The sequence below is a fragment of the Ideonella aquatica genome, assembly GCF_018069755.1.
In the GTDB taxonomy this organism is placed as follows: domain Bacteria; phylum Pseudomonadota; class Gammaproteobacteria; order Burkholderiales; family Burkholderiaceae_C; genus Ideonella; species Ideonella aquatica.
In genome coordinates, this window is sequence record NZ_JAGQDE010000012.1 from 111381 (window position 1) to 167253 (window position 55873).

Below are 55873 nucleotides of genomic sequence, written 5' to 3' on the forward strand. Positions count from 1 at the left end.
ACGGCCATTTCGCCGGCTCCGTGGTCTACCTCTGCGAGCACAACGCCCAGGGCGCGATGGGTCTGGTGATCAACAAGCCCACCGACATCACGCTGGGTTCGCTGTTCGAGAAGGTTGACCTGAGCCTGCCCGACGAATCGCTGGCGGCGCAGCCGGTCTTCTTTGGCGGCCCGGTGCAGACCGAGCGCGGTTTTGTGCTCCACGAGCCGATGAGCGCCGACACCCCCGGATTTGCCAGCACCCTGTCGGTGCCGGCCGGCCTGGCCATGACCACCAGCAAGGACGTGCTGGAGGCCATCGCCGCGGGTCACGGCCCGCAGCGCCTGCTGATCACGCTGGGCTACAGCGGCTGGGGCGCTGGCCAGCTGGAAGAGGAAATCGGCCGCAACGGCTGGCTGACCGTGCCGGCCGAGGCCTCACTGGTCTTCGATACCCCGGTGGAGCAGCGCTACGAGCGCGCGATGCACCTGCTGGGGGTGGACCCGCGCATGCTGTCGCAGGAAGCGGGGCACGCGTGAGCGCCGCGAGCGCCACCGCCCGCGCCTCCGGTTCCCGCTTTCTTGCCTTCGATTTCGGCCTCAAGCGGGTGGGCGTGGCCAGCGGCAACCGCCTGCTGGGCGAAGGCCAGCCGCTGCGCACCATTGCCGCCGAAGGCGACGCCCGCTTTGCCGCGATCAGCCTGCTGATCAAGGAGTGGGAGCCCGACGCGCTGGTGGTGGGTGTGCCCTTCCACCCTGACGGCGCCGAGCACGACAATACCCGCCGCGCGCGCCGCTTCGCCCGCCAACTGCAGGGCCGCTTCGGCCTGCCGGTGCACGAGGTGGACGAGCGCTACACCACCACCGAGGCCCTGGCCGCCGGTGCGGCCGACGCCGATGCGGCCTCGGCCGCGATCATCCTGTCCCAATTCCTGCGGGAACCCTGCGCATGAGTACCCTGAACCTGGACGCCGACGCGCTCTATGCCGAGCTGCTGACCGGCGTGCGCCCGCTGCTGCAGCCCGACACCTCGCTGGTCGGCATCTGGTCGGGCGGCGCCTGGCTGGCCGAGCGCCTGCAGGCCGACCTGGGCCTGGCCGGCCAGCACGGCGTGATCAGCAGCACCCTGCACCGCGACGATTTCGGCGAGCGCGGCCTGGCCGCCACCACCGACGCCACGCACCTGCCCTTCGCGATCGACGGCCGCCACATCCTGCTGATCGACGACGTGCTCTACACCGGCCGCACGATCCGCGCGGTGATCAACGAGCTGTTCGACTTTGGCCGCCCGGCCAGCGTGCAGCTGGCGGTGCTGGTCGACCGCGGCGGCCGCCAGCTGCCGATCCAGCCCGCCTTCGCCGCCGCCCGCGTCGCCCTGCCGGCCCACCAGAGCCTGCGCCTGGCGCGCACCCAGGGCGGCGCGCTGACATTCACCGTGAACGACCAGGAGCACTGACCCCGATGCTCTCCAAGCGCAACCCGCAGCTCAACCGCCACGGCGAGCTGATCCACCTGCTGTCGATCGAGGGCCTGCCCAAGGCCGTGCTGACGCACATCCTCGACACCGCCGGCACCTTCCTGTCGGTCAACGACCGCGAGGTCAAGAAGGTGCCGCTGCTGCGCGGCAAGAGCGTGTTCAACCTGTTCTTCGAGAACAGCACGCGCACCCGCACCACCTTCGAGATCGCCGCCAAGCGCCTGTCGGCCGATGTCATCAACCTGGACATCGCCAAGTCCAGCGCCTCCAAGGGCGAGAGCCTGCTTGACACCATCGCCAACCTCAGCGCGATGCACGCCGACATGTTCGTGGTGCGCCACTCCGAGAGCGGCGCGCCCTACCTGATCGCCCAGCACTGCGCGCCGCATGTGCATGTGGTCAATGCCGGTGACGGCCGTCATGCGCACCCCACGCAGGGCCTGCTGGACATGTACACGATCCGGCATTTCAAGAAGGACTTCACCCAGCTCAGCGTGGCCATCGTGGGCGACATCGTCCACTCGCGCGTGGCCCGCTCGGACATCCACGCGCTGACCACACTGGGCGTGCCCGACATCCGCGCGGTGGGCCCCAAGACCCTGGTGCCGGGCGACCTGCGCGAGATGGGTGTGCGGGTGTGCCACGACATGGCCGAGGGCATCCGCGGCGCCGACGTGATCATCATGCTGCGCCTGCAGAACGAGCGCATGAGCGGCGCGATGCTGCCCAGCGCCGGCGAGTATTTCAAGCACTACGGCCTGACCCCCGACAAGCTGGCGCTGGCCAAGCCCGATTGCATCGTGATGCACCCGGGCCCGATCAACCGCGGCGTCGAGATCGACTCGTCCGTGGCCGACGGCACCCACAGCGTGATCCTGCCGCAGGTGACCTTCGGCATCGCGGTGCGCATGGCCGTGATGTCCATCATTGCGGGTAACGAAGCATGAAAATCCTGATCAAAGGCGGCCGCGTGATCGACCCGGCCACCGGCCGTGACGAGCGCGCCGACGTGGCGGTGGCTGCCGGCCGCATCGTGGCCATCGGCGCCGCGCCCGCCGGTTTCGACGCGGCGCGCGTGATCGATGCCAGCGGCTGCATCGTCGCCCCGGGCCTGGTCGATCTGGCGGCGCGCCTGCGCGAGCCCGGCCACGAACACGAGGGCATGCTCGAGAGCGAACTCAACGCCGCCGCCGCCGGTGGCGTGACCAGCCTGGTCTGCCCGCCCGACACCGACCCCGCGCTGGACGAGCCCGGCCTGGTCGACATGCTGAAGTTCCGCGCCCGCAAACTCAGCCTGTGCCGGCTGTTCCCGCTGGGCGCGCTGACGCGTGGCCTGAAGGGCGAGGCGATCACCGAGATGGCCGAGCTCACCGAGAGCGGCTGCGTCGGCTTTTCGCAGGCCGAGGTGCCGATCCAGGACACGCTGGTGCTGCAGCGCGCGCTGCAGTACGCCGCCACCTACGGCTACACCGTGTGGCTGCGGCCGCAGGACGGCTGGCTGGGCAAGGGCGTAGCGGCCAGCGGCGCGGTGGCCACGCGCCTGGGCCTCTCCGGCGTGCCGGTGGCCGCCGAGACGATCGCACTGCACACCATCTTCGAGCTGATGCGGGTGACCGGCGCGCGCGTGCACCTGTGCCGTCTGTCCAGCGCCGCTGGTGTCGAGCTGCTGCGCCGTGCCAAGGCCGAGGGCCTGAAGGTCACGGCCGACGTCAGCATCAACTCGCTGCACCTGACCGATGTCGACATCGGCTACTTCAATCCGGCGATGCGTCTGAACCCGCCGCTGCGCCAGCAGGCCGACCGCGCCGCGCTGCGCGCCGCGCTGGCCGACGGCACGATCGACGCGCTGGTCTCCGACCACACGCCGGTCGAGCCCGATGCCAAGACCCTGCCCTTCGGCGAGGCCGAGCCTGGTGCCACCGGGCTGGAGCTGCTGCTGAGCCTGACGCTGAAATGGGGCGAGGACAGCGGCCTGAGCCTGGCTGACACGCTGGCGCGCATCACCAGCCGCCCGGTGGCGGTGCTGGGCGAGGCGCTGGGCTCGCTGGCCGAGAGCGCCGGCCGCTTGGCCGAGGGCGGCGTGGCCGACCTGTGCGTGTTCGACCCCGCCGCCATCTGGCAGGTCGAGCCCGCCGGCCTGCGCAGCCAGGGCAAGCACACGCCCTTCGACTTCGCCACCAGCGGCACCGCGCTGCCGGGCCGGGTGCGTGCCACCGTGGTGGCCGGTACCGTGGCCTACCTGGCCTGATGTCGGCGCTGCGTGCGCTGGGCCGCAGCGTCGGACTGGTGCTTCACGTGCTGCACGGCATGCTGCTGATGGCGCTGCTGTGGCGGCGCCTGGACGAGCCAGGCCGGCAGCGGCGTATCCAGTGGTGGAGCGCCAAGCTGCTGCGCCGCGCCGGCCTCACGCTGACCGTGCACGGCGCCCCACGCCCCGGTGGCGCGCTGCTGGTGGCCAACCACGTCAGTTGGCTGGACATCGCCGCCATCCACGCCGCCTGCCCGCAGGCGCGCTTCGTCAGCAAGGCCGACGTCAAGCGCTGGCCGCTGCTGGGCTGGCTGATCGCCGGCGCCGGCACACTGTTCATCGAGCGCGAGCGCAAGCGCGACGCGATGCGCATGGTCCACGAGATGGCTGCCGCGCTGCAGCGCGGCGAAACGGTGGCGGTGTTCCCCGAGGGCACCACCGGCGCCGGCGCCACCGTGCTGCCCTTCCACGCCAACCTGCTGCAGGCCGCGATCGCGGTGGCCACACCGATCCAGCCGGTGGCCCTGCGCTTTGCCGAGCCTGGTCAGCCCTTTTCGGTGGCGGCGCAGTACATCGGCGACACCACGTTGCTGCAGAGCCTGTGGCGCGTGCTGGCCGCGCAGGGCCTGAGCGTCGACGTCGACTTCCTGCCGCCGCAGGCCAGCGTGCATGCTGAGCGGCGGGCGCTGGCGGCGGCGTTGCAGCAGCAGATCCAGCAGCGGCTGGATGAGCAGCTGGCTGGCTGATCTCTGCCCACAGCGGCCGTAGGCCGCTGTGGGCAGGGCCCTCTTCCGTTGAGCTCCCCCAGCCCCCCTCCAAGAAGGGGGCTCCAGCATGAGCTTCGGGCCGGCCTGCCGGCCGGCGTAGCGCTGGCACGCTGGGCGCACCACCCTTTGTCGTTCTGACTGGAGCCACCCTCTTGGAGGGGGGCTGGGGGGAGCTCCATGTGCGGGCCTCGGCCCGGAGCAGCCTACGGCTGCTCCGGGCAGCCAGCTGCCATCTGATTGGGTCGCGCCGATCAGCCTATCGCGAGTGCGATGTCAACCTGGCCAGCGGCGTCGACGCGCTGACCCCCGGCGCCACGCGGCGGCGGCCGGGTGCCGGCACGGCGGGTTGTGTGCCGTCCTCGTTGGGCGCCTGGCGGCGCATGGCCACGCCCACGGCCAGGATGTCGATCACCAGCAGGTGCAGGATGCGGCTGACCATGGGCACGTGGGTGGCCACGTCCTCGTCGTGGTCGACGATCAGCACCGCGTCGGCCTTGCGCGCCAGCGGGCTCTGGCTGGCGGTGATGGCCACCACCGCGGCGCCGCGGGCGTGGGCGATGTCGACCACCTCCAGCAGCTCGGGCACCTTGCCGGAGCTGCTGATCACCACCACCACGTCGCGCGGGCCCAGCACGCCGGCGGCCAGCACCTGCAGGCGCGGGTCGGTGCAGGCGTTGCAGCCGATGCCGAAGCGCAGGAACTTGAACTGCGCGTCCTGCGCCACCACGCCGTAGTGGCCGCTGGCGTGGAACTCGATGCGGTGGGCGCTGTTGAGCAGCTCGATCGCGCGCTCGATCGACTCGCGGTTGAGCTGGTCGCGCACCTGCAAGATGGCCGAGGCGGTGTTGCCCAGCACCTTGGCGCCCAGCTCGTTCATCGAGTCGCTCTGCTGCACCTGCACGTGGCTGACCGGGATGGTGCCGGTCAGGCCCGAGGCCAGGCGCAGCTTGAAGTCGGACAGGCCCTCGCAGCCCAGCGAGCGGCAGAAGCGGATGACAGTGGGCTGGCTCACCTCGGCAGCGCGGGCGATCTCGGCGATCGGGTCGCCCAGCACCGTGCGCGGCTGGGCCAGCACATGCTCGGCCACGCGCTTCTCGGCCGGCGAGAGGCCCGGGATGGCGCGGCGGATCTGGTCGAGGATGGCGCTGCCGCTGCCGGTCTCCAGCGAGCGCAGCTGCGCCTCCAGGATGGCCGAGGCGCCCACAAAGGTGGCGTTGGGCGCGGTGATGACGTAGGTGGGGATGGCCTTGACGTAATCGGTGAAGCGGCCCTTGTCCTCGAAGCGGGCGCGGAAGGGCGAGCGGTCGAAGTACTCGCCCAGGCGCGGCACGATGCCGCCGCCGATGTAGATGCCGCCAAAGGCGCCCAGCGTCACCGCCAGGTTGCTGGCGGCGGTGCCCAGCAGGCCGCAGAAGACCTCGAGCGTGTCCATGCAGACGCGGTCGGCGCCGGCCAGTGCGCGCTGGGTGATGTCTGGCGCGGAAAGTGCTTCAGCCTTGACGCCGGCGTGCTCGGCCAGCGCGCGGTACATCAGCTCCAGGCCCGACCCCGACAACAGGCGCTCGAAGGACACATGCGAAAACTGCTTCCAGGCGAAGCGCAGGATGGCGATCTCGCGCTCGTCCTGCGGCGCGAAGCTGGTGTGGCCGCCCTCGGTGCCCAGCGCCACCCAGCCGTCGGCGGCCGGGATCAGGCCCGACACACCCAGGCCCGAGCCCGAACCCAGCAGGCCGATCACGCTGGGCTCGCGCGGCGCGCCGCTGCCCACCTGGCGGCGCTGCTCCATGCTCAGGCGCGGCAGCGCCATCGCCAGCGCGGTGAAGTCATTGACCACCACCAGGGTCTCGAAGCCCAGGCGCTCGCGCATCTGCTCGATCGAGAACTGCCAGTGGTAGTTCGTCATCCGCACCAGATCGCCATCCACCGGGTTGGCAATCGCCACCGCGGCGTGCCGGATCGTGGTGCTGGGCAGGCCGGCCAGGAAGGCGCTGATCGCGGCGTGAAAATCGGCGTGGTCGGCGCAGCGCAGCGAGGCAGCGTGGTCGAATCGGCCCGGCGCGGTTTCCAGCGCGAAGCGGGCGTAGGTGCCGCCGATGTCGGCGATCAGGCGAGGGTGCTCGAAGGGCGTCATGGGACGGCGACCGCAGGGGCTGGGTTCGCCCGATTGTCCACCAGCCTGCCAGGGCCACACCGGCGCATCGCACTGGGGTTGTCGGGGATGGATTTTGTTGGTAACTTCACTACATTGGTGACCAGCTTACCGGAAAGTGCGGCCGATACACCGGGTCTAAACAGGTGTAGTTTTGCTAAAGTTGATTCATGAGTCCGGCGCACCTTGCCACTGTTGACATGACCGTTCCCCACGGTCCCTGGCTGGTCGCCGACATCGGCGGCACCAATGCCCGCCTGGGCTGGGTCGAGGGCCCTGGCGGCGACGTGTGCCATGTGCGCACCTTGCCGGTGCTGGGCCACGCCCATCCGCACGACGCGGTGCGGGCCTACCTGGAACAGGTGGGGCCGCTGGTGGACGGTCCGGCCGTACCGCGCCGCGCCGCGCTGGCCGTGGCCACCGCGGTGGGGCACGACGAGATCGCCTTCACCAACAGCCCCTGGCGTTTCTCGGCCCGCGCGCTGCAACAGACGCTGGGCCTGGAGCGCCTGCAGGTGCTCAACGACTTCGAGGCGCTGGCGCTGTCGCTGCCGCGCCTGGGCGCCGGGCAGCTGCGCGCCATCGGCCCGGGCCTGCCGCGGCCCGAGGGCACGCTGGCCGTGATCGGCCCAGGCACCGGGCTGGGGGTGGGCGGCGTCACGCGCACCCGCCACGGCTGGGTGGCACTGCCCGGAGAGGGCGGCCACGCCACACTGGCCCCGGCCGACGAATTTGAAAGCGCGGTGCTGGCCGCCGCACGCACCCGCTTCGAGCACGTCTCGGCCGAGCGGCTGCTGTCGGGCATCGGTTTGCCGGTGCTGCATGCCTCGGTGGCCGAGGCCATGGGGCAGGCGGTCGAGCTGTTGCCGGCCGAGGTGATCGTCGAGCGCGGCGTGGCCGGCGTCGATGCCCTGTGCGAGCGCACGCTGGACACCTTTTGCGCGATGCTGGGCGGCTTTGCCGGCAGCGTGGCGCTCACGCTGGGTGCGCGCGGTGGCGTGTACGTGGGCGGCGGCATCGTGCCGCGGCTGGGCGAGCGCTTTTTCCAGTCGCGCTTTCGCGAGCGCTTCGAGGCCAAGGGGCGCTTCCGTGGCTACCTGCACGCCATCCCCACCGCACTGATCACCGACACCCTGGCCGCACTGACCGGCGCCGCCTTCGCGATCGAGCAGGACGGCGCTTGAGCGGCCCGGGCGCTGCGCCGCGGCCGCGGCTGCTGCCGCTGATCTGGCCGCTGTACCTGGAGTTGTGGCTGGGCGTGGCCGTGGGCATCGTCGGCACCGCACTGGCGGCGCGCGGCGGTGACGCCGCCGGCGGCGCCTTCGCGATCGCCCACCAGCTGGCGGCCATGCTCTTCGTGCTGTTTCGCATCATCGGCGCCGGTGCCAGCGTGGTGCTGACCCAGCGCCTGGGCGCCGGACAGCGCGACCAGGCCGACGCCGTGGCCCTGGCCACGCTGGGCGCCAGCAGCTGGCTGGGCGGCGGCACCGGCCTGGCCTGCGTGCTGTTCGCTGGCCCGCTGCTGGCCCTGCTGAACACCCCGCCCGAGGTGCTGCCGCTGGCCGAGCCCTTCCTGCGCTGGCTGGGCCTGTCGCTGCTGCTGGACGCCTGGAACGCCTCGATGGCGGCGGTGATGCGCTCGCACCTGCGGGCGCGCGACACGCTGATGGTGATCGTCGCCATGCACGCCACCCACCTGGCGCTCAGCCTGCCGCTGATGCTGGGCTGGGGACCGCTGCCGGCCTGGGGGCTGAGCGGCTTTGCGCTGGCCTTGCTGGTTTCGCGGGCGCTGGGTGTGGGCCTGCACCTGCTGCTGTGGGGCCGGCGGCTGCAGCTGCGGCCACGCGCGGCCGACTGGTGGCGCCTGCCGCGCGCCGAGCTGGCGGCGGTGCTGCACATCGGCCTGCCGGGCGCGGCCGAGAACATCGCCTGGCGGCTGTGCTTCATGGCCAGCCTGGCGGTGGTGGGCCTGCTGGGTGCGGCGGCGCTGGCCACCCATGCCTACGTGATGCAGGTGATGATGGGGGTGCTGCTGTTCGGTGCGGCCACCGGCATTGCGGTGGAGATCGTGGTGGGCCACTTGGTGGGGGCCGGCCGCCTGCGCGAGGCCGACCGCCTGCTGCGCCGCGCGATGGGCGTGGGCCTGGCGGTCAGCACCGGCCTGGCCTTGGCGGTGGCGCTGGCCGGGCCGTGGCTGATGCGGCTGTTCACCCGGGACGAGGCGATCATCGCGATGGGCGTGCGCCTGCTGTGGCTGACGGTGGCCGTCGAATCCGGCCGCACCTTCAACCTGGTGGTGATCAATGCGCTGCGTGCCACCGGTGACGCGCGCTATCCGGTGATGGCCGGCACCGCGTCGATGCTGGTGGTGCTGGCCGGCGGCAGCTGGGCGCTGGGCATCGGCCTGGGTTGGGGCCTGCCGGGGCTGTGGGTGGCCTACGCGGCCGACGAGTGGCTGCGCGGCCTGCTGATGTGGCGGCGCTGGGTGCGGCTGCGCTGGGTGCCGTATGCGCGGGCCACGCACCGACGCTTGCGGCCGGCCTGACGGCTTCACCGAAGGGTCAGCACCGGCGTGTCGTCCATCACCTTGGGTGCGCCGGGCGCGCCGCCGCCGAAGGACCAGGCGGCCGGCTCGGGCGCCAGCGCACGAAAGCCGCCGTCGTAGTCCCAGGTGCTCAGGTACAGGCGCGCGCCCTGCAGCGTGGCGGGACGACCCAGGGCATCGGCATCAAGCGTGAAGCGCACGCGGCGCTGCGCGGCGTCCACCTGCACGCGGGCCGAGGGCGCCACCGGCGTGCCCTCCTGCCGTGCGTCGGCGCCTGCCGGGCTGAACAGCGCGTTCGACCAGCCATGCACCCGCAGCCGGCGGTGCCAGACCATGTCGTCAGGCAGCATGGTGTCCTGGCCTGGCATCACGCGCGCGCCGCCGGTCTGGCCGGGCAGCTCGATGAACAGCGTGAAGGCCACATGGTCGAAGCCCTGGGACGGGTTCCAGGCGCGGCTGATCGAGGCCATGTCCACCTCGACCTGCAAGGCGCCACCGGCGCGCCAGGCACGCAGGGCGCGCACATCGCCGGGGCGGCTCGTGCCGAAGCTGGCATCCAGCGGATAGCGGTAGCGGCCGCTGGGGCCGCGGTCGTCGTCGGCGGGGTCGGCGTGCTCGGCCGCGGGCAGCCAGGGCTGCCACAGGCGCAGCGTCACCGGGGCGGACAGCGCGCCATCGCTGGCGCGCCAGGCCACCAGGCGGTGGCGGGCGTCGGGGTCGGTCCAGTCGCCGGCGTCCCAGCGCTGCTGCCAACGGCCGTCGGCTCCGGGCTGCACCGTCACGGCGCGGTCGAGTCGGCCGTCAGCCACCAGTTGGAAGGGGGCGCTGCTGTCGGCACGGCCGCTCAGCAGCAGGCTGTCCTGCTGCAGCGCGTCGGGCGGGGCGTCGATGCTCAGCGCCAGGCCGCGCGCGGGTGCGGCCGCGGTCTGGCCGGCGGCGCGCCAGACCATGCCGGCGCGCGGCGGCAGCCGCAAGCTCACCCGGCCCTGGGCGTCCACCTGCAGATCAGCCGGCTGGCCCTGCAGGCCGTAGCGGCCCTGCAGCCGGGTGCCGGGCGGCAGGCCCGTGTCCAGCGCGTCGAGCAGCAGTTCATGCTCGGCGGTGTTCATCACCACCAGCGCGCGCTGCGCGCCGTGGTCGGTGCGCCAGGCCACCGCACCGGCCCCTTCGGCTTGCGCCAGCAGCACGGTGGGCGTACCGCGTGAGAACACGCGGCCATCACCCGCGCGCAGTGCCGCCAGCTCACTGAGCAGCCGGTACAGCGGCGCGTGGGTGTCGAAATGGTCACGTCCGCCGGAGCCCGCACCGGCGGCGAACATGCTGGCGCGCGGCACGGTGAAGCCCTGCTCGGTGCCGTAGTAGATGACCGGGATGCCCGGCAGCGTGTAGATCGCCAGCAGGGCCTGCTTCAGACCGGCCTGGCTGCCACCAGCCAGGAAGCGGTCGACGTCGTGGTTGTCGACGAAGCTGGGCAGGCGCCAGGGGTCGCGGTGCAGGCGCATCATCGTCTGGATGCGCTCGCCCAGCTCGGCCGGCGGGCGGCCGCTGGCGAACACCGCGCCCAGCGCGCCATAGAGCGGGAAGTTCAGCATGCCGCCCAGCTTGTCGGGGCCGGCGTAGGACTCGATCAGGCGGGTTTGCGTGTCCTGACCCGGGCCGTCGATGCCGAAGCCCTCACCGAAGGTGAAGAAGCTGGGCTTGCCCAGTGCCCGCGCCACACGGGCCATGCCCGGCGCCTGCGGGTCATGCGCGTGCATGAAATCGGTGAAGTACGCCGGCGGCACGTAGAACGCGGTGTCGACCCGGAAGGCATCGACGCCCACCTCGCGGATCCAGTGCGCATACGAGCGCCGCAGCGCACGCCGCACCAGCGGGTTTTCGGTGGCCAGGTCATCCAGCGAGGACATCTGACGGTTCAGCACCTGCTGGCGGTCGGCGTAGTCGCTGACATCCGGCGTCCAGTGGTAGACGCCGGCGCGGCGATCGGCCGCACGCCGCGGGTCATTCAGCGAGAACGGCCACTGGCTGGGCCGGGCCACTGGCGGGCTGTCCGGGTGGGGCCAGTAGCCGGCCGTGGGGTCGTCGGCGCGCCATTCGGCCGGCCGGTAGCCGAAGAAATTGCCGGTGTGGTTGACCACGATGTCCTGCACCAGCGTCATGCCGCGGCCGTGCAGCGCCCGCGCCAGTGCGCGGTAGTCGGCCAGCGTGCCCAGGTGGGGGTCCACCTTCATGAAGTGCTCGGCCCAGTAGCCGTGGTAGCCCGCGCTGTGGCCCGACGGGTCCAGCCACTGGTTGGCCACCGGCGGCGTGATCCACACCCCGGTGGCGCCCAGCCCCCGCAGGTAGTCCAGCCGGCGCTGCAGGCCGGCGAAGTCACCGCCCTGGTAGTGCTCCAGGCTGCCCGGGCGGTACTCGCCGCGGCCCTGGTCGTTGTTGCGCGGGTTGCCGTCGTCGAAGCGATCGGTCAGTACGAAGTACAGCACCTGGTCGCGCCAGTCGACCGCTGCCGCGGGGGCGGCCTGCGCAGCGCCCAGAGCGGCCAGCAGGGTCCAGACAGGGAGTTTCATGGGACGCACGTGAATATGTAGTTGGGCTACAAATTGGTGACGCTTGCTCTGTTGGAGAAGTGCCGCAGTTGTGGAATCCTACCTGCTCTACAGAGGAGGATGGGGTCTTTCCGTGTCGCTGAGTGGCCACTCTTAGGGTTTTCACAAAGTTTGACGCTGAGCTAGTTTTGGTACAAACGTGGCGTTCCAATCGTTGGCGCGATTTGTGTCGTGCCCTGTCCGGGCGCCGCCACCGTCTGCGCCCGCCCCGCCAAGAGACCTTTCGTCCAGAGAAGGAGTACCCCGGTGAAGCCCCAGTCCCACCCGCGCTCGCGCCGTCACTGTCCTACCCCGCTGACCGCCACCGCGATCGGCGCCGCCCTGCTGGTGTCGGCCTTCGCCGCCCAGGCTCAGGACGCCACCCAGACCATCACCGTCACCGGCATCCGCAAGGGCATCGAGGACGCGATTTCGGTCAAGAAGAACGCCGACGCCATCGTCGAGGCCATGTCGGCCGAAGACATCGGCAAGCTGCCCGATGCCAGCGTCGCCGAGTCGATCTCCCGCCTGCCGGGCATCACCGTGCAGCGCAGCGCCGTCACTGGCCGCGCCCAGCAGGTCACGCTGCGCGGCATGCCGCCCGATTTCGGCGTCACGCTGCTCAACGGCCGCGAGCAGGCCACCACCTCGGCCAGCCGCAGCGTTGAGCTGGACCTGTACCCCGCCGAACTGGTTGGCGGCGCCACCGTCTACAAGTCGTCCAACGCCAGCCTGATGACCCAGGGTCTGTCGGGCACGGTGGACATCCAGACCGTGCGTCCGCTGTCCTTTGGCAAGCGCACCATCGTCGGCAGCTACAAGCACGAGATGCAGGGCAAGGCTGAAGACCTGCCCGGCTTCACCACCGGCGACGGCGACCGCGCGTCGCTGTCCTACATCGACCAGTTCGCCGACCGCACCATCGGTGTGGCGCTGGGCGTGACCAAGTCCAAGAACAACGGCAACGCCCGCCCGAACTTCAACACCTGGGGCGGCTGGGTGGCCGATGTCGACTACAACGGCGGCAAGGTCAAGACCCCGGGCGGCTTCACCACCGACATCGAAACCACCGATTCGCAGCGCACCGGCGCCATGGCCGTGCTGCAGTTCAAGCCCAACAAGGACTTCGAGTCGGTCCTGGACGTCTTCTACTCCAAGGGCGACTTCTCGGTGAAGAAGCGCGGCCTGGAAGGCCCGCTGGGCGGCCTGTCGGCCGGCGCCAATGACCAGGGCGGCAAGCTGATCAACGCCACCATCGTCAATGGCGTGGCCACTTCCGGCACCTTCGAGAACTGGAAGGGCGTCATCCGCAACCACAACGAGGACTACACCGACGAGCTCAATTCGATCGGCTGGGCCAACACCCTGAAGGCGGCGGGTGGCTGGACGCTGAAGAGCGACCTGTCCTATTCCAAGGTCACGAAGAACGCGGTGCGCTACGAGACCACCGCCGGCCTGCCGGGCAATGCCTACAACGCCGCCGACACCATCAGCTTCAGCGGCTTCAACGGCAGCAACCTGGCGGACGTGAAGTACACCTCGGGTCTGAACTACGCCGACCCGAACATCATCAAGCTGACCGACGTGCAAGGCTGGGCCGGCGGCGCCGGCGTGCAGGATGGCTACTACGCCAACCCGGTCACCACCGACAAGATCCAGGCCATCCGCCTGGCCGCCCAGAAGGACGTGCAGTGGGGCCCGGTGGTGGGTGTCGAGTTCGGTGCCAACTATGCCGACCGCACCAAGGACCGCGTGGCCAAGGAAGGCGCGCTGGTCATCATCGGCGGCCTGAACGCTGATGGTTCGGTGAAGGATCGCCTGATCTCCACCGACATGCCGGGCGCCACCGTCGGCGTCGGCGGCCTGACCGGCATCCCCACGCTGAACTGGGATCCGGCCGGCTCGCTGGGCAAGGTCTACCAGCTCAACCCCTGGAGCGACCATGACATCGTCTCGAAGTCCTGGGGTGTGAAGGAGAAGATCACCACCGCCTTCGTCAAGGGTGACGTCGACACCGAGATTGGCGGCCTGCCAGTGCGCGGCAACGTCGGCCTGCAGATCGTGGGCACCAAGCAGTCGGGCTCCAGCTTCCTGATCGACCAGTCCACCTGCAATGGTGGCACTCACCAGTGCAGCTTCAGCGCCATCAACGGTGGTGCCAGCTACACCGACGTGCTGCCCAGCCTGAACCTGGCGGCCGACCTGGGCGGTGACCGCTTCCTGCGCTTTGGTGCTGGCCGTGTGGTGGCCCGCGCCAACATGGAGGACATGAAGGCCGGCATCGACTTCAGCTACGACAGCACCGAGAATCACTACAAGGGCACCGCCGGCAACCCGCAGCTCAAGCCCTTCCGTGCCGATGCACTGGACATCTCCTTCGAGCAGTACTTCGGCAAGAAGGGTTACGTCTCGGTGGCCGCGTTCCACAAGAACCTGAAGTCCTACATCGTCAAGGTGGCCCAGGCCTTCGACTACAGCGGACTGCTGCTGCCCGGTGCCCAGCCGGTGACGGCCAATGACACCCTGACCCGGCCGATCAACGGCGATGGCGGCCGCATCAGCGGCGTCGAGCTGGCGGTGAACGTGCCCTTCTCGTTGCTCACTGAGAAGCTGGATGGCTTCGGCGTGATGGTCAACTACGGCAACACCAGCAGCTCGGTGAAGATTCCGACCGCTGGCGTCAGTACCGCCAACATCTCGTCGGTGACGATCCCGCTGCCGGGTCTGTCCAAGGAAACCGCGAACCTGCGCCTGTACTACGAGAAGCACGGCTTTCAGATCGCCGCGGCCGCGCGCCACCGCTCGGACTTCATTGGCGAGATCTCGGACTACCAGGACAAGACGCAGTTGGTCGGCATCAAGGCCGAGACGCAGATCGACCTGCAGCTCGCTTACGAGTTCGGCAGTGGTCCGCTGAAGGGCCTGAGCCTGATGGCGCAGGGCAACAACCTGACCAACACCGAGTTTGTCCGCTACGACATCGGCAACGGCAACGTCACCGACCGCAAGCGCTTCGGCAAGAGCTACCTGGTGGGCGTCAGCTACAAGTTCTGACCCTCATCAGGTCCCAGCCGTCCCATCGGCGGCTGGCGGCTCTATGCTGACGGGGAGCCCGAGCGGGCTCCCCGTTTTTCGTCACCTTCGCCGCTTTTTCTTTCCAGCAGGATACCCACGATGCAGGCACAACCCCTCCAGACCGTGGTCATCGTCGGCGGCGGCACCGCCGGCTGGATGACCGCCACCGCCCTGGCCACCACGCTCAAGGGCCGCGTGAAGATCCGGCTGGTCGAGTCGGACGAGATCGGCATCATTGGTGTGGGTGAAGCCACGATCCCGATGATCCAGCTGTTCAACAAAGTCGTCGGCATCGACGAGAACGACTTCATCCGCGCCACCCAGGGTACCTTCAAGCTGGGCATCGAGTTTGTCAACTGGGGCAGACTGGGCGAGCGCTACATCCACGGCTTTGGCAAGCTGGGGCAGGACCTGTGGACCGTGCCCTTCGAGCAGTACTGGCGCAAGATGCGCGCACTCGGGCGTGCGGCGCCGCTGGAGGAGTACTCGATCACGCGCATGGCCTGCAAGGCGGGCAAGTTCCTGCCGGCACAGATGGATGTGCCGAACTCGCCGCTCAACCACATCGCCCACGCCTACCACTTTGATGCCAGCCTGTATGCGCGTTTCCTGCGCGGTATCGCCGAGCAGCGCGGCGTTCAGCGCATCGAGGGCCGCATCGTGCAGGTCAGCCAGCGACCCGTTGACGGCCACGTGGATGCGGTGGTGATGGCCTCGGGCGAGCGCGTCGAGGGCGAGCTCTTCATCGACTGCTCAGGCTTTCGTGGCCTGCTGATTGAGGAGACGCTGCGCACCGGCTACGAGAACTGGCAGCACTGGCTGCCCTGCGACCGCGCGCTGGCCGTGCCCTGCGCGTCGGCCCCCCGGCTGCTGCCCTACACCCGCGCCACCGCACACCGCGCCGGCTGGCAGTGGCGCATTCCGCTGCAGCACCGCATCGGCAACGGCCACGTCTACTGCAGCCAGTTCGTCAGCGACGACGAGGCGGCCTCCACCCTGTTGTCAAACCTCGACGGCGCGCCCTTGGCCGATCCGCGGCCGATCCGCTTCACCACCGGCATGCGCGAGCAGGGCTGGAACCGCAACGTGGTGGCCATTGGTCTGGCCAGCGGCTTCCTGGAGCCGCTGGAGTCCACCAGCATCCACCTGATCCAGTCGTCGATCCAGCGCCTGATCGACTTCTTCCCCGACGACGGCTTCAACCCGGTGGAGATCGCCGAGTACAACCGCCAATCGCGCTTCGAGTACGAGCGCATTCGCGACTTTGTCATCCTGCACTACAAGGTCAACCAGCGCAGCGACAGCGAGTTCTGGAAGGCCTGCGCAGCCATGCCGATTCCCGATTCGCTGGCGCACAAGATCGAGCTGTACCAGGCGCGAGGCCGCCTGGTACGTATCGACCAGGAACTGTTCACCGAACCCAGCTGGCTGCAGGTGATGGAAGGCCAGAACCTGGACTGCGAGCGGCACCACCCGCTGGCCGACCTGCCCGGCGACGACAGCACGGCTGATTACCTGGAGAGCGTTCGCCAGGTGATTGCCAAGTGCGTAGACGTCATGCCCACCCACGAGCAGTACATCGCGCAGCACTGCGCCGCTGCCGGCGCTTGAAGCGTGGCACCGGGGTAGTCAAACTACAAATTTTCGCTCCTGCTTGACGGCGGATGCAAGGGTTTGCATGGTGGTCATATGGAAACTCTCTCCGCGAAAATGTAGTCAAACTACCATTTTGACGTGTGACTCTGACCCGCCGCCAGCTTGCCGGCGCCGGCCTGATGATGGCCGGCGGCGTGCGCGCCGCTGAGCGCCGCCCGCTGGTCGTCTGGTACAGCGTCGAAGGCGCCAAGGCCATTCGCCGTGTGGGCGAGGCCTTCACCGCCGCCACCGGCGTGCCGGTGGTGGTGGAGACGCCCGATGGCATTCCGGCGCGCTTCCAGCAAGCGGCCTCGGGGGGCAAGGGCCCGGACATCTGCACCTTCCCGCATGACCGCATTGGCGAGTACGTGGCCGGCGGGCTGGTCCATGCCGTCAGCCCCTCGCGCGCGCTGCTGGCGGACATCGACCCGCTGGCCTGGCGCGCGATGCGCTGGCGCGGGCGCGACTGGGGCTACCCGTACGCGATCGACGCGGTCACGCTGATCTACAACAAGGCCCTGGTGGCGCGTCCACCCAGCAGCTTCGACGAGGTGTTCGAGATCGAGGCGCGGCTGGCGCGCCAGGGTCGGCACGCCATCGTCTGGGATTACACCAACAACTACTTCACCTGGCCGCTGCTGGCGGCCGGCGGCGGCTATGCCTTCCGCCAGCGCGAGGACGGCAGCTTTGACCCGAACGACGTGGGCGTGGCCAACGCCGGTGCGCTGCGCGGTGCCGAGCTGCTGGCGCGTCTGGTGGCCGAGGGCGTGATGCCGCCGGGCTCGGGCTACGCCGAGATGGAAGCGGCCATGGCCCAGGGCCGCGCGGCGATGATGATCAACGGCGCCTGGTCCTGGGTGAACCTGCAGCGCGCCGGCATCGATTTCGGCGTCGCCCGCATCCCGGCGGTGGCCGGGCACCGCGCGGCGCCGTTCATCGGCGTGCGCGGTTTCCTGATCAACCGTGCCAGTGCGCAGCGCGAGCTGGCGGCCGAGTTCATCGAGCACTGGCTGCTGCGCCCCGAGGGCCTGCGCCTGATCGATGCCGCCGAGCCGCTGGGCGCGCCGGCCAGCCGGGCCCTGTTTGCCGAGCTGCGTGCACGCCCCGGCCTGGGCGACAAGGTGGCCGGCATCATGGACTCGGCGCGCGACGGCACGCCCATCCCGCCCTTGCCCGAGATGGGCCGCTTCTGGAGCGCGATGAAGGCCGCCCTGACCAACCTCACCGACGGCCGGCAGACGCCGCTTGAGGCTTTGCAGGCGGCCGAGCGCCGCATCCGGGACAGCGCATGAGCGGCCAATCCTCCCCCGCCTGGCGCTATCTGCTGCCGGCCCTGGCCGCAGCGGCGGTGTTCGTCGTCTTCCCGATGCTCTACACGCTGAGCCTGGGCTTCACCAACTACAGCGCGCGCAACCTGCTGGAGTTCGAGCGCGCGCGGGCCCAACTGCTGGAAGAGCGCCTGGTGCAGCCGGGCAGCGAGCGCGCGTTCACGCTGCACGCCGACGGCGCGCGCTGGCGCGTGGCGCTGCCGGCGGAGGGCGCGCAGGCCGCGCTGGTCACCGCGCCACTCACGCTGGACACCGCCGAGCCCCGCGCGGTGCCGCTGCAGCCGCTTGCCGACACCGCGCTGACCCCCGCCGCCACGCCAGCCCAGGTGGTCGAGCGCGTGCCAGCGCTGCGCGCGCTGCAGCTGACCACGCCCGACGGCCAGACCTGGAGCCTGCAGTCGCTGCGCCATGTGGCGCCCTCGCGGCCGCTCTACACCCTGCGTGACGATGGCGCGCTGGTCGACACCCTGACCGCCACCGCCTACCGGCCCGACATGGTCGAGGGCTTCTTCACCAGCGAAGCGGGCGATCAGCTGCAACCGGGCTTTCGCGTGGCCGTGGGCTGGCGCCACTACCAGCGCATCTTCAGCGACGGCCGCTTCCAGGAGCCCTTCGCCAGTGTCTTACTGTGGACCGTGGCCTTCTCGGCGCTCACGGTGCTGGGCGTCACCGCGCTGGGCCTGCTGCTGGCCGTGCTGCTGAACTGGGAGGCGCTGGAGGGCCGGGCCCTGTACCGCGTGGTGCTGTTCCTGCCCTACGCGGTGCCGGGCTTCATCTCGATCCTGGTGTTCAAGGGCCTGTTCAACCAGAACCTGGGCGAGATCAACCTGATCCTGAACGGGCTGTTCGGCATCCAGCCGGCCTGGTTCACCGATCCCGCGCTGGCCCGCGCCATGCTGCTGTTCGTCAACATCTGGCTGGGCTTCCCCTACATGATGGTGCTGTGCTCGGGCCTGATCAAGGCGATCCCGGGCGATCTGGTCGAGGCCTCGGCCGTGCTGGGCGCCGGGCCGCTGACGCATTTCCGCCGGGTCACGCTGCCGCTGATCCTGAAGCCGCTGACGCCGCTGCTGATCAGCGCCTTCGCCTTCAACTTCAACAACTTCGTGCTGGTCAGCCTGCTCACCGCCGGTGGCCCCGACCGGGTGGACACCGCGCTGCCGGTGGGCGGCACCGACATCCTGGTCAGCTACACCTGGCGCATCGCCTTCCAGGACTCGGGCCAGCAGTTCGGCCTGGCCGCGGCCATCTCCACCGTGATCTTCGCCATCGTCGCGGCCATCACGCTGGTGCAGATGCGCTTCACCAGGATCAACGACGAACCCGCGCGCTGACTGCCATGCCCATCGTCCAAAGCCGATCGCAGCGCTGGCGCAAGCTGGCCGCCCACGCCTTCCTGCTGGCGCTGTGCGCCGTGGTGCTGTTCCCTTTCCTGGTGGTGGTGTCGGTGTCGCTGCGGCCGGGCAACTTCGCAGCCGGCTCGCTGATCCCTGAGGCCATCAGCTGGGAGCACTGGCGTTATGTGCTGGGCCTGCCCTATGCGGGGCCCGATGGCCGGATGGTCGAGCCCGATCTGCCGGTGCTGCGCTGGCTGTGGAACTCGGTGAAGGTGGCCACGGTGTCGGGCGCGGTGACACTGCTGCTGTCCACCACCGCCGCCTATGCGCTGGCGCGCATGCGCTTTCGCGGCCGGAGGCAGGTGCTGACCGGGCTGATGCTGATGCAGATGTTCCCGGCCGTGCTGGCGCTGGTGGCGATCTACGCCATCTTCGACCGCCTGGGCGCCGCCGTGCCGGCCATCGGCCTGAACACCCACGCCTCGCTGGTGCTGGCCTACTCGGGCGGCATCGCCATGCATGTGTGGACGATCAAGGGCTACTACGACACCCTGCCCACCGAGATCGAGGAGGCCGCCCGCGTGGACGGCGCCGGCACCTGGACCACCTTCTGGCGCGTGCTGCTACCGATGGCCTTGCCCATCCTGGCGGTGGTCTTCCTGCTGGCCTTCATCGGCGCGGTGATCGAGTACCCGGTGGCCTCGGTGCTGCTGACCCAGCAGGACCAGCTGACGCTGGCCGTGGGCGCCAAGCTCTTCGTGCACGAGCACAACTTCCGCTGGGGCGACTTTGCCGCCGCCGCCATCCTCTCGGGCCTGCCGATCACCGCGGTGTTCCTGCTGGCGCAGCGCTGGCTGATTGCCGGTCTGGCCGCGGGCGGCGTCAAGGGATGAGGCGTCGCCACTTCAACCTGGCCGCGTCGCTGACGCCGGTCCTTGCCTGTCTGCCCACGATGAGCCACGCCGCCCTGCCTGCCGCCCAGGAACACCTGCCCTGGACCCGCAGCGCCAACATCTACGAAGTCAACATCCGCCAGTACACGCCCGAGGGCACGCTGCGCGCCTTCATGGCCCACCTGCCGCGGCTGCGCCGCATGGGCGTGGACATCCTGTGGCTGATGCCGATCCAGCCGATCGGCTTGCAGGAGCGCAAGGGCACGCTGGGCAGCTATTACTCGATCCGCGACTACACCGCGGTGAACCCCGAGTTCGGCACACTGGCCGATGCGCGCGCGCTGGTGCGCGAGGCGCACGCCATGGGCTTCAAGGTGATCCTCGACTGGGTGGCCAACCACACCGCCTGGGACCACCCCTGGACCCAGGCGCACACCGACTGGTACAAGCTTGATGCGAAGGGGCAGATCTTCCCGGTCACCTTCAATGCCGGCACGCCGCAGGTCGAGTACTGGACCGATGTGGTGGCGCTGAACTACGCCAGCGCCGCCCTGCGTCGGGCGATGATCGACGCGATGGCCTTCTGGGTCCGCGAGGCCGATCTGGACGGCTTCCGCTGTGACGTGGCCGGCCTGGTCCCCACGCCGTTCTGGGACCAGGCACGCGCCGAGCTGGACGCGATCAAGCCGATGTTCATGCTGGCCGAGTGGTCCGAGGTGGACCTGCACGAGCGGGCCTTCGACATGACCTACGGCTGGGACCTGACGGACGTGCTGGGTCGGGTGGCCAAGGGCCAGGCCGATGCGCGCGACCTGACCGCCTTGGTGCGTCAGCCGCCGCCCAGCAAGGCCGGCCGCGCCTTCCCGAAGAGCGCCTACCGCATGCGCTTCACCAGCAACCACGACCACAACTCCTGGCATGGCCACGATGGCGAGCTCTACGGCGACGCCTTCCCGGCGATGGCCGTGCTGGCCGCCACGCTGCCCGGCATGCCGCTGATCCTGGGCGGCCAGGAGGCGGGGCTGCGCAAGCGCCTGGCCTTCTTCGAGAAGGACACGATGGACCTCTCCAGCTTTCCGCACGAAGCGCTCTACACCCGGCTGCTGGCGCTCAAGCACGCGCACCCGGCGCTGTGGAACGGTCAGTACGGGGCCGACGTCGAGCTGCTGGAGGCCGGCAGCCCCAAGGTCTTCGCCATCCGCCGCCGCCAGGGCAGCGACCAGGTCACGGTGGTGGTCAACGTCAGTGACCAGCCGCAGACGGTGGCGCTGGCGGCGCTGCCTGCGGTGCAGCGCCTGGCCCCCTGGGCCTGGCAGATCGACGCGCCATGACCCGCCCCGCACCCTGGTGGCAGAACACGGTCATCTACCAGGTCTACCTGCGCAGTTTCCAGGACAGCAACGGCGACGGCATCGGCGACCTGCCGGGCCTGACCCGCCGGCTGGATGCGCTGCAGGCCCTGGGCGTGCAGTCGATCTGGATCACGCCCTTCTTTCCCTCGCCCAACGCCGACTTCGGCTACGACGTCAGCGACTACAGCAATGTGGCGCCCGAGTACGGCACGCTGGCCGACTGGGACGAGCTGGTGCGCCAGGCCCGGCAGCGCGGCATGCGCCTGCTGGTGGACCTCGTGCTCAACCACAGCTCCGACCAGCACCCGTGGTTCCGCGAGGCCTGCAGCTCGCCCCAGCACCCGCGGCGCGACTGGTATGTCTGGCGCAATGGCCGGCCGGATGGCGGCCCGCCCACCAACTGGCGCTCGGTCTTCGGCGGCCCGGCCTGGACGCGCGAGCCGCGCAGCGGCCAGTGGTACTACCACGCCTTCCTGCCGCAGCAGCCCGACCTGAACTGGCACCACCCGGGCGTGCGTGCGGCGATGGCCGATGTCGCGCGCTTCTGGCTGCGCCGCGGCGCCAGCGGCTTCCGGCTGGACGCCACCGCCTTCCTGTTCGAGGACCCCGCCTGGCCTGACGACCCGGACCCCGACCGCCAGCCCCCCTGGCCGCTGCAGCCTTTCAACAGCAACCGGCCCGAGAACCACGGCGTGCTGCGCGAGCTGCGCGCGGTGCTGGCCGAGTTCGACGCCGAGTTCGACGATGAGCGAGTCCTGCTGGGCGAGTCCACCACCGACACCCTGGCCGAGCTGCGCGCCGCCTACGGCGAGCAGGGCGACGAGATCCAGCTGCCGATGAACTTCGTCTACGCGCGCCACTGGCAGCGCGATGCGCCGTTCTTCCAGCGGCTGATCGACGAGACCCAGGCGCTGCTGCACGACCGCACGCCGGTGAGCTTCTTCAGCAACCACGACCACTGGCGCCAGTGGAGCGCCTTTGGCGACGGCGTTCACAACGACGCCATCGCCCGGCTCACGGCGGCCATGACGCTGCTGCAGCGCGGCACCGCCCTGGTCTACTACGGCGAGGAGATCGGCATGGCCGACCTGCCCGAGGCCGAGCTGGCCGCCGCGCCGCTGGGCCCAAGCCGGCCGCGGGCCGACCCGCGCGACCGCGCCCGCACGCCGATGCAGTGGGACGCCGGCCCACAGGCCGGCTTCAGCGCGGGCGAGCCCTGGCTGCCGCTGCCGCGTGCCTGGGGCGACCGCCATGTGGCGGCTCAGCGCGCCGACCCCGCCTCGCTGTGGCACTGGTACCGCACGCTGATCACCCTCAAGCGCGAGGACCCGGCGCTGCACGCCGGCGCCCATTGGCCGCTGCACACCGACCACGACACGGTGCTGGCCTTCGGCCGCCGCGCCGCGGACGGCACGCTGGCCCTGGTGCTGCTGAACTGGGGCGCGCAGGCCTGCACGGTGCGCGTGCAGGGCCTGCCCGCGGGCACCGGCGACGCCGCCGAGGTGCTGCTGGCCAGCCCGCCGATCGCCGGGCCACAGCGGCTGCCTCAGGTGTCGCTGGCGCCTTATGGCGCGCTCGTGCTGCGTGCCGTGGCGGTGAACGCATGAAGGTCCTGGTCACCGGCCTGAACGGCACGCTGGCGCCGGTGCTGGCGGCGCGTCTGCGCACCGACGGCCACGAGGTCATCGGCTGGGACCGCGCGCGCCAGCCGGTGGACGACGAGGCCGCCGGCCGCGCCTGGCTCGACCAGGTGCGCCCCGATGCCATCGTCCATCTGGCCACCGGCGATGCGCACTGGGCCGGCTGGATGGCCTGGTGGGCGGCGCAGGGCGACCGGCCCTTCGTCTTCACCAGCACGGCGATGGTCTTTGACGCGCAGCCCGACGGGCCGCACCAGCCGGCCGATGCGCGCACCGCCCGCGACGCCTACGGCCGCGGCAAGATCGTCTGCGAGGACGCCATCCGCCGCGCCCACCCCTTTGCCAGCATCGCCCGCCTGGGCTGGCAGATCGACCTGGCCCGCGGCGGCAACACCATGCTGGCCACGCTGGAGCGCTGGCAGCAGGAGCAGGGCGTGATCGAGGCCAGCCGCCACTGGCGACCGGCCTGTTCCTTCATCGACGACACGGTACAGGTGCTGGCCCAGTTGCTGCAGGATCCGCTGCCGGGCGTGCTGCACCTGGACAGCAATGCCGGCGACGGCTGGCGCTTCGACCGCATTGCGCGTGCCCTGGCGCGCGCCGCGGGCCGTGACCACTGGCGGGTGCAGTCGGTGGACGGCTACCGCCATGACCAGCGGCTGCAGGGCGGCGCGCTGCGCCTGCCGCCGCTGAGCGACCGGCTGGCCCTGGCGCGGGCCTGAGCGCGCGACTCAGTCGATGCGCCAGCGCAGCGCACGCAGCTGATCGTAGGCGGGGCGGCAGGCTTCGGCCACCTCGGCGGCGTGTCCCGTCAGCACCGGGGCCTCGTCGGCCGGCCGTTCGAAGCCGGTGGAGCGCCACACCGCGGCGTACCAGTGCGGCGCCCAGACACCATCCGAGGCGCGCGGCCCGGCTGGCCACTGCAGCATGCCGGGACGGAAGTCCAGGGCCAGGTGGGCGCACAGCGCGCGCAGGTGGGCCTCGGGGCGCTGCAGGAAGTCGGCGCTGTCGATGATCGGCGGCACCCGGCCGTCACGCGCTTGCAGGTGCTCCAGCAGGCGCAGTTGCTGCAGCACGCCCAGGTCCTCGGGCACCACGTCGGCGCGCGACTTCACATACGAGGCCACCACCCGCACCGGGTCGCGGATCAGCAGCACGTTGTGCAGGCCGTCCACCCAGTCCAGCGCCAGGCTGGCCGGCAGGTGGTGGGCCATGTGCTTCTGGTACCAGACCGGCAGATCGCCTGGCACCGGGCCCAGCAGCTGAGCCACCACCCGTGCGGGGTCGCACTCGCCCTGGGCGATGATCTCGTCGCGGCCCGGGTGGTCCAGGCCGGTGGCGGCCAGGTAGGCGGCGTAGAGCGGCTCGTCGCTGACCGCGCAGTCGCCGCGGTTCTCCCAGGAGCGCATCATCGCGGTGCTGATGTTGCGCGGCCCGCTCCACATGGCCACGCGCAGCGGCGTGGCCGTCATGCGCCGCTCCCGGCGCGGGCGGCGGCCGCGTCGCTGCGCACCAGGTCGGCGTACAGCGCCTGCAGGCGCTGCACCATCGGGCCGGGCACCGTGTCAAAGGCGCGGCCGTCGACCGAGCGCACCGGCGCCACGCCGGCGTAGGTGCCGGTGCAGAAGGCCTCGTCGGCGCTGTAGACCTGGGTCAGGCTGAAGTTCTTCTCGAAGACCGGGATGCCGGCCTCGCGGCAGACCTGCAGCACGTTGGCGCGGGTGATGCCGCCCAGGCAGTAGTCGCCGCTGCTGGTCCAGACCTCGCCCTTCCGCACGATGAAGAAATGGGTGGAGTTGCAGGTGGCGACAAAGCCGTGCGGGTCCAGCATCAGCGCCTCGTCGGCCCCGGCCTCGGTGGCCTGGATGCAGGCGGTGATGCAGTTGATCTTGCTGTGGCTGTTGAGCTTGGGGTCCTGCACATCGGGCGCGCCGCGCCGCACATGCACGGTGAACAGCTTCAGGCCCTGGGCCAGCAGCTCGGGCTTGGGGCGCTTGAACTCGGGCAGGATCACCACGGTGGCGTTGCCGATGCAGGCGCGCGGGTCCTGGTAGGGCGTGCGCTTGATGCCGCGCGTGACCATCAGCCGCACATGCACACCGTCGTGCATGTTGTTGGCGGCCAGGGTCTCGCGCAGTGCGGCGGCCAGTTGCGCGCGGCTCAGGCCGATGTCCAGCGCCAGCGCGCGGGCGCCTTCGAACAGCCGGTCCAGATGGGCGGCCAGGAAGACCGGCTCGCCGTCCACCACGCGCAGGCCCTCCCAGACGCCATCGCCCAGCACGAAGCCGCTGTCGAAGACCGACACCACCGCCTCGGCGCGTGGCAGCAGCCGGCCGTTGATCCAGATGCGGATGTCCGCATTGCGCGGGTCGTCGTGGAAGTCGTGGATGCTCTGGGCCATCGTCAAGCGGGGATACTGGTGATGCGCCGCAGTCTACGCGGCCGCACCCTGTGGCCTGCGAAGGAGACCCTGATGAGCGGACGCACCGTCGTGCTGGCCGGCGCCACCGGCCTGGTGGGCCAGCACCTGCTGAAGGGGTTGCTGGCCGATCCCGGCGTGGCGCAGGTGATCAGCCTGGGGCGCCGCCCGTCCGCGCTGGCGCACCCGCGGCTGCAGAGCCTGGTGGTCGACTTCACGGCGCTGCCGGCGCTGCCGCCCACCGACGAGGTCTACCTGGCGCTGGGCACGACGATCAAGGTGGCGGGCAGCCAGGCCGCCTTCCGCGCGGTGGACTTTGACGCCAACCTGGCCGTGGCGCGTGCCGCGCTGGCGGCGGGTGCACGCCGCGCCGGGCTGGTCAGCGCGATGGGCGCCGATGCGCGCTCGGCGGTCTTCTACAGCCGGGTCAAGGGCGAACTGGAGGACACGCTGGCCACGCTGCCCTTCAACGGGCTGCTGATCGCCCGGCCGTCGATGCTGGAGGGTGACCGCTCGGCGCTGGGCCAGCCCGAGCGGCCGGGTGAGCGCTGGGCCTCGGCGCTGGGCCGCTGGCTGGGCCCGCTGGTGCCGGCCAATTACCGGCCGATCCCGGCCGCCGCGGTGGCGGCCGCCCTGCGGGCCGGTGTGCCCACGGTGCAGGGGCGGCAGGTGCTGCTGTCCGGCGCGCTGCGGCGCCCGCGCTGAGCGCGCCTCAGGCCGGGTCGCCCGGCACGCCGCCCATCAGCACGCAGGCCAGCTCCAGCCGGCGCCACAGGTGCTCGGGCATCGCCAGGATGCCTTCGGGGGTGCGCTCGCGCATGACCCAGTCGCGGATCTCGGCGTGCTGCGCCGGGCTCAGCAGGTGGCGCTCCAGCATCTCGTCGAGGGTCTGCATCGCGGGCTCCTCCGGGGGTGGCGTGCCGCGATGATCGCACGGACGCGGGCCGCCGTGGCGGCCCGCAGCGGGCGCCGGCTCAGGCCTTCTTGCCCTGGGCCGCGACCGCGGCGGCGGCGGCGGCCGCCGCCGCGGCATCGCCCAGGTAGTAGCTGCGGATCGGCTTGAGATCAGCGCCCAGCTCGTAGACCAGCGGAATGCCGTTGGGGATGTTCAGGCCCACGATGTCGGCGTCGCTGATGTCGTCCAGGTACTTGACCAGCGCGCGGATCGAGTTGCCATGGGCGGCCAGCACGATGCGCTGGCCGGCACGGATCGCCGGGGCCAGGGTGTCGTTCCAGCAGGGCAGCACGCGGGCCACGGTGTCCTTGAGGCACTCGGTCAGCGGCACCTGCTCGGGGGCCAGACGCGCATAGCGCGGGTCCTGGCGCTGGCCGCGCGGGTCGGCCGCGTCCAGCGGGGGCGGCGGGGTGTCGTAGCTGCGGCGCCAGATCAGCACCTGCTCGTCGCCGTACTGCTTGGCCATGTCGGCCTTGTTCAGGCCCTGCAGGCCGCCGTAGTGGCGCTCGTTCAGGCGCCAGTCCTTGACCACCGGCAGCCAGGCGCGGTCCATGCCGTCGAGCACGTGGTTGAGGGTGTGGATCGCGCGCTTGAGCACCGAGGTGTAGGCAACGTCGAACTCATAGCCCTCGGCCTTCAGCAGCTGGCCGGCCGACAGGGCCTGCGACACACCGGTGGGCGTGAGCTCCACGTCGGTCCAGCCGGTGAAGCGGTTCTCGAGGTTCCAGGTCGATTCGCCGTGGCGGATCAGCACGAGCTTGTACATGGCGGTGATAGGCGGGTGTGAAGGCCCGCGTCAGACTTGGTGCAAACCCCGAATTCTATAATCCGGGTGCTTTGCTCTTCCTGACTTTCCAAAGGCCTGCCCCGTGCAATTCGTGATCGAGAACTGGATGCTGATCCTCGTCGCCGTCGTCTCCGGCGCGCTGTTGCTGCGTGGCAGCCTGCAAGGGGGCTCGGGCGTGTCGCCGGCCGAGGCGGTGCGGCTGATGAACCACGAGAAGGCCACGGTGATCGATGTCTGCGAGCCGGCCGAGTTCGAGCAGGGCCACATCGGCGGCGCGCGCAGCGTGCCGCTGGGCAGCCTGGACGAGGCCAAGGGCCTGCCCAGCAACAAGGCGCTGCCGCTGCTGGTGACCTGTGCGTCGGGCGCGCGCGCGCAGCGCGCCGCTGCCACGCTGCGCAAGCAGGGCTACCAGGACGTGCGCGTGATGGCCGGCGGCATGCGGGCCTGGCGCGAGGCCAGCCTGCCGGTGGTGACCGGCGCGAAGGGCTGATCAGGGTCTTGCGCGGCGGGCGCTGCAGTGTCGGCGCTTCGGTCGGACAATCCCGAGGACTGAACCCACCAGCGTGTCACCCATGAACAAGGTCAAGATGTACACGACCCAGGTCTGCCCCTACTGCGTGCGGGCCAAGACCCTGCTGTCGCAGCGCGGCGTGGCCGAGATCGAGGAAATCCGCGTCGACCTCGACCCCGTGCAGCGCGACCAGATGATGAGCCTGACCGGCCGGCGCACGGTGCCGCAGATCTTCATCGGCGAGACCCATGTCGGCGGTTGCGACGACCTGGTCGCGCTGGACCAGCGCGGCGGCCTGATGCCGCTGCTGCAGGGCGCCTGAGCGGGCGGCGCAGGCCGTCCCCCGCGCTACACTCACTGGTTGACCCAGGCTGGCCGCCAAGCCCGGCGGCTGGCCGTTGTCGTCTTTGCAGAAAGCTTTCCCATGGCCGACCAAGAACTCGCCCCCGTGTTCCAGCTGCAGCGCATGTACCTGAAGGACCTGTCGCTGGAGCAGCCCAACTCGCCCCAGATCCTGCTTGAGCAGCAGCAGCCGCAGGTTGATATCCAGCTGGCCATGGGCGCCGAGGGCATTGCCGATGGCGTCTACGAAGTGGCCGTCACCGCCACCGTGACCACCCAGCTGGGCGATCGCACGCTGTTCCTGGTCGAGGCCAAGCAGGCCGGCATCTTCGAGCTGCGCAACCTGCCCGACGACCAGATCCAGGGCATCCTGGGCGTGGTCTGCCCGCAGATGATCTATCCCTACCTGCGCGCCATCGTCTCTGACGTCTGCACCCGCGCCGGCTTCCCGCCGATCCTGCTGGCCGAGGTGAACTTCCAGGCCATGTACGAAGCCCAGCTGCAGCAGGCCGCGGGCAACGGCGAAGCGCCTTCGGTCAACTGATCGCTTGATCCCGCATGCGTCTGGCCATTCTGGGCGCTGGCGCGTGGGGCTCCGCGCTGGCAGTGGCCGCGGCCTCCTGGCCTGAGGTCCGCCACGAGGTCTGTCTGTGGGCCCGTGACCCGGCGCAGGCGGCGGCGATGCAGGCCACGCGCGAGAACGCGCGCTACCTGCCCGGTGTGCCCTTGCCGGCCCGCGTGAGTGTCACCGCCGACCTGGCGCAGGCGCTGGCGGCCGGTCCCGACCTGTGCGTGCTGGCCACGCCGATGGCGGCGCTGCGCGGCATGTTGGCCGGTCTGCACGGCCCGGCGCCGGTGCTGTGGCTGTGCAAGGGCTTCGAGGCCGGCAGCGGCCTGCTGGGCCATGAGATCGCCGCGGCCACCGCGCCTGGCCTGGCCTGCGGCATCCTCTCCGGCCCCAGCTTCGCACAGGAAGTGGCGGCCGGCCTGCCGGCGGCGCTGGTGGTGGCCAGTCCCGATGCGCGCTTGCGCGAGCGCGCGGTCGAGGCCTTTCACCGCGGCGCGCTGCGCATCTACAGCTCCACCGACCCGATCGGGGTGGAGGTGGGCGGCGCGGTCAAGAACGTGCTGGCGATCGCCACCGGCGTGTGCGACGGCCTGCAACTGGGCCTGAACGCCCGCGCTGCGCTGATCACCCGTGGTCTGGCCGAAATGACCCGGCTGGGCGTGGCCCTGGGCGCGCGCACCGACACCTTTGCCGGTCTGGCCGGACTGGGCGATCTGGTGCTCACCGCCACCGGCGACCTGTCGCGCAACCGGCGCGTGGGCCTGCTGCTGGCCGAGGGGCTGGATTTGCCCGGCATCTTGCAGCGACTGGGCCATGTGGCCGAGGGCGTCTACAGCGCCGCCACCGTGGTGCAGCGGGCCCAGGCGTTGGGGGTGGAGATGCCGATCGCGCAGGGCGTGCATGCGCTGCTGCAGGGGCAGGTCGATGCCCGCCAACTGGTCGAGCTGCTGATGCGCCGCGAAGCGCGGGCCGAGTAGGCGCCCGGGCTCAGGCGGGCTGCAGCAGCCACTGCATCTCGACCAGCGGCAGCGGATAGGCCAGTTCGCTGCGCCAGCCACGCCAGACCTGTCCGGACAATCCCGCCAGCGCCAGCGCACGGTGCAGCACGGCCGCATGGTCGGGCAGGCCGTCCGGCGGGGAGGCCAGGGGATCGGCGCCCAGCGATACCAGCTGGGCCTGCAAGGCCAGTCGCCGGTGGTGCGGCCGCTCCGGCGTGGCGTCAGGCAATTGCACGCCGGAAGGCGAGGGCAGCTGGAACAAGGTCTCGATGCGTGCGCTGGGCCACAAGTCCCGCGCCAGGTACAGCTCGCGACAGACCTGCTTGCAGGGGGTGTGCAGCATGTAGTTGCGCAGGCGCTGCCAGCCGTCGGCACGCGCCAACGGCAGCGCCTGGCGCACCAGGTAGGCGGTGTCCAGTGCGTCGGGCAGCGGGTCGAGCTCGGCCGGCAGCACCAGTGTGGTCACCGGGCCGTCCTGCAAGACCTGCAGTGCCACCGCGGGCCCGAGCAGGTAGTCGGCCGGATCACCCCGGCCGTGCAGCGGGGCCATGGTCGCGCCGCCGGTGCCGGCGCTGTGCGGCATCACGCTCAGCAGCGGCACGGCCACGTCGGGCTGCACCCGCCACAGGCCACGGCGGCGATGCACCTCCAGCGCGTCGACCCAAGGTCCGTCGGCCGCGGGCCACAGGAACAGTGCCGAGGCCATCGTGTCGCAGCCATGGCCGAACAGGTAGGACTGGGCCTTGAACACTGCCTGGCGCGAGGCATGGCCCAGCCGCTCGCGCACCAGGCGCGATCCGCAGCCCAGCTGCGCTTCCAGGGCCTGGCGGTGGCCTGGCAGGCGATCCAGCAGCTGCTGGTAGCTGTCAACCGCGGCAGCGGCGTTCAGGGTGTTGCTGCCGCGGCCCAGGGCCGCGTCCAGCAGCTTGCGCAGGCCGGTGGGCGAGGGCAGGTGATGGACGAACTCGCCTTCGCTGCCGCTGGCGCAGGCCCGCACCAGGCGGCTGGCCAGGCTCTTGTCCAGGCCCAGCTCGCGCGTCAGGCGCACGCCGCGGGCGGGGCGGCCGGCGTGCGCGTCCATCAAGGGGCCGAGTGCCGCGCGCAACTGCTGCACCACGGCGTGGGCGTCCGGGATTCGGTCGTTCACGGGCTCTCGGGGCGATGTGGTGGTGCTCATTGTCCCCCGCCGACCGGCGGCCGCGGCCTCCCAACGTGGGTTCAGTGGCGCGGCAGCCGCACCAGCAGCGCGCGGTAGCTGCCCGGCGCCTGGCGGTCCAGCGTGGCCAGCGCCAGCGTGCGGCCGTCGCCGCTGACGGCGCTGACCTCGAAGACCTGGTAGCGCTTGGGCAGGTCGATGCCCTGGGCGCTCAGGAAGGCGCGCGCCTCCATCAGACCGCTGGCGGGCGTCCAGACCCAGCCCAAGGACTGCGGACCGAACTCGGTGCGGCCAAAGCCCACCACCACCTGGCCATCGTCCGACAGGCCCAATGCATAGGCCGAGCCGTCCCAGCTGGTGCCGGGCAGCACACCCAGCAGCTGACGCTGCCAGCCGCCGCTGCCGTCGGCGGTCCACATCATGGCCGACTCGACACCGGTGCCGGCGTCAAAAGCCTGGCCGACGATGCGGGTGCCGGCGGCGTCCACCGCGGCGGCCTCGCTGGGCCAGTCGCTGATCTCCAGCAGCTGGCGCTGGCCGTTCAGCCAGACGGCCGCCTGGCGCATGCCCCACTCGACATGCTCGTCCCAGCCGACCATCACCCGGCCGTCGTGGTCGGCGTCGTCAATGCGGCTGGAGCGGCCGCCGCTGCCCTGGTCCTTCACGCCCTTGCGCGCCGTCCAGGCGCTGCCATGGGCCAGGCCGTTCTTCTTGCCGGCACGCCAGTACAGGCCGGTGACCACCTTGCCGTTGCCCGACATGCCGTAGACCCCGGCCTGGTCCAGGTCCATCTGGCCGGCGTCGTGCGGCAGCGGGCCCAGCACCTGCCAGCCGGTGGCGGCCGTCCAGCGGCCCTGGATGCCGAACTGGCCGCTGTCGTCCAGGATGCTGCCGGCGATCACCTCGCCATTGGCCGAGATGGCCGGGGTGCCGCTGTACAGGCCGATCGCGGTGGTGGCCCGGCCCAGCGGCACCTGGCCGTCCTGGGCGGTCCAGCGGAAGGTCTGGAAATCGGCCGCGAGCTGGCCGGTGGCGCTGCGGCCGTCGGCCGACAGATCGGTGACCCAGCCGTCACCGACCACCGTGACGGCCTTGGCCAGCACCGGCGCGGCCGGATGCAGCAGGCCGGCGACCAGCGCCAGCGCGGTGGCGGCCTGGCGCAGGCCAAGACAGCGGCGGACCGCTGCAACGAGGGATGTGTCCATCGCGGATTCCTCCATGACGCCCGATGCGTCCTTGCGTGAGCAGCACTGTAGGCCCTTCTTCAGAGTTCTACAAGAGTTCTCCAGGAGAAGTTTCATGGGGCTTTCCCGCGCCGCCTGGTGTCGGCGCACACGGTCTTAGCACTCATTTGCCAAGAGTGCTAATATCGTTGGAACCAATGGGCCCCAAGCCCCTCCAATCCAGCCATGACCCAGCACTCCACCGCCAACGCCGTCGCCCTGCGTGACCCTTGGGCCCTGGTGCCCTCGCTCGGCAATCTGGACGCCTACATCTCGGCCGTCAACCAGCTGCCGCTGTTGACCCAGGAAGAGGAAACCCGCTTCGCCCGCGCGCTGCGCGACGAGGGCGACCTGCAGGCCGCCAGCCGCCTGGTGCTGTCGCACCTGCGCCTGGTGGTGGCGGTGTCGCGCCAGTACCTGGGCTACGGCCTGCCGCAGGGTGACCTGATCCAGGAAGGCAACGTCGGCCTGATGAAGGCCGTCAAGCGCTTTGACCCTGAACAGGGCGTGCGCCTGGTCAGCTATGCGCTGCACTGGATCAAGGCCGAGATCCATGAGTACATCCTGAAGAACTGGCGCATGGTCAAGGTGGCCACCACCAAGGCCCAGCGCAAGCTGTTCTTCAACCTGCGCTCGATGAAGCGCAGCCTGAAGAGCGACGCTGCCGACGGCGACACCTACCGCCAGGCCCTGTCGGCCGATGAGGTTGCCAAGGTCGCGGCCGAACTCGACGTGCGTCCCGAGGACGTGGTCGAGATGGAAACCCGGCTGGCCGGCAACGACGTGGCGCTGGAGCCGCAGGACGATGACCGCGAGGACAGCGTCGCCCCGATTGCCTACCTGGCCGACGAGCGCCAGGAGCCCACACGGGTGATCGAGTCGCGCCGCCGCGAGGCCCTGTCCACCCAAGGCGTGGCCCATGCGCTGGAGCAACTGGATGCGCGCAGCCGCCGCATCGTCGAAGAGCGCTGGCTCAAGGTCAACGACGACAGCAGCGGTGGCATGACACTGCATGAGCTGGCCGCCGAGTACGGCGTCAGTGCCGAGCGCATCCGCCAGATCGAGGTGGCCGCGCTGAAGAAGATGCGCAAGGCGCTGGAAGCGGCCTGAAGCCGGTCCACCCTGCAGCCACACGACGGCCCCGACGGGGCCGTCGGCGTTTCAGGCGCCCTCTTTCAGCAGCACGCGCAGGTCGTGCGCCAGCGTCTCGGCGCCAGCGCCATAGCGGCTGAACACCCGGATGCGGCCCTGGGCGTCGAAGACATAGGAGCCGGCCGTGTGGTCCACGGTGTAGCTGCCTTCGGTCTTGCCCGGCACCTTGGCGTAGAAGACCTTGAACTCCTTGGCCGCGGCCTGGGTTTGCTCCAGTGTGCCGCGCAGCGCGATGAAACCGGCCTTGAAGCTGTCGGCATACGCGCTCAACACCTCGGGCGTGTCGCGCTCGGGGTCGACGCTGACGAAGAGGCCTTGCACGCGCTCGCCATCAGCGCCTAGCAACTGGCGCGCCGCGGCCAGCTCGGCCATCGAGGTGGGGCACACGTCGGGGCACTGGGTGTAGCCGAAGAACACGACCACCACCTTGCCCTTGAAGTCAGCCAGGTGTCGCTCCTGGCCGCTGGGGTCTTTCAGGTCGAGGTGGCGGGCGTATTCGGCCCCGGTGATGTCGATGCCCTTGAACGGGCTGGGGGCCGGGCCGCCGGGCCGGCAGGCGGCCAGGGCGGTGAGCAGGCAGAGACTGAGGAGCAGGCGTCGGCGCATGGGGCAGGAGGCTCCGTGCGCCGCGCGTGCATCAGACCAGGTAGTGGTCGACCAGCAGCGCCGCGAACAGGGCAGCCAGGTAGAGGATCGAGAACTTGAAGGTGCCGCGCGCCCAGGCGTCGGAGTAGTGGGTCAGCAGCTTCACCGCACGGTACAGGAAGACGCCGCCCAGGCCCAGCGCGCACAACAGGTAGGGTAACCCATTCATGCCGATCACATAGGGCATCACCGTGACGACGATCAGGGCCAGCGTGTAGGCCACGATCGAGCGGCGGGTGTACAGCGAGCCGTGGGTGACCGGCAGCATCGGCAGGCCGGCGCGCTCATAGTCCTTGGTGCGGTACAGCGCCAGCGACCAGAAGTGCGGCGGCGTCCACATGAAAATGATCAGGAACAGCAGCCAGGCCTCGGCCGGCACCGTGCCGGTGACCGCCGACCAGCCCAGCACCGGCGGCATCGCCCCCGAGGCGCCACCGATCACGATGTTCTGCGGCGTGGCCGGCTTGAGCCACAGCGTGTAGATGAAGGCGTAGCCGACAAAGGTGCCGAAGGTCAGCCACATCGTCAGCGGATTGACGAAGTGGTGCAGCAGCAGCAGGCCGATGCCCCCCACCAGGAAGGCAAAGGTCACCGTCTGACGCGAGTTGACCGTGCCGGAGGGCAGCGGGCGGCCGCGCGTGCGGGCCATCTGCGCATCGATGTGCTGCTCGAGCAGGCAGTTGACCGCCGCGGCCGAGCCGGCCGTCAGCGCAATGCCCAGCGTGCCGAACAGCACCACCGACACCGGCGGCAGCCCCGGCGTGGCGAGGAACATGCCGATGACCGCGCAGAACACGATCAGCGAGACGACGCGGGGCTTGGCCAGCGCGAGGAACTGGCCAAAGGCCGGCTTGCGGCGAAGCGCCTGGGTGTTCATGCAGTGTCTCCGGGATCAGGCCTCAGCGGGCCAGTGAGGCGGCGTACTCGGACACCGCGGCAATGTCGGCGTCGGTCAGGCGCTCGGCGATGTTGCGCATCACCCGACCGATGTCGTTGTTGCGCTCGCCGCTCTTGTAGGCCGCCAGTTGCTTGGCCAGGTAGGCCGGGTGCTGGCCGCCGATCGCGGGTGCCAGTGTGGTGGGCGGCGACTTCATCAGGATGTCGCTCCAGTCGTTCTTGCCCTGACCGCCCGGCGAGTGGCAACCAACGCAGGCGGGCACGACATTGGGCCGGCCCTTGCCCTTGAGGTAGACCTTCTGGCCGGCGCCCAGCAGCTCGGCCTTGGCATTGGCCACCGCATTGACCTTCTGGGTCGAGAAGAAGGCGGCCAGATCCTCGATGTCCTGATCGGACAGCGGCGCGGCCATCGGGCTCATCTGCTCGTTCTTGCGGCGACCGTCCTTGAAGTCGTGCAGCTGCTTGACGATGTAGGGCTGCAGCTGGCCGGCGATCTTGGGCCACATGTCGGCGGGGCTGTTGCCATCCACACCGTGACAGCCCATGCAGACCGCGGCCTTGGTCTTGCCGGCCTCGGCGCTGCCTGCCGCCATCACGGGCGAGGTGGAGAGGACGGCCGCGGCAACGAGGGCCCCGTAGGTCAGACGAATGCGCATCGCGGATGACTCCTGGTTGGATGAAATTCTAGGAAGACGGCCCGCGCGCACACCATGCGCGCTTGCCCTGTGAGGGCCGCTGCGGCCCTGTGGTCTACTGCCCGGCCTGACGACTTCAAGCCCGATCCGATTCCATGAACGATGCCCGCTGGGCGCTGGATGCGCCCCCGCCTGCCGCCGCTTCCCTGGCCCGTGCCCAGCTTTGGCTGGGGGTGGCTGCTCTGATCGGCTCGGGCCTGCTGGCCGTGGTGCTGGTGCTGTCGCGCACGCCCGGCATCGCTGCGGTGTTTCCGCTGCGTGACATCTTTCGCGCCGCGCTGGTGGTGCACGTTGATCTGTCGGTGCTGATCTGGTTCATGGCCTTTGCGGCCCTGGCCTGGGCGCTGGTGACGCCGGCCCGCGCCATGGCGCTGGGCTGGGCCGGCTGGGGCCTGACGGCCCTGGGCACCGCGGGTCTGCTGGTCTCGCCCTTCCTGGAGGGCGCCACGCCGCTGCTGAACAACTACATCCCGGTGCTGGAGCAGCCAGTCTTCCTGGCCTCGCTGGGCGCCTGCGGTCTGGGTTTTGCGGTGGCCTGGCTGCGCGCCATGCTGTTCGCCCGGCCCGATGGCCAGGCGGCTGAGCCCGCGCGCGCGCTGGCCCTGGGCATCCGTCTGGCCGCTGCGGCCGGGGCACTCGCCTGGCTGACGCTCAGCTGGACACTGTGGCTGCTGCCCGCCGGGGAGGGGCAGGCCCACTACGAAAAGCTGTTCTGGGGTGCCGGCCATGCGCTGCAGTTCCAGCATGCACTGCTGGCTGCGGTGGCCTGGCTGTGGCTGGGCGCCTCTGTCACCGAGGTGCGCTGGCAGCCCGAGCGGGTGCGCCAGGCCTTCGCGCTGGCTGCGCTGCCGCTGCTCGCCGTGCCGGTGCTGCTGGTGCTGTGGCCGGTGGGCACCGGCGAGCAGATGGAGGGCTTCGCCCAGCTGATGCGCTGGGGCCATCTGCTGATGCTGCCCCTGGGGCTGATGGCGCTGTCGGTGCTGCCAGGCGTCTGGCGTGCACCGGCCAGTCCGCAGCGCTCGGCCTGGCTGGCCTCGCTGCTGTTGTTCGGCACCGGCGGCGTGCTGGCCTTTCTTATCCGCGGCGTCAATGTGGTGGTGCCCGCGCACTACCACGGCTCGATCGTCGGCGTGACGCTGGCCTTCATGGGCCTGGCCTACGCGCTGCTGCCCACGCTGGGCTTCCGGCCGGTGACGGCGCGCTTCGCGCACTGGCAGCCGCTGGTCTACGGCGGCGGCCAGCTGATGCATGTGCTGGGTCTGGCCTGGTCGGGCGGCTATGGTGTGCAGCGCAAGGTGGCCGGCACCGACCAGGTGCTGACCACCCTGGGCGAGCGCATCGGCATGGGCATGATGGGCCTGGGCGGCCTGATCGCGGTGATCGGCGGCGTCATGTTCGTGCTGGCCTGCCTGCAGTCGATGTGGCCTCATCGCAGCCTCAAGCCATGAGCCGACGAAGCGCCGATGCCACGGCATCGGCGTCGTGCGGCGGGGTGAAGACGGCCTTCAGGCGCGCCTGCGGATCGACCAGGAACAGCGACGCCGTGTGGTCCACCGTGTACTGGCCGCTGGCCGAGGGCGCATGGCGCTCGTAGACCACGCCGAGTGAGCGCACCAGCGCGGCGATCGAGGCGTCGCTGCCGGCAGCGCCCTCGAAGGCCGGATCGAAGGCCGGCACGTACTGCGCCAGCAGCTCGGCGGTGTCGCGCGCCGGATCCACTGAAATGAACAGCACGGAGGGCCGCGCAGCGGCAGGCAGCTGCTTCAGTGCCGTCGCCAGCATGCCCAGGCTGCCCGGGCAGACATCGGGGCACTGGGTGTAGCCGAAGAAGAGCACGCTCCAGTGGCCTTGCAGGCTGCTCAGGTCGCGGGCGCCGCCGGGCGCCATCACCTGGAAGGCGGGCAGGGCTGTTGGGGTGTCGAACACCTGCACCCCGTGCAGGTCAGCCGCAGGCGCCACCCCCGCGGCCGCCTCAGGCGCCTGGGCCGCAGACCGCTTCAGCGAGGACCAGACCAGCGCAGCGCCGAGCGCGGCCAGCGCGCCGCCAATCAGCAGCGCGCGCCGGGCCAGGGGCGGGGCAGGGTGGGTCACAGACATGCCGCAGGGCTGGATGGAGACAGGGGCAGCGCGGGGCTGCCCCTGGTGTCACGACGGGGCAGGAAGGTCCTCAGGACTTGGCGTAGTCGTACGGCGTCCAGTCGTCATGCACGCTCGGCGGCGACGGCCAGTTGCCGTGCGGCGGCGGCGAGACGGTGGTCCACTCCAGCGACTTGGAACCCCAGGGGTTGTCGCCGGCCGGTGCGCCCTTCATGGCGCCGATGATCCAGTTCAGCACCGCGATCAGGAAGCCCACGCCCAGGATCAGCGCGCCGATGGTCATCATCTGGTGCGCACCCTCGAACTGCGGGAAGTGCTGGTAGTCGTAGTAGCGGCGCGGCATGCCCTTGACGCCCACGGTCATCATCAGCCAGAAGACGATGTTGACGCCGACGAAGGTCAGCCAGAAGCCCAGCTTGCCCCAGAACTCGTTGTACATCCGGCCCGTCATCTTCGGGAACCAGTAGTACACGCCACCGAAGATCGCAAAGGTGCCGGCCACCGCCATCACGTAGTGGAAGTGGCCCACCACGTAGTAGGTTTCACCCAGGTGCAGGGTCAGCGAGGTCAGCGCCAGCGGAATGCCGGTCAGGCCGCCGATCAGGAACAGGAACAGCACGCCCAGCGCGTAGAGCATCGGGGTCTCGAAGGTGATCGAGCCCTTGTACAGCGTGCCGGCCAGCGAGATCACCAGCAGGCCCACCGGCACCGAGATCATCAGCGTCGTCACCATCTGGCCGATGCGGATCCAGTCGGCCATGCCCGACACATACAGGTGGTGCACCCACACCGTGCCCGACAGGATCACGATGCCGCCGATGCCGCCCCACAGCGCGACCTTCAGGTTGAAGATGCGGTTGCGGGCAAAGGTGGCGATGATCTCGAACACCACGCCGAAGAAGGGCATGAAGATCACGTACACCGCCGGGTGCGAGTAAAACCAGAACAGGTTCTGATACGTCAGCACGTCACCGCCGGCGGCAGCGTCGAAGAAGTGGGTGCCCAGGTACTTGTCAAAGCTGAGCAAGGTGACCGCGGTGCCCAGCACCGGCACGAAGATCAGCTGCAGCACGAACGCGCCCAGCGTGCACCACACGAAGATGTTCAGGTTGCTCCACTTCAGGCCCGGGGCGCGCATGTAGGCCACCGTGGTCAGGAAGTTCACGCCACCGATGATCGAGGCAAAGCCCAGGATCAGCACCGTGAAGGTGTAGAGCGCGGTGTTGCCGGTGGTGATGGTGGAGTAAGGCGGGTAGCCGGTCCACATGACATCGGGCGGATCCGGCACCACGAAGGTCAGCAGCGCCAGGAAGATGCCCACGTAGAACAGCCATACCGACAGCGCATTGACGCGCGGGAAGGCCACATCCTTTGCCCCGATCATCAGCGGGATGCAGTAGTTGGCGAAGAAGCCGGTGAGCGCCGGGATCTGGAAGCCCAGGATCATCACCGCGCCATGGGTGTACAGCCAGACGTTGTACTGCGTCGGGTTGTTGGTGATGGTCGGGCCCAGCTGCGACAGCTCGATGCGCATCATCAGCGCCGCGAAGCCGGCCACCCCAAAGGCGGCGATCGATCCGATCAGGTAGAGGATGCCGACCCGCTTGTGGTCGGTGGTGAAGAGCCATTCCTTCAAGTTCACGTTCGTGACTCCTTGTTATGCGTCAGGCCGGCTTGTTGGTGGCGGACAGCTTGGCAGCCTCCGCATCCATCCAGGCCTTGTATTCAGCTTCGGGCAGCACGACGATCTTGCCGGCCATGTAGCCGTGCATCACGCCGCAGTATTCGGCGCAGGTCACCACGTGCTCGCCAGGCGCCTTGGGGTAGAACCACAGGTAGGTGATGCGCCCGGGCATCGAGTCTTCCTTGACCCGGAAGTCGGGGATGAAGTGGCTGTGCAGCGTGTCACGGCTGGTCATGCGCAGCATCACCGGCTTGCCGGCCGGCACGCGCAGAATGTTCTGCGCCTGCACGCCGTTGGGGTAGGTGTAGTCCCAGCTGTACATGCCCGACTCCAGCTTGACCTCCAGGCGGTCGGCCGGCACGTCGCGGTAGTCGTTCCAGAGCTTCCAGCCATTGGCGGCCAGGAACAGGTCGTCCGACAGGAAGACGAAGATCGGGATCACCGCCCAGCCGACCATGGCGGCGGAACTGAGCTTCGGCGCCGAGCCCACATCGCCGGCCTTCTTCTGGCGGTACTTGATCAGGAACCAGGCCATGACCAGCGCGAAGGCGACGCCGATCACGGTGATGTCGATCAGGACCTCGTGCCACAGCTTGTCGTAACCGGCGGCGGGGTCGTTGATCACGCCGGGCGCGGCCGTCTTGGCCTCGTAGGCCAGTGCCGGCAGCGTCATCAGCAGCCCGCCGGCGGCAAGCAGCAGAGGCCGCAGCGCCAGGCGCCGGGACGGTTGGTGGGTCTCAATGTGCATGCACAGGTCTCCTGGCGGGTTTTCTTCGGTAAGCCCACAGGCCCAGGCCCATCGACCCAAGCCCGAAAAGCAGTGCCGCCACGCCGGTGAGCAGGGCGTAGTTCGGCTGGTAGCGCCCTTCGGCGTAGTTGAAACTGAAGCAGGCGCCGGTGACCATGTCGAAGATGGCGTCCTTGGACTCGCTGATGCGGCCCCAGTCGGCGTCGATCAGGGCCAGCTGCAGGTTCTGCGGATCCATGGCGGTGCCGTACAGGTAGCGCGCCACACGGCCATCGGGCGTCAGGAAGACCAGCACATTCGGGTGCAGGAAGGTCTTGTCGACGCGCGACCAGAAGAAGTTGAAGCCCACCTGCTTCGCGAAGCGCTGCGGCGCGTCGGCGGTGGTGTCAGCCAGCACGGCGAAGCGCCAGCCGCGCTCGGCGCCAGGGACTTCGGACTGCAGCTGGCGAATGAACTCGGCCGCGCGCTGCGGCGTGTCCTGGCGGTCGAACGAGACCGTCAGCACCTGGTAGTCCTTGCCCGGCTGGAAGCGCGTGACGCCAGGCAGGGCGCGGGCCAGGTTGCGGTTGATCGTCGGACAGGTGCCGTCGCAGCCGAAGTAGGACAGCACCAGGATCGTCGGCTTGCCCAGCAGCTCACCGAAGGTGAAGGGCTTGCCGTGCTCGTCAAGCAAGGGGACCGCGCGGTCCAGCCGGTTGCCCAGGTGGGCCTGCTCGTCGATGCGGGTGACGGCCGGGTCGATCTTGGTGCGCTCGGGATCGGGCGCGCGCCCACCCGCCAGCGACACACCGGTCACCAGCGCCAGCACCCAGGCGGCCAGCCGTCGCACTGCCATGATCGTCTTCAGCCCGTGGTCCGCGTCACCAGAAGTAGATCTGCGAGACGACGAAGAACCAGATGATGTCCACGAAGTGCCAGTACAGGCCGGCGGTGCGCAGAAAACCCAGATCGGCATCGCCGCGCATCAGCGAGGGCATGCCGGCCAGGAAGATCGACAGGCCGACGATCACGTGGCCGCCATGGAAGCCGGTGATCGAGAAGAAGGCCGTGCTGAAGATGTTGGTGCCCGGCACGAAGCCGCCGTGGATCAGGTGGTTCCACTCCCAGGCCGACATGCCCAGGAAGGTGGCGCCCAGCACCACCGTGATCAGCACCCAGGTGCGGGCACCCGCCTGGTTGCCGTCATGCAGCAGCGCTTCGGCGTGGTGGATCGTGAACGACGAGGCCACCAGCACGCCGGTCATCAGCAGCGGCAGCGTGGTGTCGATGTGGGGCGTGTTCTCGGGCGGCCAGCTGGCGGCGTTCAGGCGCGCGAACCAGTACATCGCGAAAAAGGAGACGAAGATCATCGCCTCGGCCAGGATGAACCAGCCCATCGCGCCGTAGGACAGGCCTTCACCGTGGCCCATGGCTTCGGCCGTCCAGCCGACGATGCCGGCCAGCACCAGCACCACACCAATGCCCAGCGAGATCGCGGCCAGCAGGCCGCTGTGGTAGACGAAATGGAAGCTGAAGGCGACCGCCAGCGCAAAGATGCCCATGCTGGCGAGGAAGGGGTAGACGCTCCACTCCCAGTGGCCGCCATGGTGCTCGTCATGGTGCGCGTGGGCGGCGCTGACGTCGTGCGACATGCTGTCTCCTGTGCTGCGCCAGCGCTGCGGCGCTGGTCGGTGGGTCGGGTCGGTTCGGTCCCGGGCGGATTGCGAAAGATCAATCCGCCCCTCTCCCTCGCATGCTAACGGCCTGGGCGGTGCCTGACAAATCGCAATCGCCTAGCATTTCTCCCGATGAAAACCCGGCCGGAAGCGCCGCTCACCCGGGTGACAATCCGCCGCCGCCGCCAGCGAGCGTCAGTTCTTCGGGTAAACCTGAGGGCGTTTCGTGGGAACGGCGCCACACCTGAGCATGCTGCCCGACCACTCCGCCGCCGCCCTGTTCCGACTCGCCGCCGTGGGCTTGGCCGCGGCCGGCCTGCCGCTGCTGTGGTGGCTGCTGCGCACCCGCGGCGCCGACCCGCAGCGGCGCCTGGCCGCGCTGACGCTGCTGACGCTGTTTCTGACCTTTGACCTGATCGTCTTCGGTGTCTTCACCCGCCTGACCGACTCCGGCCTGGGCTGTCCCGATTGGCCCGGCTGCTACGGTGTGGCCAGCCCGATCGGTGCCGGCGCCCACATCGCCGCCGCCGAGGCCGCGCAGCCCAGCGGCCCGGTGACGCTGACCAAGGCCTGGATCGAGATGCTGCACCGCTACCTGGCCATGGCCGTGGGCCTGCTGATCCTGATCGGCGCGGTGGCCAGCTGGCGCCACAGGCGCGTGCTGCCGCATGCGTGGGGCTGGAGCGCCGCCACGCTGGTGTGGGTGATCGTGCAGGGCCTGTTTGGCAAGTACACAGTGACCTTGAAGCTCTACCCGGCGATCGTCACACTGCACCTGCTGGGGGCGATGCTGCTGCTGGCGCTGCTGGTCGTGCAGCAGGCCTCATTCGCGCGCCAGGCAGCGCCGCCGCTGCCACGACTGGCACCCAGGGTGCTGGGCGCCGCGCTGGCGGTGCTGACGCTGCAGATTGCCCTGGGCGGTTGGGTGAGCACCAACTATGCCGTGCTGGCCTGCCAGGACTTCCCTGGCTGCAACGGCGATGGCTGGCCGGCGATGGCCTGGACGCAGGGCTTCACGCTGCTGCGCGAGCTGGGCCATGCGGCGGACGGCTCGATCCTGCCCTTCGAGGCGCTGGTGGCCATCCACTGGACACACCGGCTGTTTGCGCTGATGGCCGCGCTGGCCGTGGGTACCGCGGCGGCGCTGCTGTGGCGCACGCCCGGCTGGCGACGCCTGGGTGGCTGGCTGGCAGCGCTGCTGTTGCTGCAACTGCTGACCGGCCTGAGCAATGTGGTGCTGCGCTGGCCGCTGCTGGGCGCGCTGGCGCATTCGGCCGGCGCCGCGGCGATGGTGGGACTGCTGGTGGCGGCGATCGCGCGGCGGCGGTTCAGCGCGGCGTCCGCCGCCTGACGAGGGCTCAGCGCGGCATCCCCCGCCGGAGCATCGCGCTCATTTCGTCGAGGCCGACGCGGGTTTCGGCGCTGACCGCCGGGCCGCGGTCGGGGCCGCGGATGGCGTGGCCATAGACCAGCTCGAAGCGCAGCGCGATCCGGCCCTGGGCATCGGCGCGCTCGGCCAGGCGCGCCAGCAGCGCACGGCGCCAGGCCGGCGTGCGCAGGCCCGGCATCCGCTGAGGGTCGGCGTTGGCGCCCAGCCCATGCAGCTCATCCAGCAGCGCCTGCGGCGACGACCAGGTCAGCGTCAGCGTCTCCTGATCCATCACCGGGCCCTCGTAGCCGGCGGCCACCAGCATGTCGCCCAGGTCGTGCATGTCGACCAGCGGCGCCATCGGCGAGCCCCAGCCCGCCTGGGCATAGAGCTGGCGCAGCTCCTCCAGTGTGCCGGGGCCCAGGGTGCTGAACATCAGTGCGCCCTCGGGCGCCAGGCGCTGGCGCCAGCGGGCCAGCAGCGCAGGCGGATCGGCCGCCCAGTGCAGTTGCATCACCGACCACAGCAGCTGCGCCTGGCCATCGGCCAGCGGGGTGGGCGCCGGGCCCAGCAGGCGCTGCCACCAGCGGCCGCCGGCCGCGGGCGCGCCGGGACGATCGATCTGGGCGCCGGGGCAGGCCTCGGACAGGATCGAGGCCGGTCCGCCCGCGCTGCCGGACAGGTCCAGCACCCGCTGCGGCGGCTGGCGAAACACCACCAGGCGCTCGGCCAGGCGGCGGGCCGATTCGGCATGCAGCCAGGGCGCGGCGCTGGCCTGCTGCTGGCGCTCCTGCACGCGCTGCGCGGCCCGGGCGTCCAGCGCACGGGAGGCGGCGTGGGAGTCACTCATGGCGCGGCAGTATATTGAGCCCATGCCGCTGCGCGCTGCCCTGGGGACATGGCTTCCGGCCTGGCGACCTGTGCCGCCGCAGGTCTGCGCCGTCTGTGGCGACTGGGCCCGTGGCCCGGCCTGTTCCAACTGCCTGGCGCGCTTCGCTGCGCCGCGCCCGCGCTGCCGGCGCTGCGCGCTGCCCCTGATGGCAGGCCAGGCGCTGTGCGGACGCTGCCTGCTGGCGCCGCCGCCCTTTGCGCGGGCGGTGGCAGCGCTGGACTATGGCTTCCCCTGGGATCGGCTGGTGCTGCGCTGGAAGCAGTCGGGCGAGCTGGCGCTGACCGGCCTGTTCGCGCCACTGATGCGCCATGCGCTGGCCGACGAGGCCCCGGTGGATGCCGTGCTGCCCATGCCCGCCTCGCCCGGGCGCCTGCGCGAGCGCGGCTACGACCACGCGCTGCTGCTGGCGCGCGCGGTGGACGCACGCGCCGACGGCACGCTGCTGCGCCGCTGGCGCGACACCCCGCACCAGACCGGCCTGGACCGCGCCGCCCGCCAGGCCAATCTGCGCGGCGCCTTCATGCTGGCGCCGGGCCGGCGCGCCGCGGTGCAGGGCCGCCACCTGGCCCTGGTCGACGACGTGATGACCACCGGCGCCAGCGTCACCGAGGCCAGCCAGGTGCTGCTGCAGGCCGGCGCGGCGTCGGTCAGCCTGTGGCTGCTGGCGCGCACCCCGGAGTGAGCGGCCCGACAATCGGGCCATGTTCCGCATCGTCCTGGTCCACCCCGAGATCCCGCCCAACACCGGCAACGTCATCCGCCTGGCGGCCAACACCGGCTGCGCGCTGCACCTGATCGAGCCGCTGGGTTTTTCCATGGACGACAAGCTGCTGCGCCGTGCCGGCCTGGACTACCACGAGTACGCACCGGTGCGCCGGCATGCCGACTGGGACGCCTTCGCCGCCGCCGAGCAGCCCGACCCGGCGCGCTGCTTTGCCTTCACCACCCGCGGCAGCCGGCCGCTGGGCGAGATCGCCTGGCAGGCTGGTGACGTGCTGGTCTTTGGCGCCGAAAGCGCCGGCCTGCCGGCCGATCTGCGCGAACGCTTTGCCCCGGCGCAGCGGGTGCGCCTGCCGATGCGCCCCGGCCAGCGCAGTCTGAACCTGAGCAATGCGGTGGCGGTGGCGGTGTTCGACGCCTGGCGCGCGCTGGGCTACGCCGGCAGCTGAAGGCCTCAGATCAGCTCGTCGACCAGCGCCAGCAGCCGCGCGATGTCCACCGGCTTGGTCACGTAGCCACGCACGCCGGCCACCTGGGCGCCGGCCATGCGCTCCTGGGTGGCGTCGGCAGACACGGCCAGCACCGGCACCTCGGCCAGGCGCGGGTCGGCGCGCCAGTGGGCCAGCACCTCCAGGCCATCCATGTCGGGCAAGTGCATGTCCAGCAGCAGCAGATCGGGCACCCGGGCGCGCGCCGCGGCCAGGCCCTCGGTGCCGGTGGCGGCCACTTCCAGGCTCAGCCACGGCCGCTGCGCCAGCACGCCGCGCATCACCTCGGCATTGGTCTCGTTGTCCTCGATGTAGAGCACATGGGCTGGCGCCCGGGCTGGCACCGGCGCGCCGGCTGCGGCGGGTGCGTCATCCGGGCCATGGTCGGCGCTGGCGGACGGCAGCCACAGACGGAAGACCGAGCCCTGGCCCGGTGTGCTACGCGCCTGCAACTGGCCGCCCATGGCCTCGGCCAGGCGCAGGCTGATCACCAGGCCCAGGCCGGTGCCCTCCACGCCAGAATGCTCGCGGCCCAGGCGGTTGAAGGGCTCGAACAGGTGGGCCAGTTGCTCGGCGCTGAGGCCTTCACCTTCGTCGGCCACCTCGATGCACACGCCATCGCCCTCGTCGGCCACGCTGCAGCGCACCGTGCCACCCTCGCGGTTGTACTTGGCGGCATTGCTCAGCAGGTTGGTCAGGATCTGCCGCAGGCGCAGCGGATCGACCCAGACCGGCCGGGTGCTGCTGCTGCGCACCGGCTCGAAGACCAGGCGGCGCGGCGCAGCGGTGGGCGCCAGCATCGTCAGGCACTCCTGCAGCAGCACCGCCGGATCCACCGTCTGCGGGCTCAGCCGCATCTCGCCGGACTCGATGCGCGCCAGGTCCATCATTTCGTTGATCAGGCCCAGCAGGTGCCAGCCGGCCTGCTGCACCTGGTCGTTCCATTCGCGCTGGCGCGGCGTCAGCGCCGGCGCGCGCTCCAGGCCCAGCAACTGGCCGAAGCCCAGGATGGCGTTGAGCGGCGTGCGCAGCTCATGGCTGATGCGCGACAGGAACTCGCTCTTGGCGCGGCTGGCGGCCTCGGCGCTTTCGCGGGCGCGCTCGGCCTGGGCCAGGCGCAGGTGCTCGGTGACGTCCTCGATCACGCCCACCACATGGTTGGGCCGGCCTTCCGTGTCGCGCAGCAGGCCCAGCGTGACCTGCACTTCCAGCGGTGCGGCGCCCTCACGCTGCAGCTGTCGCCGGGCCTGCCACACGCCCCGGGTGTCGGCCAGCAGGGCCAGCAGCGCCCGGTCATGGCCTTCGGGACCGGGCAGCAGGCGGGCCAGGCTCAGGCGGGCCAGGGCGTCGGCCGCGCCGTCCGGCGGCAGGCCCAGCATCGTGCGCAGGCGCGGGTTGGCCTCGCGCAGCCGCCCTTCCAGGTCGGCGTAGACCACGCCGGTGGGAATGTTGTCGACGATGGCGCGCCAGCGGGCCTCGCTCTCGCGCAGCCGCTCCTCGGCGCGTCGGCGCTCCTGCACTTCGTGGCGCAGGTCGCTGGTGCGCTCGGCCACCGCGTCCTCGACCCGGCGCTGGCGGCCGGTGATCGACAGCAGCAGCATGCCCAGCAGGCCGGCAAACAACAGGCCGCCCACGCCGAACAGTCCAGTCAGCCAGGGCGCGTCGTCCGGCACCTGGCTGGGCGCGGCGCTGAGCATCAGCTCCCAGCTGCGGCCGCCGAAGCTGGACACGCGGCGGTAGCTCAGGTGGCCGGCGGGCAGGTCGGCGGTGCAATCCGGCGCGCCGGCCAGCAGCGCCCGCGGCCCCTGGCCGTCGCGGTCGATCAGGCAGGCCTTCAGGTAGGGCGGGGCGGTGGCCATGATGCGCGCCAGCGTCTCGCCGGTGCGCAGCGTCACGAAGGCCACGCCTTCCAGTTGCGCACGGGGCCCGCTGCCCAGCGCCTGCCCGGGCGGGCGCATCACGGCGCGGTAGACCACCACGCCGGTCTCGTCGCCCTGCGCCTGGGTCAGGCGAAAGCCCTCACTGGCGCGCGCCTGCTGGTCGGCCAGCGCGCGGCCGATGGCCTGCCGCACCGCCGGGATGGACAGCTGGTTGACGCCCAGCGCCACCTGGTTCGGGCCCAGCGGGGTGATGCGGCGCATGGCCACCACGTCCTCGTCGTCGGCGGTCAGGCTGGGTGGCGCGTCGGCGCGGTTGAACACCCGCCAGGCCCGGCCGTCGTGGGCGGCGATGCGGGCCTGCGTCTCGGCCAGATCTGCCCGCATCAACCGTTCGCCGAAACCCAGCGCCACCAGGTACGGCGATTCCTGCAGCCAGGCCTGGGCGGCGAGGTCGAACTCGGCCACGGTGACGTCGTCAGAGGCCAGGTACAGCCCGTGCATCGCCTCCAACGCATGCAGCGGTGTGCGCAGCCCCCAGTCGAAGACGTCGGCGGTGCGGGTGGCGTCACGCTCGAAGGCGCTGCGCAGGCGCTGGGCGTCGCCGCGACCGACCAGCAGTGTGGTGGTGGCCACCGCGGCCACCAGCGCCAGCATCGGCAGCGCCACGGTCAGGCGGCGTGAGCGCCACAGGTGCGCTGGCTGGCCGACCAGCGTCAGCGCGATCGGCGTGCCCAGCAGCACGCCCAGGGCGTCACCGGTCCACCAGGACAGCCAGGTGCTGGCCAGGGCATCGCGCCCCACCGCACCGGTGGCGCCCAGCACCGCCACCGCCACGCTGGCGCTGACCATGCAAGCCAGCACGCCGGCCAGCAGGAACAGCATCAGCACGTCGCGCGGCTCGGACAGGTCGCGCGGTGCCGGCAGGCGCCGGCGCACCAGGCGGGCGCCCAGTTCCGCCTGGGCCGCAGCGCCCAGCGCGATCAGGCCACCGCTCATCAGGCTGACCCAGTCGGTCTGGCCGCGCGCACCGCCCAGCAGGGTGTTGACGGCGAAGGCGCCCAGCAGGCTGCCGACCCAGCCCGCCCGTCCCCAGGTGAGCGTGGCCACCAGCGCGATGCCGGCCGACGGGTACAGCGGCGCGGCGAACGATGGCGGCGCGGCCAGCCACAGCGCCAGCGCCGCCGTGACCGCATAGGCCAGCGCCGTGAGCAGCGCCACGCCGGCCTGGCGGGCCAGGGCGCTGAGGGCGGTCTCGGCGCGGCCAGAGCTCATCGCGGGTCGCAGGCAGGCGCGCGGGCCGGGCGCGGGTTCAGACGTTGAACAGGAAGTTCATCACATCGCCGTCCTTGACGACATACTCCTTGCCCTCGGCGCGCATCCTGCCGGCGTCCTTGGCGCCCTGCTCGCCCTTGAACTGGATGAAGTCCTCGAAAGCAATGGTCTGGGCGCGGATGAAGCCGCGCTCGAAGTCGCCATGGATCACGCCGGCGGCCTGTGGCGCGGTGTCGCCGATGTGGATCGTCCAGGCGCGCACCTCCTTGACCCCGGCGGTGAAGTAGGTCTGCAGGCCCAGCAGCTTGAAGGCGGCGCGGATCAGGCGGTTCAGGCCCGGCTCGTCCTGGCCCATCTCGGCCAGGAACATGGCGCGGTCCTCGTCGTCCATCTCGGCCAGCTCGCTCTCGGTCTTGGCGCAGATGGCCACCACCTCGCCCTTCTGGGCGGCGGCGTACTCGCGCAGGCGGTCGAGGAAGGGGTTGTTCTCGAAGCCGGTCTCGGCCACATTGCCGACGAACATCGCCGGCTTGGCGGTGATCAGGCACAGCGGCTTGAGGATGACCAGCTCTTCCTTGCTGAAGTCGACCGTGCGCACCGGCTGGGCCTCATCCAGCGCGGCGCGGCATTTCTCTAGCACCTTGACCAGGGCCGCGGCCTCCTTGTCGTTGCCGCTCTTGGCCGCCTTGGTGTAGCGCTGCAGGCTCTTCTCGACGGTGCTGAGGTCGGCCAGGCACAGCTCGGTCTGGATGACCTCGATGTCGGCGATCGGGTCGACCTTGCCGGCCACGTGGATGACGTTTTCGTCCTCGAAGCAGCGCACCACGTTGACGATCGCGTCGGTCTCGCGGATGTGGCTGAGGAACTGGTTGCCCAGGCCCTCGCCCTTGCTGGCGCCCGCCACCAGGCCGGCGATGTCGACGAACTCGACGATGGCCGGCAGCACGCGCTCGGGCTTCACGATCTCGGCCAGCGCATCCAGGCGCGGATCCGGCACCTCGACCACGCCGACATTGGGTTCGATCGTGCAGAAGGGGTAGTTCTCGGCGGCGATGCCGGCCTTCGTCAGGGCATTGAACAGGGTGGACTTGCCGACGTTGGGCAGGCCGACGATGCCGCACTTGAGGCTCATGGGGATTCCTGGGGTTTTGGGGGGCGCTGGAGGTATCCAGGCATAACCCGCCATTTTAAGGCGGTGCCTACAATGCCGGCATGGTTTCGCCCGACGTTCGCATCCTCGGCACCGGCATCGTCAGCCGAGCCGCCGCGTTGGCACTGGCGCACGATGGGCTGTCGGTGGCGGTGCAGCGCCGTGCCGCGCCGGCCGTGGCCGACCTGCGCGCCTATGCGCTGAATGCTGCGTCGGTGGCCTTGCTGGCGCGCCTGCGGGTGTGGGACAGCCTGCCGGCCGATGCCCGCACGCCGGTGCAGGACATGCGCGTGCAGGGCGACCAGGGCGCTGAGATCGGCTTTTCGGCCTGGCAGCAGGGTGTGGGCGCGCTGGCCTGGATCGTCGATGCGGCCGCGCTGGAAGACACGCTGGAGGCCGCGCTGCGCTTTGCGCCGCGCATCAGCGCACAGGATGAGCCCGCCGCCGCGGCGCTGACCGTGATCGCCGAGGGCAAGGCCTCGGCCGCCCGCGAAGCCCTGGGCGTGCGTTTCCAGCGCCACGGTTATGGCCACCACGCGCTGGCCGCCCGTCTGCTCAGCGACCGGCCGCACCAGGGCCTGGCGCGCCAGTGGTTCCGCTCGCCCGATGTGCTGGCCCTGCTGCCGCTGGACCGGCCGCAGCCGGGCTGCAGCTACGCGCTGGTCTGGTCGCAGCCTGAGGCCTCTGCCCGCCACTGGCGCGAGGCCGCGGCCGCCGAGCTCGAGGCCGCGCTGGCCGAGGCCACCGGCGGCGCCGCCGGCGCGCTGCAACTGGCCAGCGAACGCGCCACCTGGCCGCTGTCGCTGGGACACGCCAGCGCCACCACCGGCCCCGGCTGGGTGCTGCTGGGCGATGCGGCCCACGTGGTACATCCGCTGGCTGGCCAGGGTCTGAACCTGGGCCTGGCCGATGTGGCCTCGTTGGCCGAGGTGCTGGCTGCGCGCGAGTCCTGGCGGGCGCTGGGCGACGCGGCGCTGCTGCGCCGCCATGCGCGCCGCCGCAGCGGCCCCAACCACCTGATGGCCGGCACCACCGACGGCCTGTGGCAACTCTTTGGCCACCCGCACCCGCTGTTGCGGGAACTTCGCCACCACGGATTGACTCTGGTTGACAGGCTGCCGCCGCTCAAGCGCTGGCTCGTCGACCGCGCACTCGGCGCCTGATACCGCGCCAGAAGGACCCCTGATGACCCGCACCACCTCCCCGATCCGCTCGATCGGTCTGACCGCGCTGATGGCCCTGGCCACGCTGGCCCAGGCCGACGAGGCCACCATCCGCAAGACCCTGGCCGAGCGCATGCCCAACCTGCCGCCGATCGACGAGGTCAGCCGCACGCCGATGGGCGGCCTGTGGGAGGTGCGCCTGGGCACCGATGTGCTCTACACAGACGATGGCGGCAACTTCCTGATCGAAGGCAGCCTGTTCGACACCAAGACCCGCACCGACATCACCAAGGCCCGCATCGACAAGCTCACCGCGATCGACTTCGCCAGCCTGCCACTGAAGGACGCGATGGTCCAGAAGCAGGGCACGGGTGCGCGCAAGCTGGTGGTCTTCGCCGACCCGAATTGCGGCTATTGCAAGCGCCTGGAGCGTGACCTGCTGAAGGTGAAGGACGTCACCATCTACACCTTCCTCTACCCGGTGCTGGGCCCCGACAGCACGGCCAAGACCAAGGACATCTGGTGCTCCAAGGATGCCCAGAAGACCTGGCGCGCCTGGATGATCGACGGCGTCACGCCGCCCAAGTCGGCCGGCGAATGCGACACCGCCGCCATCGACCGCAACAGCGCCATGGGCCGCAAGTACCGCGTCCAGGGCACGCCGGCCATCGTCTTCGAGGACGGCTCGCGCTCGCCGGGCGCCATGCCGTCCAACCTGATCGAAAAGCGCCTGGCCGACCTGCAGAAAAAGGGCTGATGCCGCGGGCGGTAACGCCTGATCCGGCAAGGGCGGCGCGGCGCAGCGACAATCGCCCGCCATGAACGCTCCCACCCGTGCCCTGGCGCTGCATGAGCCGCCCGCCGATGCGGCCCGCCTGTCCTACCTGGGGCTGCTGCCCTTCGTCCTGGGCGCCGCCCTGCTGTGGCTGATCGACAGCCCCGAGCCGCACGCCTTCGTCGCGCTGGCCCTGGCCGCCTACGGCGCCACCGTGCTGGCCTTCCTGGGCGGCGTGCACTGGGGCCTGACGATGAACGCCCACGGCGAGCCGCCCGCGGCCCGGCGCTGGGCCGTGGTGCCGCCGCTGGTCGGCACGCTGGCGGTGGTCATGCCCGCTTTTTCCGGCCTGCCGCTGGTGGGCATGATGCTGGTGGTGTGCTACCTGGTGGACCGCCGTCTCTATCCCCAGGCCCAGTTGGCCCACTGGCTGACGCTGCGTTTTCGGCTGACCGTGGTGGCCGCGCTGTGCTGCTTCCTGGCGGCGGCCGCCACCTGACCCCGAGGACCCGCGCCCGATGGCCCGCATCGCCTACCGCATCGAGCTGCCCGAGCCGGGCAGCCACCGCTACCGCGTCACGCTGACCGTGCCGCAGCCCGCCGCCCAGCAGGTGCTGGCGCTGCCGGTGTGGATCCCGGGCAGCTACATGCTGCGCGAGTTCGCCCGCCACCTCAGCCGCCTGGAGGCCCGCCAGGGCGGGCAAGCGCGCACGCTGCGCCAGCTCGACAAGACCCGTTGGGTGGCCGAGTGCAGTGGCCGAGCGGCCCTGGTGCTGAGCTACGAGGTCTACGCCTTTGATCCCTCGGTGCGCACCGCCTGGCTGGACGACGCGCGCGGCTTCTTCAACCCGACCAGCCTGTGCCTGCAGGCGGTCGGCCGCGAGGCCGAGGCCCATGAGCTGCAGATCGGCCGCCTGCCCGCCGGCTGGGACGTGGCCACCGCGATGACGCCGCTGGCCGGCCGCCGCCAGACCTGGGTCTGCGCCGATTACGACGAGCTGGCCGACCACCCGGTCGAGCTGGGCCCGTTCTGGCGCGGCCAGTTCGAGGTGGCCGGTGTGGTGCACGAGTTCATCGTCGCCGGCGCCTGGCCGGGTTTTGACGGCGAGCGCCTGCTGGCCGACACGCGCCGCCTGTGCGCCGCGCAGATCGCGTTCTGGCATGGTCGGCGCAAGCCGCCCTTCCAGCGCTACGTGTTCCTGCTGTGGGCCGTGGAAGACGGCTACGGCGGCCTGGAGCACCGCGCCAGCACCGCGTTGATTGCCAACCGCCGCGACCTGCCACGCCAGGGCCAGACCGCCAGCACCGACGGCTATGTCACGCTGCTGGGCCTGATCAGCCACGAGTACTTCCACACCTGGAACGTCAAGCGCCTGAAGCCGCGCGAGTTCCTGCGCTACGACTACCAGCGCGAGAACTACACCGAGCTGCTGTGGTTCTTCGAAGGCTTCACCTCCTACTACGACGACCTGTTCCTGCAGCGCACCGGCCTGATCGACGCGCCGCGCTATCTGAAGCTGCTCTCGCGTGTCATCAACGGCGTGCGCGCCACGCCGGGCCGGCGCGTGCAGAGTGTGGCCGAGGCCAGCTTCGACGCCTGGAACAAGTACTACCGGCCCGACGAAAACACGCCCAACGCCACCGTCAGCTACTACACCAAGGGCTCGCTGATCGCGCTGCTGCTGGACCTGCGCCTGCGCGCTGGCGGGCAGTCCCTGGACGCGCTGATGCGCCTGCTGTGGACGCGTCATGCCAGCACCGGTCTGACGCAGGAGGCGGTGTTCGCGGCGGTCAGCGAGCTGGGCAGCGCCGAGCTGGCGCGCGAGCTGGCCCACTGGGTGCACGGCCGCGACGAGCTGCCGCTGGAGGCTGCCCTGACCGCCAGCGGCGTGCTGGTGGGCCAGGAGGGCAGTGGCTGGGCGGCGTCGCTGGGCCTGAAGCTCAGCGAAGGCCCCGTCACCGGCTGCCTGGTCAAGCAGGTGCTGGAGGGCAGCGCCGCCGCGCGCGCCGGGCTGTCGGCCGGCGATGAGCTGCTGGCGGTCGATGGCTGGCGCATCCGCCGTCTGGAAGACGCCCAGGCCTGGGTGCGCGAGGGCCAGGTCTTCGAGCTGACGCTGGTGCGCCAGCAGCGCCTGCGCACGCTGCGCGTGCAACCGGGCGGCGATGCCGGTTTCACCCGTGCCTGGACACTGGCGCTGCGCAGCGGGCCGGCCGCCGCCGCGGCTGCGCTGCGCCAGGGCTGGCTGGGCGCGTGACGACCTGGGCGCTGCGGTTCGGCAGCGGCGGCCGTCGGCTGGCGCTGGTGGCCCTCACCGTGCTGGTGTCCCTTGTTCACCTGGGCGCCGGCCAATGGGTCTCGGCCAGCCTGGAGCAGCACCGCGACCCACCACCCGCGGCGATCGATGTGCGCTTCATCCAGGAGATGGCGCTGACCGAGCCCCCGCCGCCCGCGCCGCCGCCGCCCCCGCGTCGCCCGCGTCCCCAACCGGTGGTGGCGGCCCAGGCCGCTGCCAGTGCGGTGGCTGAAGCCGCCTCGGCGCCCGAACCGCCGCCGGTGGCCCAGGCCCCGCCCGATCCGCTGGACGACGCCGCCAGCGCGGTGGCCGAGGCGCCTTCGCCCGCCGCCTCGGCGCCGCCGCCTTTCGCCTGGCCGCCGTCGACCCAGCTGCTCTACGCGCTGGAGGGCTCATACCGCGGCCCGATCGTCGGCGAGGCCCAGGTCGACTGGCTGCGCGAGGGCGAGCGCTACCAGGTGCGCCTGGAGGTGCGCGTGCCGCCGCTGTTCAAGCGCCGCATGCTCAGCGACGGCCTGCTGGGCGAGCAGGGCCTGGCGCCGCAGCGCTTCGACCAGGAGACCGAGGTGGCGATGTCGGCCACCCGGCGCGAGACGGTGCGCCTGGACCAGGACATGGTGCAGCTGGCCAACGGCCGGGCCGAGGCCCGGCCGCCCGGCGTGCAGGACGTGGCCAGCCAGTTCGTGCAGATGACCTGGTTGTTCCTGACCCGGCCTGAGCTGGCGCAGACCGGTGCCACGGTCGAGCTGCCGCTGGCCCTGCCGCGCCGCTTGGGCCGCTGGACCTACCAGGTGCAGGAGCGCGGCCCGATCGATCTGCCGTTCGGCCAGATCGACGCGGTGCATGTGGTGCCGCAGCGCGAGAACGCCAAGCCGGGCGAGCTGACCGTGGAGCTGTGGGTGGCGCCGGGCCTGCTGTACCTGCCGGTGCGCATCGTCATCCGCCAGGACGTCGACAACTACCTCGACCTGCGCCTGAAGACGGCGCCACGCATCGCCGAGCTGGCCGCGCCTGGGTCCTGAACGCCACTATCATCGGTTCATCCCCCCGACGAAACCGCCGCCTCCACCGCGGGGGCGGCCCGCAGGAGACTTCCATGGCCTATGAATGCATCCTCACCGAGGTGCGCGGCGACGGCGCGCTCAAGACCGGCGTCATCACCCTCAACCGCCCCAAGCAGCTCAATGCGTTGAACGACCAGCTGATGGACGAGCTGGGCGAGGCCCTGCTGGCCTTCGACGCCGATGACGCCGTCGGCTGCATCATCCTCACCGGCAACGACAAGGCCTTTGCCGCCGGCGCCGACATCTCGCTGATGGCTGGCTACAGCCACATGGATGCCTTCAAGAAGGGCCACATCTCGCGCAACTGGGAGACCATCCGCCAGGTCCGCAAGCCGGTGATCGCCGCGGTGGGCGGCTTTGCGCTGGGCGGCGGCTGCGAGCTGGCGATGATGTGCGACGTGCTGATCGCCGCCGACAGCGCCAAATTTGGCCAGCCCGAGATCAAGCTGGGCATCGTGCCCGGTGCCGGCGGCACGCAGCGCCTGCCGCGCGCCATCGGCAAGGCCAAGGCCATGGAGATGCTGCTCACCGGCCGCATGATGGGCGCCGACGAGGCCGAGCGCAGCGGCCTGGTCTCGCGCGTGGTGCCGGCCGCCAGCCTGCTCGATGAGGCCCTGGTCACCGCGGGCCAGATCAATGCCATGGGCCAGCCCAGCGTCATGATGATCAAGGAGCTGGTCAACGAGGCCTTCGAGAGCGGTCTGTCCACCGGCGTGCGTTACGAGCGCCGCCTGTTCCACGCGCTGTTCGGCACCGAGGACCAGCGCGAGGGCATGGGGGCCTTCCTCGAGAAGCGCCCCGCCCGTTTCACCCACCGCTGAGTGGCCCGGCCGCCCGCCCAGCCCGCGCCGGCCGCGCCCGATCCGCTGGCCGCCGCGCGCGCCCAACTGGCGCGTCAATGCCCACCGCCCGCCGCCCTGCGCCCGCAGGCCCAGGCGCTGCGCGACGGCAAGCACCTGCTGGCCGATCTGGAGCTGCGCCAGCATCTGGCTGACCATCCCGACGACGCCGACGCCTGGTGGCTGGCCGCCCAGGCCAGCGAGCGCCTGGACCGCGCGCCCCAGGCCATGGACCAGCTGCGACGCTGCCTGGCGCTGGCGCCGCAGCACGATGCCGCGCGCTTCCGGCTGGTCGAGCTGTTGCTGCGCGACGAGGAACTGGCCGCCGCGAGCGCGCAACTGGATCAACTGCTGAGCCAGCAGCCCGCGCAGCCGCTGTTCCTGCACCACCAGGCCAATGTGCTGGAGCGCCTGGGCCAGGGCGAG

General features: G+C 70.7%; 52 protein-coding genes (2 of these 52 only partly in view). 33 read left to right on the forward strand and 19 right to left on the reverse strand.

The features are described from left to right. The 6 genes in view from KAK06_RS14500 to KAK06_RS14525 are tightly spaced (at most 5 nt apart) and all read left to right on the forward strand, a layout consistent with a single transcriptional unit that may run on beyond the window. A protein-coding gene (locus tag KAK06_RS14500; RefSeq protein ID WP_210802829.1) for a YqgE/AlgH family protein crosses the window boundary here: on the forward strand, positions 1 to 518 show its 3' portion. It extends 61 nt beyond the left edge of the window; only the last 518 of its 579 coding nucleotides appear in the window; the start codon falls outside the window, past its left edge; the stop codon is at positions 516 to 518. Then, positions 515 to 931, forward strand: coding sequence for a Holliday junction resolvase RuvX (gene ruvX, locus KAK06_RS14505; protein WP_210802830.1), 417 nt, complete (start codon positions 515 to 517; stop codon positions 929 to 931). Before KAK06_RS14500 ends, ruvX begins: the two co-directional genes overlap by 4 nt. Beyond that, positions 928 to 1434 (forward strand): bifunctional pyr operon transcriptional regulator/uracil phosphoribosyltransferase PyrR, encoded by a 507-nt coding sequence (gene pyrR, locus KAK06_RS14510; protein WP_210802831.1) that lies wholly within the window; start codon positions 928 to 930, stop codon positions 1432 to 1434. The genes ruvX and pyrR overlap by 4 nt, the downstream gene beginning before the upstream one ends. Positions 1435 to 1439: 5 nt before the next feature. Further along, on the forward strand, positions 1440 to 2402 hold the full coding sequence (locus KAK06_RS14515) for an aspartate carbamoyltransferase catalytic subunit (protein ID WP_210802832.1): 963 nt from the start codon (positions 1440 to 1442) through the stop codon (positions 2400 to 2402). Further along, positions 2399 to 3703: a dihydroorotase gene (locus tag KAK06_RS14520; RefSeq protein ID WP_210802833.1), complete on the forward strand. Its 1305-nt coding sequence runs from the start codon at positions 2399 to 2401 to the stop codon at positions 3701 to 3703. Before KAK06_RS14515 ends, KAK06_RS14520 begins: the two co-directional genes overlap by 4 nt. Continuing rightward, on the forward strand, positions 3703 to 4449 hold the full coding sequence (locus tag KAK06_RS14525) for a lysophospholipid acyltransferase family protein (protein ID WP_210802834.1): 747 nt from the start codon (positions 3703 to 3705) through the stop codon (positions 4447 to 4449). The genes KAK06_RS14520 and KAK06_RS14525 overlap by 1 nt, the downstream gene beginning before the upstream one ends. Positions 4450 to 4726: 277 nt before the next feature. Here the strand turns inward: KAK06_RS14525 and KAK06_RS14530 are convergent, their stop codons facing one another. Then, complete coding sequence (locus tag KAK06_RS14530; protein ID WP_210802835.1) at positions 4727 to 6601, reverse strand: glucokinase; 1875 nt, start codon at positions 6599 to 6601, stop codon at positions 4727 to 4729. A 218-nt stretch (positions 6602 to 6819) separates the two neighbouring features. On the opposite strand from KAK06_RS14530, the gene glk reads away from it, so the two are divergent. Then, complete coding sequence (gene glk, locus KAK06_RS14535; protein ID WP_210802836.1) at positions 6820 to 7803, forward strand: glucokinase; 984 nt, start codon at positions 6820 to 6822, stop codon at positions 7801 to 7803. Continuing rightward, on the forward strand, positions 7800 to 9164 hold the full coding sequence (locus tag KAK06_RS14540) for an MATE family efflux transporter (protein ID WP_247652871.1): 1365 nt from the start codon (positions 7800 to 7802) through the stop codon (positions 9162 to 9164). The genes glk and KAK06_RS14540 overlap by 4 nt, the downstream gene beginning before the upstream one ends. 5 nt (positions 9165 to 9169) lie before the next feature. Here the strand turns inward: KAK06_RS14540 and KAK06_RS14545 are convergent, their stop codons facing one another. Continuing rightward, positions 9170 to 11731, reverse strand: coding sequence for an alpha-amylase family glycosyl hydrolase (locus KAK06_RS14545; protein ID WP_210802837.1), 2562 nt, complete (start codon positions 11729 to 11731; stop codon positions 9170 to 9172). Positions 11732 to 12016: 285 nt separating this feature from the next. On the opposite strand from KAK06_RS14545, the gene KAK06_RS14550 reads away from it, so the two are divergent. From KAK06_RS14550 to KAK06_RS14585, 8 genes are all read left to right on the forward strand, one after another. After that, a complete protein-coding gene (locus tag KAK06_RS14550) occupies positions 12017 to 14803 on the forward strand; it encodes a TonB-dependent receptor (protein WP_210802838.1) in 2787 nt (928 codons plus the stop codon). A gap of 120 nt (positions 14804 to 14923) precedes the next feature. After that, positions 14924 to 16435, forward strand: coding sequence for a tryptophan halogenase family protein (locus tag KAK06_RS14555; protein ID WP_210802839.1), 1512 nt, complete (start codon positions 14924 to 14926; stop codon positions 16433 to 16435). 125 nt (positions 16436 to 16560) lie between these two features. Further along, on the forward strand, positions 16561 to 17751 hold the full coding sequence (malE, locus tag KAK06_RS14560) for a maltose/maltodextrin ABC transporter substrate-binding protein MalE (protein WP_310741096.1): 1191 nt from the start codon (positions 16561 to 16563) through the stop codon (positions 17749 to 17751). After that, positions 17748 to 19121, forward strand: a complete 1374-nt coding sequence (gene malF, locus KAK06_RS14565) for a maltose ABC transporter permease MalF (protein ID WP_210802840.1) — start codon at positions 17748 to 17750, stop codon at positions 19119 to 19121. Before malE ends, malF begins: the two co-directional genes overlap by 4 nt. 5 nt (positions 19122 to 19126) lie before the next feature. Then, positions 19127 to 20017: a maltose ABC transporter permease MalG gene (malG, locus tag KAK06_RS14570; RefSeq protein ID WP_210802841.1), complete on the forward strand. Its 891-nt coding sequence runs from the start codon at positions 19127 to 19129 to the stop codon at positions 20015 to 20017. Continuing rightward, positions 20014 to 21348 carry an alpha-amylase family glycosyl hydrolase gene (locus tag KAK06_RS14575; protein WP_210802842.1) on the forward strand — a complete coding sequence of 445 codons (1335 nt, stop codon included), beginning with the start codon at positions 20014 to 20016 and terminating at the stop codon, positions 21346 to 21348. Before malG ends, KAK06_RS14575 begins: the two co-directional genes overlap by 4 nt. Continuing rightward, positions 21345 to 22976: an alpha-glucosidase gene (locus tag KAK06_RS14580; protein WP_210802843.1), complete on the forward strand. Its 1632-nt coding sequence runs from the start codon at positions 21345 to 21347 to the stop codon at positions 22974 to 22976. Before KAK06_RS14575 ends, KAK06_RS14580 begins: the two co-directional genes overlap by 4 nt. Next, entirely contained in the window at positions 22973 to 23731 is a 759-nt protein-coding gene (locus KAK06_RS14585) for a sugar nucleotide-binding protein (protein ID WP_210802844.1), read from the forward strand. Before KAK06_RS14580 ends, KAK06_RS14585 begins: the two co-directional genes overlap by 4 nt. Positions 23732 to 23740: 9 nt before the next feature. On the opposite strand, the gene KAK06_RS14590 is transcribed toward KAK06_RS14585, so the two are convergent. Then, on the reverse strand, positions 23741 to 24481 hold the full coding sequence (locus tag KAK06_RS14590; RefSeq protein ID WP_210802845.1) for a sulfotransferase-like domain-containing protein: 741 nt from the start codon (positions 24479 to 24481) through the stop codon (positions 23741 to 23743). Beyond that, positions 24478 to 25410 carry an aminotransferase class IV gene (locus tag KAK06_RS14595; RefSeq protein WP_210802846.1) on the reverse strand — a complete coding sequence of 311 codons (933 nt, stop codon included), beginning with the start codon at positions 25408 to 25410 and terminating at the stop codon, positions 24478 to 24480. Before KAK06_RS14595 ends, KAK06_RS14590 begins: the two co-directional genes overlap by 4 nt. Before the next feature lie 72 nt (positions 25411 to 25482). Here KAK06_RS14595 and KAK06_RS14600 point away from each other — a divergent pair, with 72 nt between their 5' ends. Continuing rightward, positions 25483 to 26133: an NAD(P)H-binding protein gene (locus KAK06_RS14600; protein WP_210802847.1), complete on the forward strand. Its 651-nt coding sequence runs from the start codon at positions 25483 to 25485 to the stop codon at positions 26131 to 26133. A 7-nt stretch (positions 26134 to 26140) separates the two neighbouring features. Here KAK06_RS14600 and KAK06_RS14605 read toward each other — a convergent pair whose 3' ends face one another. Together KAK06_RS14605 and gpmA are read right to left on the reverse strand one after the other, a co-directional pair. Continuing rightward, on the reverse strand, positions 26141 to 26323 hold the full coding sequence (locus KAK06_RS14605) for a hypothetical protein (RefSeq protein ID WP_210802848.1): 183 nt from the start codon (positions 26321 to 26323) through the stop codon (positions 26141 to 26143). Positions 26324 to 26402: 79 nt separating this feature from the next. Beyond that, the gene (gene gpmA, locus KAK06_RS14610; RefSeq protein WP_210802849.1) at positions 26403 to 27149 is read right to left on the reverse strand and encodes a 2,3-diphosphoglycerate-dependent phosphoglycerate mutase; all 747 of its coding nucleotides are present in this window, start codon (positions 27147 to 27149) and stop codon (positions 26403 to 26405) included. Between the two features lie 103 nt (positions 27150 to 27252). On the opposite strand from gpmA, the gene KAK06_RS14615 reads away from it, so the two are divergent. The 4 genes from KAK06_RS14615 (at position 27253) to KAK06_RS14630 (ending at position 29568) form a co-directional block, all read left to right on the forward strand. Beyond that, complete coding sequence (locus KAK06_RS14615) at positions 27253 to 27660, forward strand: rhodanese-like domain-containing protein (RefSeq protein ID WP_210802850.1); 408 nt, start codon at positions 27253 to 27255, stop codon at positions 27658 to 27660. A gap of 82 nt (positions 27661 to 27742) precedes the next feature. Beyond that, on the forward strand, positions 27743 to 28003 hold the full coding sequence (gene grxC, locus KAK06_RS14620; protein ID WP_210802851.1) for a glutaredoxin 3: 261 nt from the start codon (positions 27743 to 27745) through the stop codon (positions 28001 to 28003). Positions 28004 to 28105: 102 nt separating this feature from the next. After that, positions 28106 to 28567 carry a protein-export chaperone SecB gene (secB, locus tag KAK06_RS14625; RefSeq protein WP_210802852.1) on the forward strand — a complete coding sequence of 154 codons (462 nt, stop codon included), beginning with the start codon at positions 28106 to 28108 and terminating at the stop codon, positions 28565 to 28567. Positions 28568 to 28581: 14 nt separating this feature from the next. After that, positions 28582 to 29568 (forward strand): NAD(P)H-dependent glycerol-3-phosphate dehydrogenase, encoded by a 987-nt coding sequence (locus tag KAK06_RS14630; protein WP_210802853.1) that lies wholly within the window; start codon positions 28582 to 28584, stop codon positions 29566 to 29568. A gap of 10 nt (positions 29569 to 29578) precedes the next feature. Here KAK06_RS14630 and KAK06_RS14635 read toward each other — a convergent pair whose 3' ends face one another. Further along, complete coding sequence (locus tag KAK06_RS14635) at positions 29579 to 30736, reverse strand: hypothetical protein (protein WP_210802854.1); 1158 nt, start codon at positions 30734 to 30736, stop codon at positions 29579 to 29581. 71 nt (positions 30737 to 30807) lie between these two features. Next, positions 30808 to 31950, reverse strand: a complete 1143-nt coding sequence (locus KAK06_RS14640) for a hypothetical protein (protein WP_210802855.1) — start codon at positions 31948 to 31950, stop codon at positions 30808 to 30810. A gap of 204 nt (positions 31951 to 32154) precedes the next feature. Between KAK06_RS14640 and rpoH the strand changes: the two genes are divergently transcribed. Then, positions 32155 to 33078, forward strand: a complete 924-nt coding sequence (rpoH, locus tag KAK06_RS14645) for an RNA polymerase sigma factor RpoH (RefSeq protein WP_210802856.1) — start codon at positions 32155 to 32157, stop codon at positions 33076 to 33078. Between the two features lie 51 nt (positions 33079 to 33129). On the opposite strand, the gene KAK06_RS14650 is transcribed toward rpoH, so the two are convergent. The 3 genes from KAK06_RS14650 to KAK06_RS14660 are packed head-to-tail and all read right to left on the reverse strand — an operon-like array spanning position 33130 to position 35318. Further along, on the reverse strand, positions 33130 to 33726 hold the full coding sequence (locus tag KAK06_RS14650; protein WP_210802857.1) for an SCO family protein: 597 nt from the start codon (positions 33724 to 33726) through the stop codon (positions 33130 to 33132). Between the two features lie 31 nt (positions 33727 to 33757). Next, entirely contained in the window at positions 33758 to 34642 is an 885-nt protein-coding gene (gene cyoE / locus KAK06_RS14655; RefSeq protein ID WP_210802858.1) for a heme o synthase, read from the reverse strand. 22 nt (positions 34643 to 34664) lie between these two features. After that, positions 34665 to 35318 (reverse strand): c-type cytochrome, encoded by a 654-nt coding sequence (locus KAK06_RS14660; protein ID WP_210802859.1) that lies wholly within the window; start codon positions 35316 to 35318, stop codon positions 34665 to 34667. 134 nt (positions 35319 to 35452) lie between these two features. Here KAK06_RS14660 and KAK06_RS14665 point away from each other — a divergent pair, with 134 nt between their 5' ends. Further along, positions 35453 to 36805 (forward strand): cbb3-type cytochrome c oxidase subunit I, encoded by a 1353-nt coding sequence (locus tag KAK06_RS14665; RefSeq protein WP_210802860.1) that lies wholly within the window; start codon positions 35453 to 35455, stop codon positions 36803 to 36805. Here KAK06_RS14665 and KAK06_RS14670 read toward each other — a convergent pair. From KAK06_RS14670 to KAK06_RS14690, 5 genes are all read right to left on the reverse strand, one after another. Further along, entirely contained in the window at positions 36795 to 37454 is a 660-nt protein-coding gene (locus KAK06_RS14670) for an SCO family protein (RefSeq protein WP_210802861.1), read from the reverse strand. The two genes, KAK06_RS14665 and KAK06_RS14670, sit on opposite strands and share 11 nt — an antisense overlap. Before the next feature lie 70 nt (positions 37455 to 37524). Then, entirely contained in the window at positions 37525 to 39096 is a 1572-nt protein-coding gene (locus tag KAK06_RS14675) for a cytochrome c oxidase subunit I (RefSeq protein ID WP_210802862.1), read from the reverse strand. Positions 39097 to 39118: 22 nt separating this feature from the next. After that, positions 39119 to 39886: a cytochrome c oxidase subunit II gene (locus KAK06_RS14680; RefSeq protein ID WP_210802863.1), complete on the reverse strand. Its 768-nt coding sequence runs from the start codon at positions 39884 to 39886 to the stop codon at positions 39119 to 39121. Next, positions 39876 to 40721 carry an SCO family protein gene (locus KAK06_RS14685; protein ID WP_210802864.1) on the reverse strand — a complete coding sequence of 282 codons (846 nt, stop codon included), beginning with the start codon at positions 40719 to 40721 and terminating at the stop codon, positions 39876 to 39878. The genes KAK06_RS14680 and KAK06_RS14685 overlap by 11 nt, the downstream gene beginning before the upstream one ends. Before the next feature lie 25 nt (positions 40722 to 40746). Then, positions 40747 to 41517: a cytochrome c oxidase subunit 3 gene (locus KAK06_RS14690; RefSeq protein ID WP_210802865.1), complete on the reverse strand. Its 771-nt coding sequence runs from the start codon at positions 41515 to 41517 to the stop codon at positions 40747 to 40749. 274 nt (positions 41518 to 41791) lie between these two features. On the opposite strand from KAK06_RS14690, the gene KAK06_RS14695 reads away from it, so the two are divergent. Then, the gene (locus KAK06_RS14695; protein ID WP_210802866.1) at positions 41792 to 42892 is read left to right on the forward strand and encodes a COX15/CtaA family protein; all 1101 of its coding nucleotides are present in this window, start codon (positions 41792 to 41794) and stop codon (positions 42890 to 42892) included. Positions 42893 to 42899: 7 nt separating this feature from the next. Here KAK06_RS14695 and KAK06_RS14700 read toward each other — a convergent pair whose 3' ends face one another. After that, positions 42900 to 43760 (reverse strand): methyltransferase domain-containing protein, encoded by an 861-nt coding sequence (locus KAK06_RS14700; RefSeq protein WP_210802867.1) that lies wholly within the window; start codon positions 43758 to 43760, stop codon positions 42900 to 42902. A gap of 22 nt (positions 43761 to 43782) precedes the next feature. On the opposite strand from KAK06_RS14700, the gene KAK06_RS14705 reads away from it, so the two are divergent. Together KAK06_RS14705 and KAK06_RS14710 are read left to right on the forward strand one after the other, a co-directional pair. Continuing rightward, the gene (locus KAK06_RS14705; RefSeq protein WP_210802868.1) at positions 43783 to 44484 is read left to right on the forward strand and encodes a ComF family protein; all 702 of its coding nucleotides are present in this window, start codon (positions 43783 to 43785) and stop codon (positions 44482 to 44484) included. 19 nt (positions 44485 to 44503) lie between these two features. Beyond that, entirely contained in the window at positions 44504 to 44971 is a 468-nt protein-coding gene (locus KAK06_RS14710; RefSeq protein ID WP_210802869.1) for a tRNA (cytidine(34)-2'-O)-methyltransferase, read from the forward strand. A gap of 5 nt (positions 44972 to 44976) precedes the next feature. Here KAK06_RS14710 and KAK06_RS14715 read toward each other — a convergent pair whose 3' ends face one another. Both KAK06_RS14715 and ychF read right to left on the reverse strand, forming a co-directional pair. Then, the gene (locus tag KAK06_RS14715) at positions 44977 to 48162 is read right to left on the reverse strand and encodes an ATP-binding protein (RefSeq protein ID WP_210802870.1); all 3186 of its coding nucleotides are present in this window, start codon (positions 48160 to 48162) and stop codon (positions 44977 to 44979) included. Positions 48163 to 48199: 37 nt separating this feature from the next. Further along, a complete protein-coding gene (gene ychF / locus KAK06_RS14720; RefSeq protein WP_210802871.1) occupies positions 48200 to 49294 on the reverse strand; it encodes a redox-regulated ATPase YchF in 1095 nt (364 codons plus the stop codon). A gap of 80 nt (positions 49295 to 49374) precedes the next feature. Here ychF and KAK06_RS14725 point away from each other — a divergent pair, with 80 nt between their 5' ends. The 7 genes from KAK06_RS14725 to KAK06_RS14755 all read left to right on the forward strand — a co-directional run. After that, complete coding sequence (locus KAK06_RS14725; protein ID WP_210802872.1) at positions 49375 to 50475, forward strand: FAD-dependent monooxygenase; 1101 nt, start codon at positions 49375 to 49377, stop codon at positions 50473 to 50475. A 22-nt stretch (positions 50476 to 50497) separates the two neighbouring features. Next, positions 50498 to 51232, forward strand: coding sequence for a DsbC family protein (locus tag KAK06_RS14730; RefSeq protein ID WP_210802873.1), 735 nt, complete (start codon positions 50498 to 50500; stop codon positions 51230 to 51232). A 61-nt stretch (positions 51233 to 51293) separates the two neighbouring features. Beyond that, positions 51294 to 51749 (forward strand): DUF3429 domain-containing protein, encoded by a 456-nt coding sequence (locus tag KAK06_RS14735; RefSeq protein WP_210802874.1) that lies wholly within the window; start codon positions 51294 to 51296, stop codon positions 51747 to 51749. 19 nt (positions 51750 to 51768) lie between these two features. Then, the gene (locus tag KAK06_RS14740) at positions 51769 to 53505 is read left to right on the forward strand and encodes a M61 family metallopeptidase (protein ID WP_210802875.1); all 1737 of its coding nucleotides are present in this window, start codon (positions 51769 to 51771) and stop codon (positions 53503 to 53505) included. After that, entirely contained in the window at positions 53502 to 54566 is a 1065-nt protein-coding gene (locus KAK06_RS14745; protein WP_210802876.1) for a DUF3108 domain-containing protein, read from the forward strand. The genes KAK06_RS14740 and KAK06_RS14745 overlap by 4 nt, the downstream gene beginning before the upstream one ends. A gap of 74 nt (positions 54567 to 54640) precedes the next feature. Next, entirely contained in the window at positions 54641 to 55429 is a 789-nt protein-coding gene (locus KAK06_RS14750; protein WP_210802877.1) for an enoyl-CoA hydratase, read from the forward strand. Next, on the forward strand, positions 55430 to 55873 hold the beginning of the coding sequence (locus KAK06_RS14755; RefSeq protein WP_210802878.1) for a tetratricopeptide repeat-containing sulfotransferase family protein. Its footprint extends 1224 nt past the window's final position; 444 of the gene's 1668 nt are visible here — the first part of the coding sequence; the start codon lies at positions 55430 to 55432; the stop codon falls past the right edge of the window.

Coding starts and splice junctions, on each gene's coding strand:
- KAK06_RS14515 (WP_210802832.1), top strand. CDS start 1,440: ATGCTCTCCAAGCGCAACCCGCAGCTCAACCGCCACGGCGAGCTGATC.
- KAK06_RS14595 (WP_210802846.1), bottom strand. CDS start 25,410: ATGGCCCAGAGCATCCACGACTTCCACGACGACCCGCGCAATGCGGAC.
- KAK06_RS14660 (WP_210802859.1), bottom strand. CDS start 35,318: ATGCGCATTCGTCTGACCTACGGGGCCCTCGTTGCCGCGGCCGTCCTC.
- KAK06_RS14590 (WP_210802845.1), bottom strand. CDS start 24,481: ATGACGGCCACGCCGCTGCGCGTGGCCATGTGGAGCGGGCCGCGCAAC.
- KAK06_RS14725 (WP_210802872.1), top strand. CDS start 49,375: ATGGTTTCGCCCGACGTTCGCATCCTCGGCACCGGCATCGTCAGCCGA.
- secB (WP_210802852.1), top strand. CDS start 28,106: ATGGCCGACCAAGAACTCGCCCCCGTGTTCCAGCTGCAGCGCATGTAC.
- KAK06_RS14665 (WP_210802860.1), top strand. CDS start 35,453: ATGAACGATGCCCGCTGGGCGCTGGATGCGCCCCCGCCTGCCGCCGCT.
- KAK06_RS14600 (WP_210802847.1), top strand. CDS start 25,483: ATGAGCGGACGCACCGTCGTGCTGGCCGGCGCCACCGGCCTGGTGGGC.
- KAK06_RS14715 (WP_210802870.1), bottom strand. CDS start 48,162: ATGAGCTCTGGCCGCGCCGAGACCGCCCTCAGCGCCCTGGCCCGCCAG.
- KAK06_RS14680 (WP_210802863.1), bottom strand. CDS start 39,886: ATGCACATTGAGACCCACCAACCGTCCCGGCGCCTGGCGCTGCGGCCT.
- cyoE (WP_210802858.1), bottom strand. CDS start 34,642: ATGAACACCCAGGCGCTTCGCCGCAAGCCGGCCTTTGGCCAGTTCCTC.
- KAK06_RS14525 (WP_210802834.1), top strand. CDS start 3,703: ATGTCGGCGCTGCGTGCGCTGGGCCGCAGCGTCGGACTGGTGCTTCAC.
- KAK06_RS14670 (WP_210802861.1), bottom strand. CDS start 37,454: ATGTCTGTGACCCACCCTGCCCCGCCCCTGGCCCGGCGCGCGCTGCTG.
- KAK06_RS14710 (WP_210802869.1), top strand. CDS start 44,504: ATGTTCCGCATCGTCCTGGTCCACCCCGAGATCCCGCCCAACACCGGC.
- malG (WP_210802841.1), top strand. CDS start 19,127: ATGCCCATCGTCCAAAGCCGATCGCAGCGCTGGCGCAAGCTGGCCGCC.
- KAK06_RS14730 (WP_210802873.1), top strand. CDS start 50,498: ATGACCCGCACCACCTCCCCGATCCGCTCGATCGGTCTGACCGCGCTG.
- KAK06_RS14575 (WP_210802842.1), top strand. CDS start 20,014: ATGAGGCGTCGCCACTTCAACCTGGCCGCGTCGCTGACGCCGGTCCTT.
- KAK06_RS14530 (WP_210802835.1), bottom strand. CDS start 6,601: ATGACGCCCTTCGAGCACCCTCGCCTGATCGCCGACATCGGCGGCACC.
- KAK06_RS14705 (WP_210802868.1), top strand. CDS start 43,783: ATGCCGCTGCGCGCTGCCCTGGGGACATGGCTTCCGGCCTGGCGACCT.
- KAK06_RS14555 (WP_210802839.1), top strand. CDS start 14,924: ATGCAGGCACAACCCCTCCAGACCGTGGTCATCGTCGGCGGCGGCACC.
- KAK06_RS14605 (WP_210802848.1), bottom strand. CDS start 26,323: ATGCAGACCCTCGACGAGATGCTGGAGCGCCACCTGCTGAGCCCGGCG.
- KAK06_RS14545 (WP_210802837.1), bottom strand. CDS start 11,731: ATGAAACTCCCTGTCTGGACCCTGCTGGCCGCTCTGGGCGCTGCGCAG.
- KAK06_RS14700 (WP_210802867.1), bottom strand. CDS start 43,760: ATGAGTGACTCCCACGCCGCCTCCCGTGCGCTGGACGCCCGGGCCGCG.
- KAK06_RS14735 (WP_210802874.1), top strand. CDS start 51,294: ATGAACGCTCCCACCCGTGCCCTGGCGCTGCATGAGCCGCCCGCCGAT.
- KAK06_RS14630 (WP_210802853.1), top strand. CDS start 28,582: ATGCGTCTGGCCATTCTGGGCGCTGGCGCGTGGGGCTCCGCGCTGGCA.
- KAK06_RS14640 (WP_210802855.1), bottom strand. CDS start 31,950: ATGGACACATCCCTCGTTGCAGCGGTCCGCCGCTGTCTTGGCCTGCGC.
- grxC (WP_210802851.1), top strand. CDS start 27,743: ATGAACAAGGTCAAGATGTACACGACCCAGGTCTGCCCCTACTGCGTG.
- KAK06_RS14690 (WP_210802865.1), bottom strand. CDS start 41,517: ATGTCGCACGACGTCAGCGCCGCCCACGCGCACCATGACGAGCACCAT.
- glk (WP_210802836.1), top strand. CDS start 6,820: ATGACCGTTCCCCACGGTCCCTGGCTGGTCGCCGACATCGGCGGCACC.
- ychF (WP_210802871.1), bottom strand. CDS start 49,294: ATGAGCCTCAAGTGCGGCATCGTCGGCCTGCCCAACGTCGGCAAGTCC.
- KAK06_RS14520 (WP_210802833.1), top strand. CDS start 2,399: ATGAAAATCCTGATCAAAGGCGGCCGCGTGATCGACCCGGCCACCGGC.
- KAK06_RS14685 (WP_210802864.1), bottom strand. CDS start 40,721: ATGGCAGTGCGACGGCTGGCCGCCTGGGTGCTGGCGCTGGTGACCGGT.
- KAK06_RS14740 (WP_210802875.1), top strand. CDS start 51,769: ATGGCCCGCATCGCCTACCGCATCGAGCTGCCCGAGCCGGGCAGCCAC.
- rpoH (WP_210802856.1), top strand. CDS start 32,155: ATGACCCAGCACTCCACCGCCAACGCCGTCGCCCTGCGTGACCCTTGG.
- KAK06_RS14750 (WP_210802877.1), top strand. CDS start 54,641: ATGGCCTATGAATGCATCCTCACCGAGGTGCGCGGCGACGGCGCGCTC.
- gpmA (WP_210802849.1), bottom strand. CDS start 27,149: ATGTACAAGCTCGTGCTGATCCGCCACGGCGAATCGACCTGGAACCTC.
- KAK06_RS14585 (WP_210802844.1), top strand. CDS start 22,973: ATGAAGGTCCTGGTCACCGGCCTGAACGGCACGCTGGCGCCGGTGCTG.
- KAK06_RS14580 (WP_210802843.1), top strand. CDS start 21,345: ATGACCCGCCCCGCACCCTGGTGGCAGAACACGGTCATCTACCAGGTC.
- KAK06_RS14695 (WP_210802866.1), top strand. CDS start 41,792: ATGCTGCCCGACCACTCCGCCGCCGCCCTGTTCCGACTCGCCGCCGTG.
- malF (WP_210802840.1), top strand. CDS start 17,748: ATGAGCGGCCAATCCTCCCCCGCCTGGCGCTATCTGCTGCCGGCCCTG.
- pyrR (WP_210802831.1), top strand. CDS start 928: ATGAGTACCCTGAACCTGGACGCCGACGCGCTCTATGCCGAGCTGCTG.
- KAK06_RS14650 (WP_210802857.1), bottom strand. CDS start 33,726: ATGCGCCGACGCCTGCTCCTCAGTCTCTGCCTGCTCACCGCCCTGGCC.